The organism is Marinovum algicola (assembly GCF_900109145.1).
Classification (GTDB): domain Bacteria; phylum Pseudomonadota; class Alphaproteobacteria; order Rhodobacterales; family Rhodobacteraceae; genus Marinovum; species Marinovum algicola.
In genome coordinates, this window is sequence record NZ_FNYY01000001.1 from 166,369 (window position 1) to 221,707 (window position 55,339).

Annotated in this window: 58 protein-coding genes (2 of these 58 running past the window's edge); 33 read left to right on the forward strand and 25 right to left on the reverse strand. The window is 66.5% G+C overall.

Annotated elements, in window-relative coordinates; translation table 11 throughout:
* From atpA to metG, 6 genes are all read left to right on the forward strand, one after another.
* Positions 1–1,499 carry the 3' portion of a F0F1 ATP synthase subunit alpha gene (gene atpA / locus BMW90_RS00835; RefSeq protein WP_048529822.1) on the forward strand. The gene continues 40 nt to the left of window position 1, outside the view, so the window shows 1,499 of its 1,539 coding nt (coding positions 41–1,539); its start codon lies off the left edge, out of view; the stop codon is at positions 1,497–1,499.
* A 12-nt stretch (positions 1,500–1,511) separates the two neighbouring features.
* Positions 1,512–2,396, forward strand: coding sequence for a F0F1 ATP synthase subunit gamma (locus BMW90_RS00840; protein ID WP_048529824.1), 885 nt, complete (start codon positions 1,512–1,514; stop codon positions 2,394–2,396).
* Between the two features lie 16 nt (positions 2,397–2,412).
* Positions 2,413–3,837, forward strand: a complete 1,425-nt coding sequence (gene atpD, locus BMW90_RS00845; RefSeq protein ID WP_074834334.1) for a F0F1 ATP synthase subunit beta — start codon at positions 2,413–2,415, stop codon at positions 3,835–3,837.
* A 72-nt stretch (positions 3,838–3,909) separates the two neighbouring features.
* A complete protein-coding gene (locus BMW90_RS00850; RefSeq protein WP_048529829.1) occupies positions 3,910–4,344 on the forward strand; it encodes a F0F1 ATP synthase subunit epsilon in 435 nt (144 codons plus the stop codon).
* Positions 4,345–4,567: 223 nt separating this feature from the next.
* On the forward strand, positions 4,568–5,800 hold the full coding sequence (gene trpB, locus BMW90_RS00855; protein WP_048529830.1) for a tryptophan synthase subunit beta: 1,233 nt from the start codon (positions 4,568–4,570) through the stop codon (positions 5,798–5,800).
* A 199-nt stretch (positions 5,801–5,999) separates the two neighbouring features.
* On the forward strand, positions 6,000–7,718 hold the full coding sequence (gene metG, locus BMW90_RS00860; RefSeq protein WP_074834336.1) for a methionine--tRNA ligase: 1,719 nt from the start codon (positions 6,000–6,002) through the stop codon (positions 7,716–7,718).
* Between the two features lie 122 nt (positions 7,719–7,840).
* Here metG and BMW90_RS00865 read toward each other — a convergent pair whose 3' ends face one another.
* Positions 7,841–8,275 (reverse strand): FKBP-type peptidyl-prolyl cis-trans isomerase, encoded by a 435-nt coding sequence (locus tag BMW90_RS00865; RefSeq protein ID WP_048529833.1) that lies wholly within the window; start codon positions 8,273–8,275, stop codon positions 7,841–7,843.
* 310 nt (positions 8,276–8,585) lie between these two features.
* Between BMW90_RS00865 and BMW90_RS00870 the strand changes: the two genes are divergently transcribed.
* From BMW90_RS00870 to BMW90_RS00900, 7 genes are all read left to right on the forward strand, one after another.
* Positions 8,586–9,272 (forward strand): haloacid dehalogenase type II, encoded by a 687-nt coding sequence (locus tag BMW90_RS00870; protein ID WP_074834337.1) that lies wholly within the window; start codon positions 8,586–8,588, stop codon positions 9,270–9,272.
* Between the two features lies 1 nt (position 9,273).
* Positions 9,274–10,098 carry an alpha/beta fold hydrolase gene (locus BMW90_RS00875; RefSeq protein ID WP_074834339.1) on the forward strand — a complete coding sequence of 275 codons (825 nt, stop codon included), beginning with the start codon at positions 9,274–9,276 and terminating at the stop codon, positions 10,096–10,098.
* Entirely contained in the window at positions 10,095–11,069 is a 975-nt protein-coding gene (locus tag BMW90_RS00880) for a threonine ammonia-lyase (protein WP_074834340.1), read from the forward strand. The genes BMW90_RS00875 and BMW90_RS00880 overlap by 4 nt, the downstream gene beginning before the upstream one ends.
* Before the next feature lie 81 nt (positions 11,070–11,150).
* The gene (locus BMW90_RS00885) at positions 11,151–12,356 is read left to right on the forward strand and encodes an endonuclease/exonuclease/phosphatase family protein (RefSeq protein WP_074834342.1); all 1,206 of its coding nucleotides are present in this window, start codon (positions 11,151–11,153) and stop codon (positions 12,354–12,356) included.
* Positions 12,357–12,395: 39 nt separating this feature from the next.
* The gene (pcaD, locus tag BMW90_RS00890; protein ID WP_074834344.1) at positions 12,396–13,187 is read left to right on the forward strand and encodes a 3-oxoadipate enol-lactonase; all 792 of its coding nucleotides are present in this window, start codon (positions 12,396–12,398) and stop codon (positions 13,185–13,187) included.
* Positions 13,180–13,890, forward strand: a complete 711-nt coding sequence (locus tag BMW90_RS00895) for an alpha/beta fold hydrolase (RefSeq protein WP_074834346.1) — start codon at positions 13,180–13,182, stop codon at positions 13,888–13,890. Before pcaD ends, BMW90_RS00895 begins: the two co-directional genes overlap by 8 nt.
* Positions 13,891–13,980: 90 nt before the next feature.
* Positions 13,981–15,075 carry a zinc-binding dehydrogenase gene (locus BMW90_RS00900; protein ID WP_074834348.1) on the forward strand — a complete coding sequence of 365 codons (1,095 nt, stop codon included), beginning with the start codon at positions 13,981–13,983 and terminating at the stop codon, positions 15,073–15,075.
* Positions 15,076–15,078: 3 nt separating this feature from the next.
* Here BMW90_RS00900 and BMW90_RS00905 read toward each other — a convergent pair whose 3' ends face one another.
* The gene (locus tag BMW90_RS00905; protein WP_170850484.1) at positions 15,079–15,507 is read right to left on the reverse strand and encodes a GNAT family N-acetyltransferase; all 429 of its coding nucleotides are present in this window, start codon (positions 15,505–15,507) and stop codon (positions 15,079–15,081) included.
* A 27-nt stretch (positions 15,508–15,534) separates the two neighbouring features.
* Between BMW90_RS00905 and BMW90_RS00910 the strand changes: the two genes are divergently transcribed.
* Positions 15,535–16,767, forward strand: coding sequence for a mandelate racemase/muconate lactonizing enzyme family protein (locus BMW90_RS00910; RefSeq protein WP_048529851.1), 1,233 nt, complete (start codon positions 15,535–15,537; stop codon positions 16,765–16,767).
* Positions 16,768–16,870: 103 nt separating this feature from the next.
* On the forward strand, positions 16,871–17,149 hold the full coding sequence (locus BMW90_RS00915) for an ArsR/SmtB family transcription factor (RefSeq protein WP_048529853.1): 279 nt from the start codon (positions 16,871–16,873) through the stop codon (positions 17,147–17,149).
* On the opposite strand, the gene BMW90_RS00920 is transcribed toward BMW90_RS00915, so the two are convergent.
* Together BMW90_RS00920 and BMW90_RS00925 are read right to left on the reverse strand one after the other, a co-directional pair.
* A complete protein-coding gene (locus BMW90_RS00920) occupies positions 17,146–18,300 on the reverse strand; it encodes a hypothetical protein (RefSeq protein WP_074834351.1) in 1,155 nt (384 codons plus the stop codon). The genes BMW90_RS00915 and BMW90_RS00920 overlap by 4 nt on opposite strands.
* Positions 18,301–18,367: 67 nt before the next feature.
* The gene (locus BMW90_RS00925; protein WP_074834352.1) at positions 18,368–18,991 is read right to left on the reverse strand and encodes an ImuA family protein; all 624 of its coding nucleotides are present in this window, start codon (positions 18,989–18,991) and stop codon (positions 18,368–18,370) included.
* Positions 18,992–19,159: 168 nt separating this feature from the next.
* Between BMW90_RS00925 and BMW90_RS00930 the strand changes: the two genes are divergently transcribed.
* Both BMW90_RS00930 and BMW90_RS00935 read left to right on the forward strand, forming a co-directional pair.
* Positions 19,160–20,203 carry an aldo/keto reductase gene (locus tag BMW90_RS00930; protein WP_074834354.1) on the forward strand — a complete coding sequence of 348 codons (1,044 nt, stop codon included), beginning with the start codon at positions 19,160–19,162 and terminating at the stop codon, positions 20,201–20,203.
* Between the two features lie 108 nt (positions 20,204–20,311).
* Positions 20,312–20,938: a thermonuclease family protein gene (locus BMW90_RS00935; protein ID WP_322788234.1), complete on the forward strand. Its 627-nt coding sequence runs from the start codon at positions 20,312–20,314 to the stop codon at positions 20,936–20,938.
* 125 nt (positions 20,939–21,063) lie between these two features.
* Here BMW90_RS00935 and scpA read toward each other — a convergent pair whose 3' ends face one another.
* A complete protein-coding gene (gene scpA, locus BMW90_RS00940; RefSeq protein ID WP_074834355.1) occupies positions 21,064–23,193 on the reverse strand; it encodes a methylmalonyl-CoA mutase in 2,130 nt (709 codons plus the stop codon).
* 129 nt (positions 23,194–23,322) lie between these two features.
* Between scpA and BMW90_RS00945 the strand changes: the two genes are divergently transcribed.
* Complete coding sequence (locus tag BMW90_RS00945; protein ID WP_083415904.1) at positions 23,323–23,871, forward strand: DUF4174 domain-containing protein; 549 nt, start codon at positions 23,323–23,325, stop codon at positions 23,869–23,871.
* Between the two features lie 172 nt (positions 23,872–24,043).
* Here the strand turns inward: BMW90_RS00945 and BMW90_RS00950 are convergent, their stop codons facing one another.
* The 7 genes from BMW90_RS00950 to BMW90_RS00975 form a co-directional block, all read right to left on the reverse strand.
* Positions 24,044–24,877 (reverse strand): hypothetical protein, encoded by an 834-nt coding sequence (locus tag BMW90_RS00950; protein WP_139211147.1) that lies wholly within the window; start codon positions 24,875–24,877, stop codon positions 24,044–24,046.
* A 7-nt stretch (positions 24,878–24,884) separates the two neighbouring features.
* On the reverse strand, positions 24,885–26,930 hold the full coding sequence (locus BMW90_RS00955; RefSeq protein WP_074834358.1) for an acetyl-CoA carboxylase biotin carboxylase subunit: 2,046 nt from the start codon (positions 26,928–26,930) through the stop codon (positions 24,885–24,887).
* Positions 26,931–27,495: 565 nt separating this feature from the next.
* Positions 27,496–27,855 (reverse strand): hypothetical protein, encoded by a 360-nt coding sequence (locus BMW90_RS00960; protein ID WP_048529869.1) that lies wholly within the window; start codon positions 27,853–27,855, stop codon positions 27,496–27,498.
* 66 nt (positions 27,856–27,921) lie between these two features.
* Entirely contained in the window at positions 27,922–28,065 is a 144-nt protein-coding gene (locus BMW90_RS26570) for a hypothetical protein (RefSeq protein WP_170850485.1), read from the reverse strand.
* 214 nt (positions 28,066–28,279) lie between these two features.
* The gene (locus BMW90_RS00965; protein WP_048529871.1) at positions 28,280–28,651 is read right to left on the reverse strand and encodes a DUF6497 family protein; all 372 of its coding nucleotides are present in this window, start codon (positions 28,649–28,651) and stop codon (positions 28,280–28,282) included.
* A gap of 116 nt (positions 28,652–28,767) precedes the next feature.
* The gene (locus BMW90_RS00970) at positions 28,768–29,124 is read right to left on the reverse strand and encodes a hypothetical protein (RefSeq protein WP_074834360.1); all 357 of its coding nucleotides are present in this window, start codon (positions 29,122–29,124) and stop codon (positions 28,768–28,770) included.
* A 64-nt stretch (positions 29,125–29,188) separates the two neighbouring features.
* A complete protein-coding gene (locus BMW90_RS00975) occupies positions 29,189–30,721 on the reverse strand; it encodes an acyl-CoA carboxylase subunit beta (RefSeq protein ID WP_048533668.1) in 1,533 nt (510 codons plus the stop codon).
* Between the two features lie 229 nt (positions 30,722–30,950).
* On the opposite strand from BMW90_RS00975, the gene BMW90_RS00980 reads away from it, so the two are divergent.
* Positions 30,951–32,168, forward strand: coding sequence for a multidrug effflux MFS transporter (locus tag BMW90_RS00980; RefSeq protein ID WP_074834361.1), 1,218 nt, complete (start codon positions 30,951–30,953; stop codon positions 32,166–32,168).
* Positions 32,169–32,264: 96 nt separating this feature from the next.
* Positions 32,265–33,671 (forward strand): helix-turn-helix domain-containing protein, encoded by a 1,407-nt coding sequence (locus tag BMW90_RS00985; protein ID WP_074834363.1) that lies wholly within the window; start codon positions 32,265–32,267, stop codon positions 33,669–33,671.
* A gap of 22 nt (positions 33,672–33,693) precedes the next feature.
* Here BMW90_RS00985 and nhaA read toward each other — a convergent pair whose 3' ends face one another.
* Positions 33,694–34,887, reverse strand: coding sequence for a Na+/H+ antiporter NhaA (nhaA, locus tag BMW90_RS00990; RefSeq protein WP_074834364.1), 1,194 nt, complete (start codon positions 34,885–34,887; stop codon positions 33,694–33,696).
* Between the two features lie 231 nt (positions 34,888–35,118).
* Here nhaA and BMW90_RS00995 point away from each other — a divergent pair, with 231 nt between their 5' ends.
* The 8 genes from BMW90_RS00995 (at position 35,119) to BMW90_RS01030 (ending at position 40,498) form a co-directional block, all read left to right on the forward strand.
* Complete coding sequence (locus BMW90_RS00995) at positions 35,119–36,126, forward strand: endonuclease/exonuclease/phosphatase family protein (protein ID WP_074834366.1); 1,008 nt, start codon at positions 35,119–35,121, stop codon at positions 36,124–36,126.
* Between the two features lie 74 nt (positions 36,127–36,200).
* Positions 36,201–37,091 carry a carbon-nitrogen hydrolase family protein gene (locus tag BMW90_RS01000; protein WP_074834837.1) on the forward strand — a complete coding sequence of 297 codons (891 nt, stop codon included), beginning with the start codon at positions 36,201–36,203 and terminating at the stop codon, positions 37,089–37,091.
* Between the two features lie 71 nt (positions 37,092–37,162).
* The gene (gene infA / locus BMW90_RS01005) at positions 37,163–37,381 is read left to right on the forward strand and encodes a translation initiation factor IF-1 (protein ID WP_011455993.1); all 219 of its coding nucleotides are present in this window, start codon (positions 37,163–37,165) and stop codon (positions 37,379–37,381) included.
* An 11-nt stretch (positions 37,382–37,392) separates the two neighbouring features.
* Entirely contained in the window at positions 37,393–37,974 is a 582-nt protein-coding gene (locus tag BMW90_RS01010) for a Maf family protein (protein ID WP_048529882.1), read from the forward strand.
* Positions 37,971–38,990, forward strand: a complete 1,020-nt coding sequence (locus tag BMW90_RS01015) for a ribonuclease E/G (RefSeq protein WP_074834367.1) — start codon at positions 37,971–37,973, stop codon at positions 38,988–38,990. Before BMW90_RS01010 ends, BMW90_RS01015 begins: the two co-directional genes overlap by 4 nt.
* The gene (locus BMW90_RS01020; RefSeq protein ID WP_074834369.1) at positions 38,987–39,169 is read left to right on the forward strand and encodes a DNA gyrase inhibitor YacG; all 183 of its coding nucleotides are present in this window, start codon (positions 38,987–38,989) and stop codon (positions 39,167–39,169) included. The genes BMW90_RS01015 and BMW90_RS01020 overlap by 4 nt, the downstream gene beginning before the upstream one ends.
* Positions 39,170–39,282: 113 nt before the next feature.
* Entirely contained in the window at positions 39,283–39,603 is a 321-nt protein-coding gene (locus BMW90_RS01025) for a hypothetical protein (protein ID WP_074834370.1), read from the forward strand.
* Between the two features lie 109 nt (positions 39,604–39,712).
* Entirely contained in the window at positions 39,713–40,498 is a 786-nt protein-coding gene (locus BMW90_RS01030) for an inositol monophosphatase family protein (protein ID WP_074834372.1), read from the forward strand.
* 6 nt (positions 40,499–40,504) lie between these two features.
* Here BMW90_RS01030 and BMW90_RS01035 read toward each other — a convergent pair whose 3' ends face one another.
* The gene (locus BMW90_RS01035; protein WP_074834373.1) at positions 40,505–41,509 is read right to left on the reverse strand and encodes a zinc ABC transporter substrate-binding protein; all 1,005 of its coding nucleotides are present in this window, start codon (positions 41,507–41,509) and stop codon (positions 40,505–40,507) included.
* A gap of 84 nt (positions 41,510–41,593) precedes the next feature.
* Between BMW90_RS01035 and BMW90_RS01040 the strand changes: the two genes are divergently transcribed.
* From BMW90_RS01040 to BMW90_RS01050, 3 genes are read left to right on the forward strand one after another with little or no spacing between them, the layout of a single operon-like run.
* Entirely contained in the window at positions 41,594–42,076 is a 483-nt protein-coding gene (locus BMW90_RS01040; protein ID WP_048529893.1) for a helix-turn-helix domain-containing protein, read from the forward strand.
* Positions 42,073–42,828, forward strand: a complete 756-nt coding sequence (locus BMW90_RS01045; RefSeq protein ID WP_048529895.1) for an ATP-binding cassette domain-containing protein — start codon at positions 42,073–42,075, stop codon at positions 42,826–42,828. Before BMW90_RS01040 ends, BMW90_RS01045 begins: the two co-directional genes overlap by 4 nt.
* Complete coding sequence (locus BMW90_RS01050) at positions 42,825–43,637, forward strand: metal ABC transporter permease (RefSeq protein WP_074834375.1); 813 nt, start codon at positions 42,825–42,827, stop codon at positions 43,635–43,637. Before BMW90_RS01045 ends, BMW90_RS01050 begins: the two co-directional genes overlap by 4 nt.
* On the opposite strand, the gene BMW90_RS01055 is transcribed toward BMW90_RS01050, so the two are convergent.
* Positions 43,634–44,554, reverse strand: a complete 921-nt coding sequence (locus BMW90_RS01055) for a phytanoyl-CoA dioxygenase family protein (protein WP_211568823.1) — start codon at positions 44,552–44,554, stop codon at positions 43,634–43,636. The genes BMW90_RS01050 and BMW90_RS01055 overlap by 4 nt on opposite strands.
* A 387-nt stretch (positions 44,555–44,941) precedes the next feature.
* Between BMW90_RS01055 and groES the strand changes: the two genes are divergently transcribed.
* Positions 44,942–45,229, forward strand: a complete 288-nt coding sequence (groES, locus tag BMW90_RS01060) for a co-chaperone GroES (RefSeq protein WP_048529901.1) — start codon at positions 44,942–44,944, stop codon at positions 45,227–45,229.
* Between the two features lie 60 nt (positions 45,230–45,289).
* Positions 45,290–46,942: a chaperonin GroEL gene (gene groL, locus BMW90_RS01065; RefSeq protein ID WP_048529903.1), complete on the forward strand. Its 1,653-nt coding sequence runs from the start codon at positions 45,290–45,292 to the stop codon at positions 46,940–46,942.
* A gap of 68 nt (positions 46,943–47,010) precedes the next feature.
* Here the strand turns inward: groL and BMW90_RS01070 are convergent, their stop codons facing one another.
* The 10 genes from BMW90_RS01070 to BMW90_RS01115 all read right to left on the reverse strand — a co-directional run.
* Entirely contained in the window at positions 47,011–48,084 is a 1,074-nt protein-coding gene (locus BMW90_RS01070; protein ID WP_074834377.1) for a DUF1513 domain-containing protein, read from the reverse strand.
* Complete coding sequence (locus tag BMW90_RS01075; protein ID WP_074834379.1) at positions 48,084–49,067, reverse strand: imelysin family protein; 984 nt, start codon at positions 49,065–49,067, stop codon at positions 48,084–48,086. The genes BMW90_RS01070 and BMW90_RS01075 overlap by 1 nt, the downstream gene beginning before the upstream one ends.
* Positions 49,067–50,611, reverse strand: a complete 1,545-nt coding sequence (locus BMW90_RS01080) for a di-heme oxidoreductase family protein (RefSeq protein ID WP_074834381.1) — start codon at positions 50,609–50,611, stop codon at positions 49,067–49,069. Before BMW90_RS01080 ends, BMW90_RS01075 begins: the two co-directional genes overlap by 1 nt.
* Positions 50,612–50,663: 52 nt before the next feature.
* Positions 50,664–51,149 (reverse strand): bacterioferritin, encoded by a 486-nt coding sequence (gene bfr / locus BMW90_RS01085; protein ID WP_048529912.1) that lies wholly within the window; start codon positions 51,147–51,149, stop codon positions 50,664–50,666.
* Positions 51,136–51,390 carry a (2Fe-2S)-binding protein gene (locus BMW90_RS01090; RefSeq protein ID WP_074834382.1) on the reverse strand — a complete coding sequence of 85 codons (255 nt, stop codon included), beginning with the start codon at positions 51,388–51,390 and terminating at the stop codon, positions 51,136–51,138. The genes bfr and BMW90_RS01090 overlap by 14 nt, the downstream gene beginning before the upstream one ends.
* A gap of 58 nt (positions 51,391–51,448) precedes the next feature.
* On the reverse strand, positions 51,449–52,711 hold the full coding sequence (locus BMW90_RS01095; protein ID WP_074834384.1) for an imelysin family protein: 1,263 nt from the start codon (positions 52,709–52,711) through the stop codon (positions 51,449–51,451).
* A gap of 219 nt (positions 52,712–52,930) precedes the next feature.
* Positions 52,931–53,368, reverse strand: coding sequence for a DUF1178 family protein (locus BMW90_RS01100; protein ID WP_074834385.1), 438 nt, complete (start codon positions 53,366–53,368; stop codon positions 52,931–52,933).
* A gap of 77 nt (positions 53,369–53,445) precedes the next feature.
* Positions 53,446–53,922: an NUDIX hydrolase gene (locus BMW90_RS01105; protein ID WP_048529920.1), complete on the reverse strand. Its 477-nt coding sequence runs from the start codon at positions 53,920–53,922 to the stop codon at positions 53,446–53,448.
* Between the two features lie 106 nt (positions 53,923–54,028).
* Positions 54,029–55,291, reverse strand: a complete 1,263-nt coding sequence (locus tag BMW90_RS01110) for a 3-deoxy-D-manno-octulosonic acid transferase (protein ID WP_244526411.1) — start codon at positions 55,289–55,291, stop codon at positions 54,029–54,031.
* A gap of 6 nt (positions 55,292–55,297) precedes the next feature.
* Positions 55,298–55,339 carry the 3' portion of an AMP-binding protein gene (locus tag BMW90_RS01115; RefSeq protein ID WP_074834387.1) on the reverse strand. 1,590 nt of this gene lie beyond the right edge of the window, so the window shows 42 of its 1,632 coding nt (coding positions 1,591–1,632); its start codon lies off the right edge, out of view; it ends in the stop codon at positions 55,298–55,300.

The window sequence follows — 55,339 nt, forward strand, 5'->3', positions numbered from 1 at the left end:
AGCAGATCCAAAACTTCGGGCAAGAAGCCGAAGTCGCCGAAGTGGGCCGCGTGCTCTCTGTCGGTGACGGTATCGCGCGGGTCTATGGCCTCGACAGCATCCAGGCGGGTGAAATGGTCGAGTTCCCCGGCGGCATCATGGGCATGGCGCTGAACCTCGAGACCGACAACGTCGGTGTGGTGATCTTCGGTTCCGACCGGGACATCAAGGAAGGCGACACCGTCAAGCGCACCAATTCGATCGTGGACGTCCCCGCAGGCCCCGAGTTGCTCGGCCGCGTGGTCGACGGCCTCGGCAATCCGCTGGACGGCAAGGGCCCGATCAAGGCGTCCGAGCGTCGCATCGCCGACGTCAAGGCGCCGGGCATCATCCCGCGTAAATCCGTGCATGAACCGATGGCGACCGGCCTCAAGGCCGTCGACTCGATGATCCCGATCGGCCGTGGCCAGCGCGAGCTGATCATTGGCGACCGTCAGACCGGCAAGACCGCCGTCGCGCTCGACGCGGTTCTGAACCAGAAATCGTACAACGACGCCGCCGGCGATGACGACAGCAAGAAGCTGTACTGCGTCTATGTCGCGATCGGCCAGAAGCGGTCCACCGTGGCGCAGCTGGTTAAGCGTCTCGAGGAATCTGGCGCCATCGACTATTCGATCGTCGTCGCCGCGACCGCCTCCGACCCTGCGCCGATGCAGTTCCTGGCGCCCTATGCCGCAACCGCAATGGCCGAGTACTTCCGTGACAACGGCAAGCACGCGCTGATCATCTACGATGACCTCTCCAAACAAGCCGTGTCCTACCGCCAGATGTCGCTGCTGCTGCGTCGTCCGCCGGGCCGTGAAGCCTATCCGGGTGACGTTTTCTACCTCCACTCGCGCCTGCTCGAGCGTTCGGCCAAGCTGAACGAGGACAACGGCGCCGGCTCGCTGACCGCGCTGCCGATCATCGAAACCCAGGGTGGTGACGTTTCGGCCTTTATTCCGACCAACGTGATCTCGATCACCGACGGCCAGATCTTCCTTGAGACCGAGCTGTTCTATCAGGGCATCCGCCCCGCCGTGAACACCGGTCTGTCGGTCTCGCGCGTGGGCTCCTCGGCTCAGACCAACGCGATGAAATCGGTCGCCGGTCCGGTGAAACTGGAACTCGCTCAGTACCGCGAAATGGCGGCCTTTGCGCAGTTCGGTTCCGACCTCGACGCCGCGACCCAGCAGCTGCTGAACCGTGGTGCGCGTCTGACCGAGCTGATGAAGCAGCCGCAGTATTCGCCGCTGACCAACGCCGAAATCGTCTGCGTGATCTTCGCCGGCACCAAAGGCTACCTCGACAAGATCAAGGTGTCCGAAGTGGGCCGCTTCGAGAAGGGCCTGCTGCAACACCTGCGTTCCAAGCACGCCGATCTTCTGGATTACATCACCGAAGAAGACCCGAAGATCAAAGGTGAAGCCGAGGACAAGATCCGCGCCGCACTGGACGAATTCGCCGCCGACTTCGCATAAGGAGATAAGGCTATGCCAAATCTCAAGGACTTGAAAAACAGGATCGAGTCGGTCAAGTCGACCCGCAAGATCACCAAGGCCATGCAGATGGTGGCCGCCGCGAAACTGCGGCGGGCACAGGAAGCGGCCGAGATGGCGCGCCCCTATGCCGAACGGTTCAATGCCGTGATGGCCGGGCTCGCCCAATCGGTGGGTGACAGCGACAGCGCGCCCAAGCTTCTGTCGGGCACCGGCAGTGACGACGTGCATCTGCTCGTCGTCATGACCGCCGAGCGCGGCCTCTGCGGTGGCTTCAACGGCAATATCGCCAAGCTGGCCAAGACCCGCGCCCGGGAGCTTCTCGACAAGGGCAAGACGGTCAAGATCCTGACCGTCGGCAAGAAGGGCCGCGACGTGCTCAAACGCGACTTCGGCGACCATCTGGTCGGCCATGTCGATCTGAGCGAGGTCAAACGCGTCGGCTATGTCAACGCGCAGGAGATCGCCAAGGACGTTCTCGGCCGCTTCGATGCGGGCGAGTTCGATGTGGCGACGCTGTTCTATTCGAAGTTCCAGAACGTGGTGACCCAGATTCCCACGGCGCAACAGATCATCCCCGCCAGCTTCGAGGCTGACGAGGACGGTGAAGAGACGGGCACCAGCACGCTCTACGATTACGAGCCCAGCGAAGAGGCCATCCTGGCCGATTTGCTGCCGCGCGGGGTGGCCACCCAGATCTTTGCCGGTCTGCTGGAAAACGCCGCGTCGGAGCAGGGCGCGCGGATGTCCGCCATGGACAACGCGACGCGCAATGCCGGCGACATGATCGACAAGCTGACCATCGAGTACAACCGCTCGCGTCAGGCCGTCATCACCAATGAACTGATCGAAATTATCTCGGGCGCGGAAGCGCTCTAAGAACCGGAGACGAAACATGGCAAACGCAACTGGCAAAGTGACTCAGGTCATCGGCGCCGTGGTCGACGTGCAGTTCGACGACCATCTGCCGGCGATTCTGAACGCGCTGACCACCGACAACAACGGCAACCGTCTGGTTCTGGAAGTGGCACAGCACCTGGGCGAAAACACCGTCCGCACCATCGCGATGGACGCGACCGAAGGTCTGGTCCGGGGTCAGGAAGTGGTTGACACCGACGGCCCGATCTCGGTGCCGGTGGGCAACGCCACCCTGGGCCGCATCCTCAACGTCGTGGGCGAGCCCGTGGACGAAGGCGGCCCGGTCTCGGCCTCCGAGACCCGCGCCATCCACCAGCCGGCGCCGGAGTTCTCCGAGCAGTCGACCGAGTCGGAAATCCTCGTCACCGGCATCAAGGTCGTCGACCTGCTGGCCCCCTACGCAAAAGGCGGCAAGATCGGCCTCTTCGGCGGCGCCGGCGTGGGAAAGACCGTTCTCATCATGGAACTGATCAACAACATCGCCAAGGTGCACTCGGGCTACTCCGTGTTCGCCGGTGTTGGTGAACGGACCCGTGAGGGCAACGACCTCTACCACGAGATGATCGAATCCAACGTCATCAAGCCCGACAATCTGGAAGAGAGCCAGGTGGCACTGGTCTACGGCCAGATGAACGAGCCTCCGGGGGCGCGTGCCCGTGTTGCGCTGACCGGCCTGACCCTGGCCGAGCAGTTCCGCGACCAGTCCGGGACCGACGTTCTGTTCTTCGTCGACAACATCTTCCGCTTCACCCAGGCGGGCTCCGAGGTGTCGGCGCTTCTGGGCCGTATTCCTTCGGCGGTGGGCTACCAGCCGACGCTGGCCACCGACATGGGCGCGATGCAGGAACGCATCACCTCGACCAAGCAGGGCTCGATCACATCGATCCAGGCCGTCTACGTTCCCGCGGACGACCTGACCGACCCGGCACCGGCAACCACCTTTGCCCACCTCGACGCCACGACCGTTCTGTCGCGCGCCATTTCCGAGCTGGGCATCTACCCGGCGGTGGATCCGCTGGACAGCTCGTCGCGCCTGATGGACCCGGCGATCGTGGGTGAAGAGCACTACAAGGTGGCCTCGGATGTGCAGAACATCCTCCAGCGCTACAAGTCGCTTCAGGACATCATCGCCATCCTCGGCATGGACGAACTGTCGGAAGAGGACAAGCTGACCGTGGCCCGCGCCCGGAAGATCCAGCGGTTCCTGTCGCAGCCGTTCGACGTGGCGAAGGTCTTCACCGGCTCCGACGGTGTGCAGGTGCCGCTCGAGGAAACGATCTCGTCCTTCAAGGCGGTTGTCGCCGGCGAATACGATCACCTGCCCGAAGGCGCCTTCTACATGGTTGGCGGCATCGAAGAGGTGAAAGCCAAAGCCGAGAAGATGGCTGCCGACGCGGCCTGAGGAAACGGCCGGTCGCCCCGATGAGGGCCCGCAGGGGCCCGCAAAGGGGCGACCTCTCCAAAGGAGAAGAACATGGCAGACGAAATGCAATTCGACCTGGTCAGCCCCGAGCGGAGCCTCGCTTCGCAAAAGGTGACCGCGGTCCAGATCCCCGGTGCCGACGGTGACATGACGGCAATGGCCGATCACGCGCCGACCATCACCACGCTGCGCCCCGGCGTTCTGCGGATCGAGGGGGCCGAGACGGCGGAATATGTCGTCACCGGCGGCTTCGCCCAGATCAAGGCCGACGGCGTGACCGTGCTGGCCGAACGCGCGATCCCGCGTGCCGACATGACGCAGGAGCTGCTCGACGAGATGATCGCCGAAGCCGCCTCCGTGCACAAATCGGCCAAAGAGGCGAAAGAGCCCGACAGCAACGCCGTCGACGACGCGGTCAAGCTGGTGGCGGACATGGTCGCCATGGGCGGCGAGATCGGCCTGTCCTCGCAACAGCCGAGCCTCTGAGCCGCACCGGCCCGAGAGTTTGAAACGGCGCGCCTCCGGGCGCGCCGTTTGGGTTTCCGGCGCCCCGCGCGCGGGACCTGATCCGGGGCCCCCGGCGTGCGGCAGGAGGTCCCGGGGCGGGCCCGGGACGGGCGGGGCATGTGGGCAAAGGGCGCCGCACAAAGGCTTTCCTTCCGGGCGTCGCGGCTATATTCAGGGCGGCGAAACCGACACGGGGTGCAGCATGTCCAACGATCTTTTCAATTCCTTCATGACCGGCCCCGACGAAAAGGGCCGCTTCGGCAATTACGGCGGCCGCTTCGTCTCGGAAACGCTGATGCCGCTGATCCTGTCGCTGGAAGAGGAATACGAAAAGGCCAAGACCGACCAGAGTTTCTGGGACGAGATGGACCACCTGTGGAAACACTACGTCGGCCGGCCGAGCCCGCTCTATTTCGCCGAGGGTCTGACCGAGCGCCTGGGCGGTGCCAAGGTCTATCTCAAGCGGGACGAGCTGAACCACACCGGCGCGCACAAGATCAACAACGTGCTGGGTCAGATCCTGCTGGCGCGGCGCATGGGCAAGACCCGGATCATCGCCGAGACCGGCGCCGGCCAGCATGGGGTGGCAACGGCGACGGTCTGTGCCAAGTTCGGGCTGAAATGCGTGGTCTACATGGGTGCGCATGACGTCGAGCGGCAGAAGCCCAACGTCTTCCGCATGCGGCTCCTGGGCGCCGAGGTGGTGCCGGTGACCTCCGGCCGCGGCACGCTGAAGGATGCAATGAACGACGCACTGCGCGACTGGGTCACCAATGTGCGCGACACCTTCTACTGCATCGGCACCGTCGCCGGGCCGCACCCGTACCCGGCGATGGTGCGTGATTTCCAGGCGATCATCGGCAAGGAAGCCAAGGAGCAGATCCTCGAGGCCGAGGGCCGTCTGCCCGACACGATCATCGCCGCCATCGGCGGCGGGTCGAACGCCATGGGACTGTTCTATCCCTTCCTCGACGACAAGGATGTGCGCATCATTGGCGTCGAGGCCGGCGGCAAGGGGGTGACCGAGAAGATGGAGCATTGCGCCTCGCTCACCGGCGGCCGGCCCGGCGTGCTGCATGGCAACCGCACCTATCTGTTGCAGGATGACGACGGGCAGATCCTCGAGGGCTATTCCATTTCCGCCGGGCTCGACTATCCCGGCATCGGGCCGGAGCATTCCTGGCTGCATGACACCAAGCGCGCCGAATATGTGGCGATCACCGACAAGGAGGCGCTGGCGGCTTTCCAGCTCTGCTGCGCCGCCGAAGGCATCATCCCGGCGCTCGAGCCCAGCCATGCGCTGGCGCATGTGATGAAGATCGCGCCGGAGCTGCCCCGGGACCACCTGATCGTCATGAACATGTGCGGCCGCGGCGACAAGGACATCTTCGCGGTGGCCAAGCATCTGGGTTTCGACATGGAAGAGGCCGACTGAGGCCTGCGGGCCGGCGGCGACCGCCTCGGCCGGTTTCGCGGCCGGGCTTGACGGAGGGTGTCGGGGGCTTCGCCCCCCGGCCTGCGGCCGCCCCCCAGGATATTTCCGGCCAGAAGACCGCCAGAGCGCGGTGGTGCTGGCTCTGGCCCCTTGTGCCGGCCTGCGTTAAAGGGAGCGAAACGGTTTTTCGGGGACGCTCATGACACGCCACCTCATCACATCTGCCATTCCCTATATCAACGGGATCAAGCATCTGGGCAATCTCATCGGCTCCCAGCTGCCGGCCGATCTCTTTGCCCGCTACCAGCGTGCCCGCGGGCAGGAGGTGATGTTTCTCTGCGCCACCGACGAACACGGCACCCCGGCCGAACTCGCCGCGGCCAAGGCGGGCCAGCCGGTAGCGGACTATTGCGCCGAGATGCATGGCGTGCAGGCCGAGATCGCCCGCGGTTTCCGCCTCAGCTTCGATCACTTCGGCCGCTCCTCGAGCCCGCAGAACCATCGGCTGACCCAGCATTTCGCCGGCCGGCTGGCCGAGGCCGGGCTGATCCGCGAGGTCAGCGAGAAACAGGTCTATTCGAATGCCGACGGCCGGTTCCTGCCCGACCGCTACATCGAGGGCACCTGTCCGAACTGCGGCTACGACCGTGCCCGGGGCGACCAATGCGAGAATTGCACCAAGCAGCTCGACCCGACCGATCTTGTCGAGCCGCGCAGCGCGATTTCCGGCTCCACCGATCTCGAGGTGCGCGAGACCAAGCACCTCTACCTGTGCCAATCCGACATGCGCGACCAGCTGAACGACTGGATCGACAGCAAGGCGGATTGGCCGATCCTGACCACCTCGATCGCCAGGAAATGGCTGAACGACGGCGACGGTTTGCAGGATCGCGGTATCACCCGCGATCTGGATTGGGGCATTCCGGTGAAAAAAGGCGATGCCGACTGGCCCGGCATGGAAGGCAAGGTCTTTTACGTCTGGTTCGACGCGCCGATCGAATATATCGCCTGCGCCGGCGAATGGGCCGAGGCCAACGGCAAATCCGAGGCCGACTGGGAGCGCTGGTGGCGCACCGACAAGGGCGCCGCGGATGTGCGCTATACCCAGTTCATGGGCAAGGATAATGTGCCGTTCCACACCCTGAGCTTTCCGGCAACGATCCTGGGCTCGGGCGAGGACTGGAAGCTGGTCGATTACATCAAGTCGTTCAACTACCTCAATTACGACGGCGGCCAGTTCTCGACCTCGCAGGGCCGGGGGGTCTTCATGGATCAGGCGCTGGCAATCCTGCCCTCGGACTACTGGCGCTGGTGGTTGCTGAGCCATGCGCCGGAAAGCTCCGATGCCGAGTTCACCTGGGAGAACTTTCAGGCCTCGGTCAACAAGGACCTCGCCGATGTGCTGGGCAACTTCGTCAGCCGGGTGACGAAATTCTGCCGCTCGAAGTTCGGCGAAGCGGTGCCGGAGGGGGGCGTCTGGGGGCCGCGCGAAGACGCGCTGATCGGCGATCTGACCCGCCGCCTGCGCGCCTATGAGGCGCATATGGAGGCCATCGAGGTGCGCAAGGCGGCGCAGGAGCTGCGCGCTATCTGGGTTGCGGGGAACGAATACCTTCAGGATGCGGCGCCCTGGTCGACCTTCAAGCAGGACCCGGAGGCGGCGGCGGCGCAGATTCGGCTGGCGCTGAATCTGATCCGGTTTTACGCGGTGATTTCGAGCCCGTTCATTCCCGATGCCTGCGACCAGCTGATGCGGGCGATGCAGAGCGACGACACTGCCTGGCCCGAAGACGTCAAAGCCGCGCTCGAGGGGCTTGCGCCCGGCCACGGCTTCAGCGTGCCGGATGTGACCTTCCGCAAGATCACCGACGACGAGCGCGCGGCGTGGCAGGAGAAATTCGCCGGCACCCGCGACTGACGGCAGCTGTCGCGGGTGCCCGGCAAACGATCGTCAAGATCGGCCGCGCGATCAACGCGGCGCAGGAAAAAGGCCCGCCGGTGCGCACCGGCGGGCCTTTTCCGTCGCATATGCGGGCGCGCTCAGGCGGCCTTGATCTCGACCAACTCGATGGCGAACGTCAGATCCTTGCCGGCCAGCGGGTGATTGGCGTCCAGTGTCACCTGTTCGTCGGTCACCTCGATCACGGTCACGGGCATTGCCTGGCCGGTGGGCGTCTGCACTTGCAACTGGGTGCCGATGTCGAGCGGGATGTCGGCCGGAATATCGGCGCGCGGCACCGCCTGGCGGGCGTTGGGATCGGCCTGGCCATAGGCTTCGTCGGCGGGCACGTCGACAACCTTCTTGTCGCCCACTTCCATGCCCGGGATGGCCTTGTCGAGACCCGGAATGATCTGGCCGGAGCCGACGGTGAATTCCAGCGGATCGCGTCCTTGCGAGCTGTCGAAGGTGGCACCGTCGGCAAGGGTTCCGGTATAGTGAATGGCAACGGTGTCGCCCGATTTGACCTGGGTCATGAAAGCTCCGAGATATGGGGAAATGAGAAGGGGAGGCCGCCGCTCTGACGGGTGCTCCGGGTTTATGACGCGACACCCTAGCGTTTTGCGCCCGGATTGGCAAACAGACGGCTGGCCCCCGGTTTGAGCGAGCTGCGGCGGCCCAGTCCAAACCTCGGGCGCATCGTCGAAGTTGACGGTGCAGGGGGATACGATTTTCGTGGTCCGCCGAGCATTTCAGCCTGCCGGCCTGAAACCGGCGCCGCAGGGCTGGCAATTGCCGGCCCTATCGGCATGATGGCCGCATTCACGCACGACGGAAGGCGCCACCATGACCATCACAACCTGCATCTTCGACGCCTATGGCACCTTGTTCGACGTGGCCGCCGCCGCGCGGCTTGCCGCCGAAGAGCCCGGACAGGACGATTGGGCCGCGAAATGGCCGGCGCTGGCCGCCGACTGGCGGGCGAAACAGCTGCAATACACCTGGCTGCGCGCGATCACCGGCGAGCATTGCGATTTCTGGCAGGTCACCCGCGACGGGCTCGACTGGGCGCTGGAACGGCAGGAGCTTGACGGCAATCCCGAGCTGCGTGAGCGGCTTCTGGCGCTGTACTGGGAGCTTCAGGCCTATCCCGAGGTGCCCGAGATGCTGGCGGCGCTGAAATCCGCCGGGCTGAACACCGCGATCCTGTCGAACGGATCGCCCGACATGCTGAACGGCGCGGTGGGCAGCGCCGGGCTGGAGGCGCTGCTCGACGATGTGCTCTCGGTCGAGAGCGTCGGCATCTTCAAGCCGGCCCGCCAGGTCTATGATCTCGTCGGCCAGCGGTTCGGCTGCACGCCGGAGCAGGTGCTGTTTGTCTCGTCGAACGGCTGGGACGCGGCCGGGGCCTCGGGCTATGGCTTCCGCACCGTCTGGGTCAACCGTGCGAGCGAGCCGGTGGACCGGCTGCCGGCCCGCCCCGGCGAGGTGCTGAGCGATCTGACCCGCATCCCCGATCTCGCAGGCGCCTGAAATGGCGACTTTCACCACCTCCGACGGGCTGTCGCTCTATTACGACGACCGGGGCGAGGGCCTGCCGCTGCTCTGCCTTTCGGGGCTGACCCGCGACAGCCGCGACTTTGAATATGTCATGCCGCATCTGACCGGCTGTCGGGTCATCCGGCTGGATTATCGCGGCCGCGGCAAGTCCGATTTTGCCGAAGATGCGCTGAGCTACACGATCCCGCGCGAGGCGCTGGATGTGCTGGAGCTGCTGGCGCATCTCGGGCTGGCGCGCGTGGCGGTGCTGGGCACCTCGCGCGGCGGTCTGGTGGCAATGGCGCTGGCGATGGGCGCGCCGGATGCGCTCATCGGAGTGGCGCTGAATGACATCGGGCCGGCGATCGCGCCCGCGGGGCTCGAGGTGATCATGGGCTATCTCGGCCGGCAGCCGGTGTGGAAAACCTATGACGAAGCCGCCGCCGCCCGGCCCGGGGTGATGGCCGGCTTTGCCAATGTGCCCGAGCGCCGCTGGCGCGCCGAGGTCGAGAAGTTCTATGACCAGACCGACGATGGCCTCAGGATCACCTATGACCCGAAGCTGCGCGACGCGGTGATTGCCGCCGGGGCGCAGCCGGTGCCCGACCTCTGGCCGATGTTCGATGCGCTGGAGAGCAAGCCGCTGGCACTCATCCGTGGCGCCAATTCCGATCTGCTGTCACCCGAGACCCTGGCCGAGATGCAGGCCCGCCGGCCCGATGCGCATGTCGCGGTGGTGCCCGACCGCGGCCATGTGCCGTTTCTCGATGAGCCCGAGGCGCTGACCGCGCTGGGCGCCTGGCTGAAGGACATGGCATGAATATCGACCGGATCAACGCCGCCCACGCCCGCATTTCCGGGGCGATCCGCCGCACGCCGCTGCTCTCGGCGCCGCTGCTGGACGAGATCGCCGGCCGCCGGGTGCTGGTCAAGCCGGAGTGTCTGCAACTCACCGGAAGCTTCAAGTTTCGCGGCGGCATGTCGGCGGTTTCGGCACTGCCGCAAGAGCTGCGCGCCCGCGGCGTCATTGCCTTCTCTTCGGGCAATCATGCCCAGGGCGTGGCGCTGGCCGCGCGGCGGTTCGGCGTGCCGGCGGTGATCATCATGCCGTCCGACGCGCCGCAGATGAAGATCGCCAACACCCGGGCCTATGGCGCCGAGGTGGTGCTCTACGACCGCGGTCGCGAAGACCGCGACGAACTCGGTGCGCGGCTTTCGTCCGAGCGCGGGCTGATCCTGATCCGCCCCTTCGACGAACCCGAGGTGATTGCCGGGCAGGGCACCTGCGGGCTGGAGATCGCCGAACAGGCGGCCGAACTGGGCATTGCCGAGGCCGAGGTGCTGGTCTGTTGCGGCGGCGGCGGGCTGACTTCGGGCATCGCCCTTGCGCTCGAGGCGAAGGCCCCCGGCCTGCGCGCCCGCCCGGTCGAGCCGGAGGGCTATGACGACACCGCCCGGTCGCTGCGCTCGGGCACGCGCGAGCGCAACCGGTCCGAGGCCGGCGGGCTTTGCGATGCCATCCTGACGCCAAGCCCCGGCCAGCTCACCTTTCCGATCATGAATCGGCTCTGCGGCCCCGGCCTGGTGGTGAGCGAGGATGACGCACTGCGGGCCATGGCGCTGACCTTTGCCCATCTCAAGCTGGTGGCCGAACCCGGCGGCGCGGTGGCGCTGGCGGCGGCGCTCTTTCATGGCACGGAGCTCGCGGGCGACACGGTGATCTGCACCATCTCGGGCGGCAATGTCGATCCGCAGGTCTTTGCGCGGGCGCTGGAGCGGGGGCCGGGCTGAAGCCGGGCCTACGGCCGCAAACGGGGCTTGCGCGCCGCGGCGGCGGGTGCTTCCCTCGGCCTGGAGCCATGGGAGCGCGCGATGAGAGACTTCACGATTGCCTCGTTCAACGTCAAGAACCTGATCGGGCCGGACCGGGAATACTATCGCTTTCAAAGTTACACCCCCGAGGAATTCGCCTGGAAGAAGGACTGGCTGGCCGATCAGCTGCTGACCATGGATGCCGATATCGTGGGCTTCCAGGAGATCTTCGAGGAAGAGGCGCTGACCGAGGTGATCGAAGAGGCCGATGCCCGCGGCGCGGCGCTGAACGCCGCCGCCATCCCCGATGCCTCGCGGCGCTACCACAAGAAGGCGATCTTTCGGAAGCTGGCCTATCGCGCCTATGAGGATGCGTCGCTGGCCTTCGCGCCCAATGCCGCCGACGCGGGCATTGCCGGCCAGCGCCGGCCCGGCGTGGCGATCCTGTCGCGCACGGGTTTTGCCGAAGAGCCGGAGGTGATCCAGGATCTCGACACCCCGCTCACCATCCCCTTTCACCCGCTGCGCGGGCTCGAGGGCGGTGAAAGCGGCGCCTTCACCCTGCACCGCTTGTCCCGCCCGATCCTCAAGGCGCGCATTCCGGTCGGCGATCAGGTGATCACCGTCTTCAACTGTCACCTCAAGTCGAAGCTGGGCGAATATGTCACCCCCGAGGGCGCCGGTTTCGCGCCGGAACAGGACCTCACCCGGTATGACCCGCTGGGCCGGGTGATGGGCAGTCTGCGCGCTGCCACCCGCCGCATGGCCGAGGCCTGGGTGCTGCGCCGCGAAATCCTCATCGAGCTTGACGCCGGGCACCCGGTAATGGCGCTGGGCGATTTCAACGACGGCGAACATGCGGTCAGCTCCGAGATCGTCACCGGCGAGGTGCCGTTCCGCAATTATGCCTGGATGTTGCGCCACGATGCCCGCCACCATTCCGACCGTTACAGCGCCGAGGAAGCCCGACGGATCACCGAGGATGTCGAACGTGTCCGCCTGCATTCGGCGGAAAAGCTGTTTGTCCGCAAGAGTCTGCGCGACATGGTCTATACCGCGGCCTTTGGCGGCAATTTCGAGTCGATCGATCAGATTTTCCTGTCGCGGCATTTTCACCCCGATCACCCGGGGCGCATCGGAGAGATGGACTATTTCAGCGTGCTCAACGATCATCTGACCGACGGCAGCCACCCCGAAGCCCCCTACAACAAGCTCGCGTCCGACCATGGCCAGATCATCGCCCATATGCGGCTGAACGACGGCTGAGAAGGCGCGGCCATCCCGCCGCCCGCGAAGGAGACCCAAATGCGCCATTTCATCGAGGCCAATGGCATCGGCCTGCACATTGCCGACACGGGGCCGAAAGACGCCCCGGCCGTCGTCTTCGGCAATTCTCTGGGCTGCGACATGCGGATCTGGGACGGGGTGCTGCCGCATCTGCCCCGGGGGCTGCGGCTGATCCGCTATGACAGCCGCGGTCACGGGCTTTCCGACTGTCCCGCGGGCCCCTACGCCATGGGCACCTTGGTGCGCGATGCCGAGGCGCTGCTCGATGCACTCGAGGTAAGTGATGCGGTCTTTGTCGGGCTGTCGTTGGGTGGCATGGTGGCGCAGGGCCTGGCGGTCAAGCGGCTCGATCTGCTGCGCGGCATCGTGCTGTCGCATACCGCCGCCAAGATCGGCACGCCGGAGCAATGGCAAGAGCGGATCGATACGGTCAGGGCGAGCGGGCCGGAGGCGCTGACCGAGGCGCTGATGCCGCGCTGGTTCACCCGCGCTTTCCGCGATGGCCCGGAGGCGCGGATGATCCGCAACATGGTGGCGCGCCAGCCGGCCGAAGGCTATGCCGGCGCCTGCGCCGCCATTTCCGGCACCGATTTCTACACCCCGACCTCCGGCCTGCGTCTGCCCTGCCTCGGGATCGCCGGCAGCGACGATGGCTCGACCCCGCCGGACCTGGTGCGCGAGACGGTGGACCTGATCCCCGGCGCCCGCTTCGAGCTGATGCGCCGTGCCGCGCATCTGGCACCGGTGGAACAGCCCGAGGCCTATGCGGCGCTGCTCTCGGGCTTCCTCAAAGACATCGGCCATGTCTGACATCCTGCTGATCCATGGCTCCTGTCATGGTGCCTGGTGCTACGAGGGGCTGATCACCGAGCTGACGGGTCTGGGCCACAACGCGCGTGCCATCGACCTGCCGGGTGCGGGCCAGGACACCACGCCGTACCCCGCGGTCACGCTCGACAGCTATGCCGAGGCGATCTGCGACGCGCTTGGCCCCCGCACCCTGCTGCTGGGCCATTCCGCTGCCGGTTTCGCGATCACCGCCGCCGCCGAACGGCGGCCCGAGCGGATTGCGCGGCTGGTCTATCTCTGTGCCTATGTGCCGGCGCCGGGCCGCACCATGCTCGATCTGCGTCGGGCCCAGGCGCGCCAGCCGCTCAGCGGCGCGCTGGTCAAGCGGGACGACGGGCTGAGTTACACGCTTCGCCCAGAGGTGGCCGCGCGGGTGTTCTATCAGGATTGCAGCGAGGAACAGCGGCGTTTCGCCCTTGCGCGCCTCGGGCCGCAGCCCATCGCGCCACAGTCCGCCGTGGTGCGCGTGAGCGACGCCTCGCAATCGTTGCCACGCAGCTACATCCTCTGCCGCGACGATCAGACCATCCCGCCGGAGTTCCAGGCGCAGATGACCGCCGACTGGCCGCGCGAGGATGTGCATGTTTTCGACGCCGGCCATTCGCCATTTCTTGCAGCCCCCGCAGCGCTGGCCGCACTGATCGACCGGCTGGCCGAAACATGACCTGACGTCACGGCCCGGCACAGGCGTTTTTCCGGCTTTTCACATCCCGCCCGGTTTGATTGGGTGAAGCCTTCAACGAGGAGGTGGGACATGCCGCAAATCAAAGCCGCCGTGCTCAGGGCCTTTGGCGCGCCCCTGGCGATCGAAGAGGTGACGCTGCGCGACCCCGAGGCCGGCGAGATCGAGGTCACGCTCGACGCCGTGGCGATCTGTCATTCCGACATTTCCTTTGCCGAAGGTGGCTGGGGCGGGGCGCTGCCGGCGGTCTATGGCCACGAGGCAGCCGGGCGGGTGAGTCGCCTCGGGGCCGGAGTGACCGGGTTGGCCGAAGGCGATTTCGTCGTCGTCACCCTGATCAAGCCCTGCGGCACCTGTCCCAGCTGTGGTTCCGGCAAGCCCACGATCTGCGAAACCCCGACGATCGAGCCGCCCAAGCTGACCGACGCCGAAGGCACCAGCATTGGTGCGGCGATGAACTGCGGTGCCTTTGCGGAACGTGTGGTTGTCAGCGCCAGTCAGGTGGTGGCGCTGCCCGATGACCTGCCGGCCGACAGCGCGGCGCTGCTGGCCTGCGGCGTCATCACCGGCGTCGGCGCGGTGGTCAATGCCGGCCGGCTGCACGCCGGCGAGGATGTGGTGGTGATCGGTGCCGGCGGTGTCGGGCTCAATGCCATCCAGGGCGCGCGCATCGCCGGCGCGCGCCGCATCGTCGCCGTCGACATGAGCGAGCAAAAGCTCGCAATGGCGCGCGACTTCGGCGCCACCCATGGCGTTCTGGCGACCGGCGAAGCACCATGGAAAGACGCGATGGCGGCGCTGGGCGGGCGCGGGGCGGATGTGGTGGCGGTGACCGTCGGCGCGACCCGGGCCTATGACGAGGCGCAGCGCTATCTCGGCTGGGGCGGGCGGATGATCATGGTCGGCATGCCGCACACCGGAGCGATGGCGCAATATGAACCGGCGGTGAATGCCTATATGGGCTCGTCCATGGTGGGCTCGAAGATGGGTGACGTGGTGATCGGCCGCGATATTCCCTGGATGGCCGATCTCTACCGGCAGGGGCGGCTCAAACTTGACGAGCTGGTGTCGGGTCGCTGGCGGCTCGATCAGATCAACGAGGCGATCGCCGACACCAAATCCGGCGCCGCGCGGCGCAATGTCATCCTTTTCGACCGCGAGAGCTGAGGACTAATCGAGATCGAAGGCGCCATCCCAGCCGAAGCCCGCTATGACCTGTTCCGCGCCGCCGAGCGCGCGGTAGAGCGCCAGCGCGGGGACATTGTCGGGCTCGGTTCCGAGCCAGATGCCGTTGCAACCCATCGCGCGGACATGGGCGAAGAGCGCCTCGGTCACCGCCCGGGCCAGTCCCCGGCGCCGGTGGCTCTCGCGGGTGCCGACCTCGTTGACGAAGACCCCCGGCGGCTTGTCGGGATGCAGGAGCACGGTGCCGGATGCAAAGGACACCAGATCGCCGCCCGCGATTGCCGCGGCCATCACATGCAGCGGGCTGCCAAGGAAGGCGCGCGCCTGATCGGGCCGGACCGGGTGATCGAAAAGCCCCGGGGTGACATTCTGCAACAGCGCGATATCTTGCGCGCCAAGGACACGAACCTCCATCGCCAATCCCCCAACTGAGAACATGCCATGAAACTCGCCGATCTCGACGTGATTGTCACTGCGCCCCCTGCGCCGGGCTGGGGCGGCCGCTACTGGATTCTGGTCAAGCTGACCACGGCCTGCGGCATCACCGGCTGGGGCGAATGTTACGCCGCCTCGGTCGGGCCCCGGGCGATGGAAGCGGTGATCCGCGACGTCTTCGAGCGCCACATGGCCGGCGACAGCCCCGAGAATGTCGAGCGGATGTTCCGGCGCGCCTATTCCTCGGGCTTCACCCAGCGCCCGGACCTGACCGTCATGGGGGCTTTCTCGGGCCTGGAAATCGCCTGCTGGGACATTCTCGGCAAATCGCGCGACCGGCCGGTCTGGGCGCTGATGGGCGGCATGATGAACGAGCGGTTGCGCGCCTATTCCTACCTCTACCCGCTCGAGCGCCACGCGCTGCCGGAGTTCTGGGTCTCGCCCGAGATGGCGGCGGAAAGCGCGCTCGACTTGGTGGCGCGGGGTTATACGGCGGTCAAGTTCGACCCGGCCGGCCCCTATACCATGCGCGGCGGCCATCAGCCGGCGCTCTCCGACATTTCGATGTCGATGAGCTTTTGCGAGGCGATCCGCGAGGCGGTGGGCGACCGCGCCGACCTGCTGTTCGGCACCCACGGCCAGTTCAACACCGGCGGCGCAATCCGACTGGGGCAGGCGATCGAGGAATACCAGCCGCTGTGGTACGAAGAGCCGATCCCGCCGGACAACCTGCTCGAGTTCCGCAAGGTGGCCGAGGCGGTGCGCATTCCGTTGGCCACCGGTGAACGGCTGACCACCCGGGCCGAGTTCGGCACCCTGTTGCAATCCGGCGGGGCGAGCATCCTGCAACCGGCGCTGGGTCGCGCCGGCGGGCTCTGGGAGACCCGGAAGATCGCCGCCCTGGCCGAGCATTTCAATGCCCAGGTGGCGCCGCATCTCTATGCCGGGCCGGTGGAATGGGCCGCCAACATCCATCTGGCCGCGACGATTCCCAACCTGCTGATGATCGAGACCATCGAGACGCCGTTCCATGACGCGCTGATCTCCGGCGCGCTGACGGTCGAAGAGGGCTTCGTCACCCCGCCCACCGCGCCCGGCCTCGGCATCGAGGTCGACGAGGCGCTGGCGCGGGCGCATCCCTACGAGGGCGACGGGCTGCATCTCGAGATGCGGGAAGCGCCCTGCGATTATGTTTCGGGCAATGTCTTTGCCGGCGGCGCACCGGTTCGGGAAAGCTGATTGCCGCTGGGTAAGGCGCCATGGTAGGCGTGAACCGATTTCACCTTTCAGATACGAGTTGTGCCTCGTGAGCGACACATCCCCCGACCCGAGCCCCCGCGACATGGCCGAAAGCGCCAAGGCCGCCGCGGGCTATCTCAAGACCCTGGCGCATGAAGGGCGGCTGATGATTCTGTGCCATCTGGGGCAGGGCGAGATGTCGGTCGGCGCGTTGGAAGAGACGTTGGGCATACGGCAGGCGGCTGTCAGCCAGATGCTGGCGCGTCTGCGCGACGAGGGGCTGGTGGTCACCCGGCGCGAGGGCAAGACGATCTATTATTCCCTGGCCGATGAACGGACCCAGCGGATGATCGGCCTGCTGTACGAGTATTATTGCAGCTAGGTTTCGGTCCAGAGTCCGAAGACGGGCCTGAAATCGCCCTCGGCCAGCGCCCGGAGCGGCAGGCAGATCTCGAGCGCATCGGCGCCCCAATCCCATCCCGCATGCGGCAGGGACGGCAGGCGCAGCAGCACCGCGACCGGACCGTCGCCGGTGCTGCGGACATCGCCCATGCTCACCGGTTCGGCCGCGTCGCGGGATTGCACCTGCGCCGCCCAGAAGGCGCGGGCGGCGGGGGCCATTGTTTCGGGCGCGGCATGCACCAGGGCGCAGGCGCGCGCGGCCAGCTCGGCCTGCCAGTCCTCGGCCCAGGGGCTGCTTGGCGCGCCTTCGGGACCCCGCGCCGAGCGGCTGGCGGGGACATTGCGCTGATAGATGCGCAGCGGCGCAGGCGCGCCGTCCGTGGCCGGAACATCGGGCGCGGCTTCGGCCAGGAAGAACGGCAGCTCGACATGGGCCAGGGCGGCGGCGATCAGAGCCGGTGCCTCGGGCGGCAGGGCGCTGTGCAACCGGTCCAGCGTCTCGAACAGCCGGTCGAGCACGGCCTGGGCGGCGGCAATGTCCTTGCGGCCTGTGACAAGGATGCCGGGATTGGCGATGACGCGCGGTGCCGGGCGCGGCGCGGGCCGGCTGCGCAGCATGCGGCCCCAGATGCCGTTTGATCCGGCCGGGTCCGGCGTGGCGGGCCGGGCTTCGGCCTCCAGCCTGTCGAGCACCGCCGCCGACGCGGCCAGCTCATTGCAGAGCCGTCCCAGCAGATCGAGCGCCGTCGACAGATCGACCGGCTGAGAGCGGGGGTGGCCGAGATCATAGCCGAGATCGGTCGGGGCCACCGGGGCGGCCTGTCGCGGCGTCGGCGTCAGCCGCCAGAGCGGCACGCGCGAGCGCACCGGCCCGCGGGCCGCGGCGCTGTAGAACACCACCGGCTCGCCCAGGGCGTCGAGGGACAGACGCAGCCAGCCGCGGCGGGGGCCATAGCCGCGCCAGAGCGTCTCGGGCAGGGCGCCGAGATCGATCTCGGCGGCCAGGCGCGGCGGGCTGTCGGAGGAGGGGGCGGCCTCGGCCCGGACCCAGCCGACGCTGTCGGCGGGCACTCCGGAACCCGGGTGCAACCAGATGATGGCTTCCTCGAATGCGCGCGCCTGCTGTTCCATTGCCCTCTCCCTTTGGGAGACCGGTTAACCATCCGATTGCGGAGGAATTGCGGCAATGCCGTGGCAATCAGCCGGTGGCCCCGGCCAGTTCCGGCCCGGCCGCGCCCTGCCGCACCTGCCAGTCACGAACGGGCGCGGTGCGCGCCCGGAGCCGGGTCAGCCGCCAGCCCGCCGCTTCCGGCCGATGTGCCGGATCGAGCCGCCAGCGGCTCTCCACCCCCGGGGCGCCGCCCGTCTGGCCCGGCGTCAGCAAGAGCCCCAGCGGCCGGCCGCCCGAGGCCGCGGCCCCGGTCTCGGCCGCCAGATGCAGGCGCCGCACCTGGGTCAGCCCGGGCAGGCCCGGCAGATCGCCCACCACCAGCGGTGCCGCGCCCGACCGCAGCACCTCTTCCAGCGTCCAGAGCACATCCTCGGGGCGCGTGGGATGGACAAAGACAAAGCGTTCGGACGCACAGAGCCCGGCCAGCCCCGGCGCAAAGAGCGCATCCTTTTCCCAGGCCGGCGCGACCCAGATCACCGGGCCGGGCGCGGCCGCCTGCACCGCGCCCGCCACCCAGGCCGCCAGGGTGCGCCGCGCCCGGCCGCAGAGCTCATGCACCCGCATCTGGGCAAAGGACAGCTCGCCCATCACCGACAGGGCCGGGCGCGCCTGATGCGGCGCACGGGTCAGAAGGGCATGGGGACGACTCATGCCTCCATTGTAAATGTTCGCTCTATGTTCTCAAGAGCGGCGGGGTGGCCGGCGCCAGATTTGCAGTTTTTCCAGGAAAGGCGCGAACCCGGCCGCCGCCGCGATCCAGGGTTTAACTTTCCGGCGCGGGCGTTAGGTTCCGGCGCAACTGAACAGGGAAAATGATCGATGAAGATGACCACGCTGGGCCGCACCGGGCTCTCGGTTTCGCAGCTGTGCCTTGGCACGATGACCTTTGGCACCCAGACCGCGCCCGAGGTGGCCCATGCCCAGATCGACCGGGCGCTGGCGCGCGGGGTCAATTTCATCGACACCGCCGAGATGTATCCGGTCAATCCCAAGTCGCCCGAAACCGTGGGCCGCACCGAGGCGATCCTCGGCGACTGGATCGCCGCCAGCGGCCGGCGGCAGGAGGTGGTGCTGGCCACCAAGCACCTGGGCAATGGCTCCGACCAGTCGCCCGACGGCGGGCCGATCACCGCAAAGACCATCCCGCGGTCGATCGAAGGCTCGCTCAAGCGGCTGAAGACCGATGTGATCGATCTCTACCAGTTCCACTGGCCCAACCGCGGCTCCTACATGTTCCGCGAGAACTGGCACTTCGATCCCACCGGCCAGGACCGCGCGGCGGTGATCGCCGACATCGAGGAGTGCCTCGGTGCCTTGCAGCGCGAGGTCGAGCGCGGCACGATCCGCGCCTTCGGTCTCTCGAACGAGAGCGCCTGGGGCACGGTGCAATGGATCGAAGCGGCAAAACGGCTCGGCGGGCCGCGCGTCGCCACGTTGCAGAACGAATATTCGCTGATGTGCCGGCTGGCCGATACCGATGTGGCCGAAATGTGTTGGAACGAGGATGTCGGGCTCTTGCCGTTCTCGCCTTTGGCCTGCGGTTATCTGACCGGCAAATACAGCGGGGGCGCGGTGCCCGAGGCCTCGCGCATGACGCTCAACCCCGACATGGGCGGACGGCAGGGCGACCGGGCGCTGGCGGTGGCGGATGCCTATGTGGCGCTGGCGTGCAAACACGGCATCGACCCGGTGCACATGGCGCTGGCCTGGACGGTGCAGCGGCCCTTCGTGGCCGCCGCGATCTTTGGCGCGACGACGCTGGCACAGCTCGACCATGCGCTCGACGCCGCCGATGTCACCCTGTCTGACGATCTGCTGGCCGAAATCGACGCGCTGCACCGCGCCAACCCGATGCCCTACTGAGGGGGCGGACCTTTCTGGACAAACCGGCTTGTGCGGCCCGGGTTTCCGCCGCACATTCGCCGCATGTTAAGATTTTGTTTACCTTTTGCGCTCCTGGCGGCGGCGCTTTTGCCGTCGCCGCCCTCGGAAGCCGCCCAGGCCGAGATCACCGGCATCGCGCGGGTGATCGATGGCGACACGCTCGACCTCGGCGACACCCGCATCAGGCTGTTCGGCATCGACGCGGTCGAACGCGACCAGACCTGCCGCCATCCCACCCGCGGCGACTGGCCCTGCGGTGCCGAGGTGGCCCAGGAGGTGGCCTTCTGGCTCAACGGCGAACGCCTCGCCTGCACGCCCGAAGACCGCGACCGCTACGGCCGCGTGGTGGCCACCTGCTACCTGCGCGACGCGGATGTCGGGGCGGTGCTGGTCGAGGCCGGGCTGGCCTTTGCCTACAGCAAGTATTCCCCCCGGTACGAGGCGCTCCAGGCCCGCGCCCTGGCGGCCGGACGCGGGCTCTGGACCTCGGTGGTGGTGCGACCCGAGCGCCATCGGCGGGGCGAGGACCCGGTGGTGCCGGCCCAGGCCGGCTGCCGGATCAAGGGCAATATCTCGTCGAAGGGCGTGCGCATCTATCACCTGCCGGGACAGGCGTGGTACGACAAGACCAGGATCTCCCCCGAGAATGGCGAGCGCTGGTTCTGCTCCGAGGCCGAGGCCCGCCGCGCCGGCTGGCGCAAGGCACGCCGCTAGGCCACTTCAATCCCGACGGGGCTCTCCTCGCCACCCCCCCTGCTTCCTCTTGCTCAAAATACCCTCGGGGGGCGGCCGCAGGCCGGGGGGCAGAGCCCCCAAGCCCCGCCCCGCCGCCCGGCGCCTCAGCCCCGGGCATCGCGGATCAGCCGCAGGATATCCTGGGCCGCCGTGGGAATATTCGTCCCCGGCCCGAAGATCGCCTTGACCCCGGCGGATTTGAGGAATTCGTAATCCTGCTGCGGGATCACCCCGCCGCAGATCACGATGATATCGCCGGCATCATTGGCCTTGAGCGCCTCGATCAGCTGCGGCGCCAGAGTCTTGTGGCCAGCCGCCTGGGACGAGATGCCCACCACATGCACATCATTGTCGACCGCGTCCTGTGCCGCTTCTTCCGGGGTCTGGAACAGCGGCCCGACATCGACGTCGAAGCCGATGTCGGCAAAGGCGGTGGCGATCACCTTGGCGCCCCGGTCATGCCCGTCCTGGCCCATCTTGACCACAAGCATGCGCGGCCGCCGGCCTTCTTCCGCGGCGAAATCCTCGACCGATTTCTGGATCGCGGCAAAGCCTTCGTCGCCCTCGTAAGCCGCGCCATAGACGCCGGCGAGGGTTTTCACCTCGGCGCGGTGCCGTCCGAATACCTTTTCCATCGCCATGCTGATTTCTCCCACGCTGGCCCGGGCCCGGGCGGCTTCGACCGCCGCTTCCAGAAGGTTGCCGCCCTCGCCGGCGCGGCGGCTGAGTTCCGCCAGCGCGGCATCGCAGGCGGCCTGATCGCGCGTGCCGCGGATGCGTTCGAGCCGGGCGATCTGGCTGTCGCGCACCTTGACATTGTCGACATCCAGAATGTCGATCGGGTCTTCGCGGTCCTTGCGGTATTTGTTGACGCCGACGATCACCTCGTCGCCCCGGTCGATCATCGCCTGCCGCGTGGCGGCGGTTTCTTCGATGCGCAGCTTGGGCATGCCCGAGGCCACGGCCTTGGTCATGCCACCCATCTCCTCAACCTCCTCGATCAGCGCCCAGGCCTTGTCGGCCAGCTCCGCCGTCAGGCTCTCGACATAGTAGGAGCCGGCCAGCGGATCGACGACATTGGTCACGCCGGTCTCTTCCTGAAGGATCAGCTGGGTATTGCGCGCGATCCGGGCCGAGAAATCCGTGGGCAGGGCAATCGCCTCGTCCAGCGCATTGGTGTGCAGCGACTGGGTGCCGCCCAAGACCGCCGACATCGCCTCATAGGCGGTGCGGATGACGTTGTTGTAGGGGTCTTGCTCTTGCAGGCTGACGCCCGAGGTCTGGCAGTGGGTGCGCAGCATCTTGGAGCGGTCGTTCTTGGCCCCGAATTCACTCATGATCCGGTGCCAGAGCAGGCGGGCGGCGCGCAGTTTCGCGGCCTCCATGAAGAAGTTCATGCCGATGGCAAAGAAGAACGACAGCCGCCCGGCAAACTTGTCGACGTCCATCCCGGCCTCGATGGCGGCGCGCACGTATTCGCGGCCGTCGGCCAGCGTATAGGCCAGCTCCTGCACCAGGTTCGCGCCGGCCTCCTGCATGTGATAGCCGGAGATCGAGATCGAGTTGAACCTGGGCATCTCGGTCGAGGTGAACTCGATGATGTCCGAGATGATCCGCATCGAGGGTTCGGGCGGATAGATATAGGTGTTGCGGACCATGAACTCCTTGAGGATGTCGTTCTGGATGGTGCCCGACAGCAGCGCCTTGTCATGACCCTGTTCCTCGCCCGCGACGATGAAGCTGGCCAGGATCGGGATCACCGCGCCGTTCATCGTCATCGACACCGAGACCTGATCCAGCGGGATGCCGTCGAAGAGGATCTTCATGTCCTCGACCGAATCGATGGCCACGCCCGCCTTGCCGACATCGCCCACCACGCGCGGGTGATCGCTGTCATAGCCGCGGTGGGTGGCCAGATCGAAGGCGACCGAGACGCCCTGTTGCCCGGCGGCCAGGTTGCGGCGATAGAAGGCGTTCGATTCCTCGGCGGTGGAAAAACCCGCGTATTGCCGGATCGTCCAGGGCCGGCCGGCGTACATCGTCGCCTTGGGGCCGCGGGTGAAAGGCGCAAAACCCGGCAGCGACCCCATGTGCGGCAGATCGGCGGTATCCGCTTCGGTATAAAGCGGGCTGACGTCGATCCCTTCCAGCGTTTTCCAGGTCAGGTCGTCGAGCGGGCGGCCGCGCAATTCCTTTTCCGCCAGGGCCTTCCAGTCGTCCTTCGTCTGGCTCATCACGTTGTCCTTTCCTCTGCGGCAGGGCGGCGGGCGCGCCTGCGAAATCCGTTGCATTGGCGCGGGCTCACGCCATTCTCAGTCGTAATCGGGTGGCAATTGCCTATATGCTGGGTACGAGGAGGACCCATGGCCCAGATGTACCGCGTTCTGACGATGATCTTTGCCGCCGCCGCCAGCACGGGCGCGGCACAGGAAGTGGCCGTCGCCCAGGGCGAGCCGGTGGCCGAAGAGGCGCCCGGGGCGGCCGAAGAGCCACCAGAGGTCGCCGTCGAGGCGCCGGAAACGGCGGTCGAGCAGGAAGTCGCGGCGGAGCCGGTGATCCAGCCGGCCGGGGTGCATGAGCTCGAGGAATACCTCTGGCTCAAGCGGCCGGTGGTGGTCTTTGCCGACAGCCCCAACGATCCGAGGTTTCGCCAGCAGATGGACCTGATCGAGGACCGGCTGGACGACCTGGCCGACCGCGATGTGGTGGTGCTGACCGATACCGATGCCTCCGTGCTCACCCCGATGCGCGAAAAGCTGCGGCCGCGCGGCTTCATGCTGGTGCTGATCGGCAAGGACGGCTCGGTGTACCTGCGCAAGCCCTTTCCCTGGTCGGTGCGCGAAATCGGCCGCTCGATCGACAAGATGCCGCTGCGCCAACAGGAGATCCGCGACCGGCGCACCGGGAACTGAGCGCTGTCTTCATTGATTTTCCGGCGATATATGCCTATATATGCGGTGTATCCCGCGCGTGTCGCGGGCCAACCAGATGAGGTGCGCGGATGCTGAAAGCGCGGTATCAGCCGAAACAGCCCGAAAAGACGCCCGGCGGCCCCGGTGGCGGCGGCGATTTCTGATCGCGCGGTCATAGCGTCACATCCTCGTTCTTGCCCGACCGCGGAATCGCTTCCGGATTCGGCACGCCGATCTTCAGATTGATGTCCTCCAGCGCCCGCAGCCCCCAATAGAGGGTCGCGCGTCTTTGCTGTGTCAGCTCCTTGTGCAGGGTGATGCGCCGCCGGGCTTCTAGCCGGGGGAATTCGGCGCGGTGGGTGTCGGCGACCATGGTGCCCAGTTCCGAAAAGGCCGCATAGAACCGCAGGACCGGTTCCAGCGTCGCGGCATTGATCACATGCAACTGGCCCGACACGGCGTCATAGACCGTGGCCGGGCTTTCCGAGGCGGAAAATGGAAAATAGGCCCCGGTCGGATCATCGCCGCCCATGGCGATATTGCGCTCCACCTCTTCCGCCTGCCGGGTGATCGGGTGCTTGTCGAGCTTTTCGACGATGGTAAAGACCTCGCTGCGCAGCGCCATCAACAGGTCAAGCTCCTGCTCGCTGCGGTCGCGCTGGCGGCGTTCCTCCTGAAAGATGAAGGTGGCCAGCCAGCCGGTGACGATGATCAACCCGGCCAGCGCCGCCTGCCGTAACCGCACGTCCAGCCCGTCGCCGGAGAACACCAGAACGATTGGCACCAGTGCCGCCAGCAGGATCGGCAGGAGCACCATCCCGCCGCGCCGCAACATGCGCAACAGGTCGACCTCGCCGCGCCACCGGTAGACCGCCAGCAACGCAACCAGCAAGAGCAGAACGGCCGCCAGCAGCGCCATGGGGTCGGGCAGCGCGATGCCGGTGGTGGTGGCGCTCAGCGCCAGCCAGACCGCCAGAAAGATCGCTATCCACCCCAAAGCAGACATGGCCGGGTTACTCGAATTCCATGATCACGTCGTCCACCGCCAGGCTGTCGCCGGCGCCGGCATTGATCTTGGACACCACGCCGCTGCGTTCGGCGCGCAGGATGTTCTCCATCTTCATCGCCTCGACGGTGCAGAGTGCCTGACCCTCCTGGACGTCCTGCCCGACCTCGACATCGACCTTCACGATCAGCCCGGGCATCGGGCAGAGCAGCATCTTCGAGGTGTCCGGCGGCAGTTTCTCGGGCATCAGCGCGGCCAGCTCGGCCTGACGGCGCGAGCGCACATGCACCTTCATGTCGGCGCCACGCGAGCGGATGCGGAAGCCATGTGTGATCTTGTCGACCTTGAGCACCAGCGGCTTGCCGTCCACGGTCATTTCGGCCAGCGTCCTGCCCGGGGTCCAGTCACCTTCGACCCGCAGCGAACCGCCGTCTTCAAAGCTGACATCGGCACCGCCGGAGTAGGGGGCGATGGTCACGTTGTAGGTCTGGCCCTGAAGCGTGACCGTGGCCTGATTGTCGACCCGGCGCTCGTGGTTGTCGAGCCGGCCGGACACGCGGGTGCGGCGGATTTCGGCAACCCGGTTCATCGCCGCGGTGCAAGCCGCGATCTGGCGCAGGGCGGCGTCCTCCAGCGTCACACCGGCGAAGCCGTCGGGATATTCCTCGGCAATGAAGGCGGTGGTCATCTCGCCCGAGACGAACTTGGGGTGATCCATCACCGCGCTGAGGAAAGGGATGTTGTGGCCGATGCCCTCAACCTCGAAGCTGTCGAGCGCCACCCGCATCGCCTCGATCGCCTCGGCCCGGGTCGGCGCCCAGGTGCAGAGCTTGGCGATCATCGGGTCGTAATACATGGAGATCTCGCCGCCCTCGAAAACGCCGGTGTCATTGCGCACCGCATTGGGCCCCGAAGGCGCCTCGCCCTGCCATGTGTCATTGGCCAACAGCGGGCCGGCGGCCACCTCGGCCGGCGGGCGGTAGCGGGTCAGGCGGCCGATCGAGGGCAGGAAATTGCGGTAGGGGTCTTCGGCATAAAGCCGGCTTTCCACCGCCCAGCCGGTCAGCTTCACGTCCTCCTGGGTGATCGACAGCTTCTCGCCGGCGGCGACGCGGATCATCTGTTCCACAAGATCGACGCCGGTGATCAGCTCGGTCACCGGGTGTTCGACCTGAAGCCGGGTGTTCATCTCGAGAAAGTAGAAGTTCTTGTTGCCGTCGACGATGAATTCCACGGTGCCGGCGCTGGCGTAGCCCACCGCCTTGGCCAGGGCGACGGCCTGTTCGCCCATCGCCTTGCGCGTGGCTTCGTCGAGAAAGGGCGAGGGCGCCTCTTCGATGACCTTCTGGTTGCGGCGCTGGATCGAGCATTCCCGCTCGCCCAGATAGACCGCGTTGCCATGGCCGTCGGCCAGCACCTGGATTTCGATATGGCGCGGCTGGGTGACGAATTTCTCGATGAAGATGCGGTCATCGCCAAAGCTCGAGGCGGCTTCGTTCTTGGATGACTGGAAGCCCTCGCGCGCCTCGTCGTCGTTCCAGGCGATGCGCATGCCCTTGCCGCCGCCGCCGGCGGAGGCCTTGATCATCACCGGATAGCCGATCTCGTTCGAGATCTTCACCGCCTCCTCGGCGTCCTCGATCAGCCCCATATAGCCCGGCACGGTCGAGACATCGGCCTCCTGGGCGATCTTCTTCGAGGTGATCTTGTCGCCCATCGCTTCGATCGCGCCCTTGGGCGGGCCGACAAAGGCCATCCCGGCGGCGTCGAGCGCCTCGGCGAATTTCGGGTTCTCGGACAGGAAGCCATAGCCCGGGTGCACCGCCTGGGCGCCGGTCGCCTTGATCGCGGCCATGATCTTGTCGATCACGATATAGGACTGGTTGGCCTGCGGCGGGCCGATGTGCACGGCCTCGTCGGCCATTTTCACATGCAGCGCGTGCTTGTCGGCATCGGAATAGACGGCCACGGTCTGGATGCCCATCTTGCGGGCCGATTTGATGACACGGCAGGCAATCTCGCCACGGTTGGCGATCAGGATCTTGTTGAACATGGGTGGTCCTTCTTGGTCTGGCTGAACACGGCAAAACGGCCTCGCGGCGCATCAGACGCCGGAGGCCGTGCAAAGGTGGTGAGAGGAGACGGAATTAACGGTGCAGCGACCCGGTCATCGCATGGCTGCACGCCGATGGCATGGCCACTGCGGACACCAATACCACAATCAACTGACTCTGTCTGACCGCTCTCATGTCTTGCCTCTTTTGCCAGAAGCTTCTGACACGGGAGAGTAACGAGATTACTGCGCCACGTAACCCTTTGCGTGTGCAAAGCGCGCCGAAGTGATGCTGATTGGCGACAGGCAGGGCGGGGCCCTGTGCCTGGGGTCGCGGCAAATCGGGCCGGGGCAAAAGACGCGGGCGGTTGCGAAGGGGACACGCAAGACCGCCCGCAGGTCAAAGGGTAACGGTGATCTGCCGGGAACGATTGGACACCCGACCACACAGTTATCCCGGCGACACTGCGGCGGGCCCGCGCCGGTGCCAAGGGCCGGGGCGCCGGTCGGCGGTGATCGGCAAGGCTCCGCGCGTTTGCGGCCGGGGTGCGCGTAAAGGCGCTCATCACCAGGTGCCGCCGTCTTCGAAGGCGTCGGGAAAGGCGCGTCGGGCGGCCTCTTCGTCGATGATCAGGCGGGCCTCGTAGTCCTCGGGGTCGAACGGATCGTCATAGGGCAGCACCTCGCGGCCGAAGAGCCAGCTCAGCCGGCCGGCGTCGAGGTTGCCGCGTTCGAAAGGTTCGGCGCCGAATTGCTGCCAGAGCGCGGCAAGAAACCACAGATCGGCGCGCCGGTCGGGGGCGCGGCGGTCGCGGTAGCGTTCGCGCCGGATGATCGGCGTTGCGCCCTTGGGATTGGGGCGGCGGACGGTAAACTGAAAATCGGTGCCGGGAAGGCGGCCGGGGAAACCGCGATGCTTGATCATGCCGCGCCCTCCCGGAAAGAGGCGGGCAGAAGCGGAACAGGCCCGGGGGCCTGTTCCGATCGTGTCTTACTTGTATTTGCCGGTATAAACGGGCTCGACCGAAATCGGCTCCGGATCGACAACGATGAATTCCTCTTCCTGCTGCTGGGCGCATGCCGCGACAACGGTGAAGAGGCCAAGTGCTGCGATGAGCTTGAGGCTCTTGGACATAAATTTCTCCTGTCAGTCACAACGGCAGGGATCCGCGCACACGGCGAGGCCCCATACCGACACAAAGGTAAGGTCACTTGGGTGTAACCCGTCTTAACTTTAGTAGATAACATCCCGGAAATATACGGGTTTTCGACGGGTCCACACTCATGTGGCGAGAAAGCCGCAATATCGGGGAACTTCTGCGAGGACTCCGCAAGATATAGTAGGCGCATCAGAACAACTCCCAGATGCAGGTGGCATCCTCGATGGAGTAGCTCTCGAAGAACTGTGCCACATCGGGTGCGATTGTGCCGAATTCGAGCGGCTCGGAACTAAGTGATACGACGACGCGTTGGGCGGGGAGGCCGCGGGTTGCGAGCTCGGGCAGGGCGACCGTATTGCAGAGGTATTCCATGTCGGAAAACACCGCTTCCATGGTCTCGGCGGCCTGCTCGAGATCGGGGGCGACGAATCGGGCGCGGAAGATGGCGAGCGGTGTATCGGTCTCGTCGCGGTAGTCCTGAAGCACGACCCGAAGCCCTGACGGCGCCTCGATCTGCGTCGGATCGGTAGCGGCGGCCGGGGCGGTGGTGGCCCAGAGCATTGCAATCGCGGGTAAAATCAAGTGGCAGCCCCGCCCTCGTTTCCGAGCTCCTCCCGGCGGGGCTGCGCGGCGTGTGGTTCCCCCTCGCGCCGCAGTAAACTTGACGTGAATAAAGGTCATATCAGAACTTTCCCCCCGGTCAACAGGGCACATCGTTGCCAGCGCGCCCGCAGTTCGGGGTCGTGCAGCAAGTCTCCGATCTGTGCTTCGGTCCGCGCCTTGGGAAAGGCCGCGGTGACGCTGCCGCCGGCGGTGACGGTGAGGCCGGCACCGGTTCGTGTGACCTGCACCGCCGGTGCGAATCCGCGCAGGCGGCGCAGCCGGCGCCACATGTCCTGACGGATCATATGCGCCAGGGGCAGCATCCGCAGCGGCGGAAACTCGGCCCGGGCCGCAACGTCGAACCGCGCCTCCGGCCGGCGGGACAGGGTCAGCCCACAGGCGTCGCGCCGGATGTGCCAGGTCTTGCTCACGCGAGCGTCTCCTCGGGCCGTCGCAGGCCCTTCTCGGGTCGGGTGGGCCGGCCGTTAAGGCCGGTTACAGCGGAATATTGTCGTGTTTCTTCCATGGGTTGGTGAGCTTCTTGCTGCGCAGGGCGGCAAAGGCCCGGCTCACCCGCTTGCGGGTGGAATGCGGCATGATCACCTCGTCGATAAAGCCCCGCTCGGCCGCCACGAAGGGGTTGGCGAAACGGTCCTCGTAATCCTTGGTGCGCTTGGCGATCTTGTCCGGGTCGCCCAGTTCCGAGCGATAGAGGATCTCGGTCGCCCCTTTGGCGCCCATCACCGCGATCTCGGCGGTGGGCCAGGCATAGTTCATGTCGCCGCGCAGGTGCTTGGACGCCATCACGTCGTAGGCGCCGCCATAGGCCTTGCGGGTGATCACGGTCACCTTGGGCACCGTCGCCTCGCCATAGGCGAACAGCAGCTTGGCGCCGTGCTTGATGACGCCGCCATATTCCTGGCTGGTACCGGGCAGGAAGCCGGGCACGTCGACGAAGGTGAGAATCGGCACCTCGAACGCATCGCAGAATCGCACGAACCGGGCCGCCTTGCGCGACGAATCGATGTCGAGACAGCCGGCCAGCACCATCGGCTGGTTGGCAACGACGCCGACGGTCTGGCCTTCGAGGCGGATGAAACCGGTGATGATGTTCTTGGCGAAATCCTCCTGGATCTCGTAGAAATCGCCTTCGTCCGCCGTTTTGTGGATCAGCTCTTTCATGTCGTAGGGCGTGTTGGCGTTTTCCGGCACCAGCGTGTCGAGACTGTTTTCCAGCCGGTTCACATCGTCGAAGAACGGCCGTACCGGCGGCTTTTCGCGGTTGTTGAGCGGCAGGAAATCGACCAGCCGGCGCACCTCGGCCAGCGCTTCGACGTCATTTTCGAAGGCGCCGTCGGCGACGCTGGATTTGCGGGTGTGGGTCGAGGCGCCGCCCAGCTCTTCGGCGGTGACCTGTTCGTTGGTCACGGTCTTCACCACGTCGGGGCCGGTGACGAACATGTAAGAGCTGTCTTTCACCATGAAGATGAAATCGGTCATCGCCGGAGAATAGACCGCGCCGCCGGCACAGGGCCCCATGATGACCGAGATCTGCGGCACCACACCCGAGGCCATGATGTTGCGCTGGAAGATCTCGGCATAGCCCGCCAGCGCGTCGACGCCTTCCTGGATGCGGGCGCCGCCGCTGTCGTTGAGGCCGATCACCGGGGCGCCGTTCTGCACCGCCATATCCATGATCTTGCAGATCTTCTGGGCGTGGGTGGCGCTGACCGAGCCGCCGAGGACGGTGAAATCCTGGCTGTAGACATAGACCATGCGGCCGTTGACCGTGCCCCAGCCGGTCACCACGCCGTCCCCGGCGGGGGCATTGTCCTCCATGCCGAAATCGGTGCAGCGGTGGGTGACGAACGTGTCGTATTCCTCGAAACTGTCCTCGTCGAGCAAGAGCTCGATCCGCTCGCGTGCGGTCAGCTTGCCCTTGGCATGCTGCGCGTCGATGCGTTTCTGTCCGCCCCCCATCCGGGCGTCCTGGCGGCGGTCTTCGAGTTCCTGAAGAATGTCGGTCATCATCGGCCCCTTGCATGTTTCCGCGAGACCATACTGCGATGCAGCGACGACACAAGGTAAAGGTGGAATATTTGCAAATAAGCTCGCGGCTGATTTGGAATATTTGCAAAATACACGTTTGACGCGAGTCGGCCTTTGCAAAAATGCACAGGTCATTGTGCGGATCGGGCCTACAGTTTGCAGGGGCGAGATAATGGACATGCCTGCAAAGCGGGCGTAAGCCTTTTTCATGGCTGTTTCCCCCGTGGTCAGATTTCTTGACCGAACCACCCCGCCGCATATCCTGACGCTGATCCTGCTTGCTGGCATGGCGGCTCTGGCGATGAACATCTTCCTGCCGTCGCTGCCGGGGATGACCGCCTATTTCGACACCGACTACCGGCTGATGCAGCTCTCGGTCGCGATCTACCTTGGGGTGAATGCCTGTCTTCAGCTTGTCGTCGGGCCGATGTCGGATCAGATGGGCCGCCGGCCGGTGATCCTGGGCGGGCTGGTGATCTTTGTGCTTGCGACGCTAGGCTGCATCTTTGCCCCCAATGTCACGATTTTCCTGATCTGCCGCATGGCCCAGGCCGCCGTGGTGGTGGCCATGGTGCTGAGCCGGGCGGTGGTGCGCGACATGGTGCCCCAGGATCAGGCGGCCTCGATGATCGGCTATGTCACCATGGGCATGGCGGTGGTGCCGATGATCGGCCCAATGATCGGCGGGGTTCTCGACGAGCTCTGGGGCTGGAAGGCCTCGTTCTGGCTGCTCTTTGTCACCGGGCTGGCGACCCTCTGGCTGGCCTGGCGCGATCTGGGCGAGACCAAGATGCGGTCGGGTCAGACTCTGCTGCGGCAGTTCCGGGATTACCCGGAGCTGATCCGCGCGCCGCGCTTCTGGGGGTATGCCCTTGCGGCGGCTTTTTCGTCGGGCTCGTTCTTTGCCTATCTCGGCGGCGCGCCCTTTGTCGGATCGGTGGTTTTTTCGCTCGACCCCGCGCTGCTCGGCCTGCTGTTCGGCGCGCCGGCGGTGGGCTACATGATCGGCAACGGTATCTCGGGCAAGTTCTCGGTTCGGGTCGGGATCAACCGCATGATCCTCTGGGGCTGCTGGGCCAACACCGTCGGATTGCTGCTGTCGATGGCGGTCTTTGCCGCCGGCCACGGCTCGGCGCTGAGCTTCTTCGGCTTCATGACATTCGTCGGCTTCGGCAACGGGCTGTGCATTCCCAATGCCACCGCCGGCACGCTTTCGGTCCGGCCGCATCTGGCGGGCACCGCCAGCGGGCTTGGCGGGGCGATCATGATCGGCGGCGGCGCCGGGCTCTCGGCGCTGGCGGGCGTTCTGCTGCAACCCGGCACCGGGCCGTGGCCGCTGCTGTGGCTGATGTTGCTCACAGGACTGCTGGGTATGGCGGCGATCACCCTGGTCATCCGGCGCGAACGGCGGCTGGGGATGGTCTGATCCGGCGGGGCAGGGGATCTGCGGCCGCGTGGCACCTTGCCCGGTTGGATTTGCAAAGCTAGCCTGCGCGCGACGCAAATTCGCAAAGGCACGCTCATGGCCACACAGAAACTCTATGCCGGCGCCAAGCTGCGGGAAACCCGCACGCGGCTGGGCCTGACCCAGAAGGATTTCGCTGGCAAGCTTGGCGTCTCGCTGCCCTATCTCAACCAGATGGAGAACAACAACCGCCCCGTCAGCACCACCGTGGTGCTGGCGCTGGCGCAGGAGTTCGGCTTCGATGTCACCGAGCTCAGTTCCGGCGATGCCGAGCGGCTGGTCTCGGACATGCGCGAGGCGCTGGCCGATCCGGTGTTCAACCAGGACGAGGCCGGTGCGCCGCCGCTGGCCGATCTGCGGCTCACCGCGTCGAACGCCCCGGCACTGGCGCGCGCCTTTCTCGAGCTGCACCGCGCCTATCGCCAGACCCATGAGCGGCTGGCCTCGCTCGATGCGGCGCTGGGGCACGAGGGCGGCGGCTTGCAGCTCAGCCCCTGGGAGGAGGTGCGCGACTTCTTTCACTATTGCGACAATTACATAGATGCGGTCGACCGGGCGGCCGAGAATTTCGCCGCCACTGCCCGGCGCGGTGATGTGCCCGCCGCCGCCGAGGCCTGGCTGAAAGGGCAGGGGATCACGCTGTGCATTGCCGCCACCGACACCCTGCGCCAGTTTGACCGCGCGACCGGCACGGTCACGCTTTCGGACCGGGCCGCGCCCGAGACCCGCAACTTTCAGCTCCTGCTGCAAATGGCGCTCTTGCAGCAGGACAAGCTGTTGCAGGCGACGCTCGACCTGGCCCGCTTTCAGTCCGACACCGCCCGCGCCATCGCCCATATCGGGCTGGCGAACTATTTTGCCGGTGCCGCGCTCATGCCTTATGGCCCCTTCCTCGCCGCCGCCCGCGAGACCCGGCATGATCTCGAACGCCTCGCCACCCGTTTCGGCGCCTCGATCGAACAGGTGGCGCATCGGCTTTCGACTTTGCAGCGGCCGGGCGCCAAGGGCGTGCCCTTCTTCTTTGTCAGGGTCGATCAGGCCGGCACGATCACCAAGCGCCACTCGGCCACCCGGCTGCAATTCGCCCGCTTTGGTGGCGCCTGTCCGCTGTGGAACGTGCACCGCGCCTTTGAAACCCCGGGCCGGTTCCTGCGGCAGCTGGCCGAGACACCGGACGGGGTGCGGTACATCTCCATCGCCCGCGATATCTCCAAGAGCGGCGGCCGGTACGGCGCACCGGTGCGGCGCTATGCCATGTCGCTGGGCTGCGAGGTCGAACACGCTGGCCAGCTTGTCTACGCCGACGGGCTCGACCTCGGGCCGGAGGCGGTTTTTGAACCGATCGGCATTTCCTGCCGGATCTGCGAGCGCACCCATTGCCACCAGCGCGCCATCCCGCCCCTCGAGCAGAAGCTGCACATCCAGCCCGACAGCCGCAAGGTGCTGCCTTACGAGATCGAGTGACGGGCGCGGCGACTGGGCTGGCTCAAGCCACCTCGGCCGCCTCCGGTTCGGCCTCTTCGCGCGCATCCGAGGCGAGCATCAGTGCGCCATAGCCGATCAGACCGGAAACCAGCGATCCCGAGAGCACGCCAAGCCGCACCTGGTTCATCAGGAGCGCGTCGTCAAAGCTGAGCGAGCCGATGAAGAGCGACATGGTAAAGCCCACCCCGGCCAGACAGCTCAGCCCGTAGATGTGCAGCCAGTTGGCGCCATGCGGCATGCGGGTCAGCCCGCTCCTGACCAGGACAAAGGTGACCCCGAAGACTCCGAGCTGCTTGCCGAGGATCAGACCGAGCGCGATGCCCAGCGGCAGGGGGGCGAGCAGGGCGGACAGGCTCATGCCCTGAAGCACCACGCCGGCATTGGCGAAGGCAAAGACCGGGACGATGAAATAGAGCACGTAAGGCGCCAGCCCATGTTCCAGCGAATGCAGCGGGCTCTTGCCCCATTTGTCGGTCATCGGAATGCAGAAGGCGGTGATCACCCCGGCCAGCGTGGCATGGACGCCGGATTTCAGCACGAAATACCACATCACCGCGCCGAGCAGGATCATCGGGGCTACCCGGTGCACCCGCTTGTAGTTGAGAAACAGCAGCAGCGCCAAAGGGATGAGGGCAGAGAACAGGTAGTCCACCTTGAGGTCGGCGGTGTAGAACAGGGCAATGATGACGATGGCCCCCAGGTCGTCGAGAATGGCCAGGGTGAGCAGAAAGACTTTGAGCGAAGAGGGCGCGCGGCTGCCCACCAAGGCGAGAATGCCGAGCGCGAAGGCGATGTCGGTGGCCGCCGGAATGGCCCAGCCGGCCAGCGTTGCCGGATTGCCCCAGTTGATCGCCACATAGACCAGGGCCGGCAGCGCCATGCCGCCGATGGCGGCGGCACCGGGCAGGATGACGTCACGCGGGTTCTTGAGCTTGCCTTCGAGGATCTCGCGCTTCAGCTCGAGCCCGATGAGAAAGAAGAAGACCGCCATCAGCCCGTCGTTGATCCAGAGGATGGCCGGTTTCTCGAGCCCCTCACCATTGACCATCAGCCCGAGGCGGGCGTCGAGAAAGCTGTCGTAGATCCCGGCAAGGCCGGAATTGGCCACAACAAGCGCCGCGACCGCCGAGAGCATCAAGAGAATGCCTCCCGATGCTTCGTGGCTGAAAAAACGGTCGATGGCGCGCAACAGCATCGAAATCCTCCCGAATTAATAATGATTTCGCATGGATATGCGTCGGCGTGGCGAATTTTCAACCGGCCAAGCCGTCGCAGGGGGAGACCAGGTGCGGCGGCGGGCGGAAAAACCGTCTTTTGGGCGCCGCGCGTGGTTTTTGCGCAGATCTGCGCGGCGGGGGCGATCAAGGCCGCGCTTGCGGCGAGATCGCGGGATGGCATAGTGCGCGGGGAGAGGCCGGAGGCGGGGATGCGGATCGCGACCTACAATGTGGAATGGTTCGACGCGCTGTTCGATGACGCGGGCCGGTTGCTGGCCGATGACGCATGGTCGGCGCGCCATGAGGTCACCCGACGCGAACAGATCGAGGCGCTGGCGAGCGTCCTGACCGCGCTCGATGCCGATGCGGTGATGGTGATCGAGGCGCCCGACAGTCACCGGGCCCGCGACGGGGTGCGGGCGCTCGAGACCTTTGCCGCGACGTTCGGGCTGCGGGCGCGCCGGGCGGTGATCGGATTTACCAACACCACGCAGCAGGAGATCGCGCTGCTTTATGACCCGGACGCGCTTCGGGTGCGTCACGATCCGCGGGACAGCGCCGGGGCGCCGCGGTTTGACGGCACCTTCGAGATCGATCTCGATTTCGACGCCCGCCGCGACCGGGTGCGGTTCTCCAAGCCGCCACTGGAACTGGCGGTGGAGACCGCGGGCGGGCAGCGGCTTCGGATGATCGGGGCGCATCTGAAATCCAAGGCGCCGCATGGTGCCAAGACCCGCGATCAGATCATGCGGCTGTCGATCGCCAACCGGCGCAAGCAATTGGCGCAGGCGATCTGGCTGCGCCAGCGGGTCGAGGAGCATCTGGCGGCGGGCGAGAGCCTGATCGTGCTGGGCGATCTGAACGACGGGCCGGGGCTTGATGAATATGAGGCGCTGTTCGGCCGTTCGTCGGTCGAGATCATCCGCGGCGAGGGCCGCGACGGGCCGCGGCTCTACGACCCCAATGCCAGCATCGCGCTGCAACGCCGGCTGGGCGCGCAGCCGACGACGGCGCGGTTTTACATTGCCGGGCAGGACAGCTATTTGCAGGCGCTGCTGGATTATATCTTTGTCTCGCCCGATTTGTGTGCCAGGCGGCCGGACTGGCGGATCTGGCATCCGTTCAACGACCCGGCCTGCTGGCGCACACGGGAGCTGCGCGAGGCGCTGGTGACGGCCTCGGATCATTATCCGGTGACACTGGATATCGCGATCTGAGGTCGGGGGCTCTGCCCCCGTCGCCCGGGGCGACTCCCCCGGGATATTTTTGACCAGAAGAAGGTGCGATTATGGTGAAACTTGCGACGGCGGCCTATCCGATGGGCGTGCTGGAGAGCTGGGCGGATTATGAGGCGAAGATCTCTGGCTGGGTGGCCGAGGCGGCCGGGCAGGGGGCGGAGCTGCTGCTGTTCCCGGAATATGGCGCGATGGAACTGGCGACGCTGGACGGGCCGGAGGTGGCGGGGGATCTGGAGCGCTCTCTGCATGCGGTGTCGGACCGGGTGGCGGCGGCGGATGCGTTGCACGCCCGGCTGGCGGCAGCGCATGACGTGTATATCTGCGCCGCCTCGGCGCCGATCTTTGCCGGCGGCGCGCGACCGGTGAACCGGGCGCGGCTGTTCGCGCCCTCGGGGGAGATGGCACATCAGGACAAGCAGATCATGACCCGCTTCGAGCGCGCGCCCTGGGGGGTGGCGGCGGGCGATCCGCTCTGCCTGATCGAGACGGATCTGGGGCGGATCGGCATTTTGATCTGTTATGACAGCGAGTTTCCACTGCTCGGGCGGGCGCTGTCCGAGGCCGACATCCTGCTGGTGCCCTCCTGCACCGAGGCGCTGGCCGGCTATTGGCGGGTGCGCATCGGGGCGATGGCCCGGGCGTTGGAGAGCCAATGCGTGGTGGCGATGGCGAGCACGGTGGGCGCATGCCCCTGGTCCGAGGCGGTGGACACCAACACCGGGGCGGGCGGCGTCTTTGGCCCGCCGGACCTCGGATTCCCGCCGACCGGGGTGCTGGCGGAAGGGGCGCTGAATGTGCCGGGCTGGACCTATGCCGAAGTGCCGGAGGGGGCGGTGGAGACCGTGCGGCGCGCCGGCGTCGTGGCCAATCGCGCGCATTGGGTGGAGCAGCCGCAGGGCGCGGGAGCTGTCACAAAGCGTGATCTTCGCACACATAGCCCTTGAAAATCGTGCCGCAAGCGCTCATTTAGAGCGCGCCCGGCCTGTGTGCCGGGGTGTGTAACAAAGGAGAGACCATGGCCAAGGAAGAGATGCTCGAATTTCCCGGTGTCGTGAAGGAACTCCTGCCGAATGCGACGTTTCGGGTCGAGCTGGAAAACGGCCATGAGATCATCGCGCATACGGCAGGCAAGATGCGCAAGAATCGCATCCGCGTTCTGGCCGGCGACAAGGTTCAGGTGGAAATGACCCCCTATGATCTGACCAAGGGTCGGATCAACTATCGATTCAAGTAACCGGCGTTCCCGTGAGGTTCATCCTGGGATCGGGGAGCCCCAGACGGCGCGAGCTGCTGGGGCTTTTGGGCGTCGTGCCGGACGAGATCCGGGCGCCGGAGATCGACGAGACGCCCCTGAAAGGCGAGCTGCCCCGGGCCTATTGCGCCCGTATCGCGCGGCAGAAGGCCGAGGCGCTGGCGGTGGCCGGGGGCGAGGTGCTGCTCTGTGCCGATACCACGGTGGCGCTGGGCCGGCGCATTCTCGGCAAGCCGGCCGATATCGGCGAGGCCGCGGAATTCCTGACCAAGCTTGGCGGGCGGCGCCACCAGGTGATCACCGCCGTGGCGGTGAAGACCGCCGAAGGTCTCTGGGAGCGCGAGGTTGTCAGCGCGGTCAAGATGAAACGGCTGAGCGATTTGGAGCTGAACGCCTATCTTCAGTCCGGCGACTGGCGCGGCAAGGCCGGCGGCTATGGCATTCAGGGCATGGCCGGCGCCTTTATCCCGTGGATCCAGGGGTCTTACCCGGCGATCATGGGGCTGCCGCTGGCCGAGACCGCCGGAATTTTGCAAGCGGCGGGCTATCCGCTTTATCGGGAGTGTGCCGCATGAAGGGCCGCCAGATCGTTCTCGACCATTACGCCGGCCGCGAGGCGGCGGCGCTGCTGGTCGATGGCCGGCTCGAAGACCTGCTTATCGACGGCGAGGGCGTGCGTGTGGGCGCGATCTATCGCGCCCGGGCCGACCGGCCGATGAAGGGTCAGGGGGGAATGTTCCTCTCGACGCCCGACGGGCCGGTCTTTCTGCGCCAGGTCAAGGGGCTGAAACCCGGCGAACCGCTGCTGGTGCAGGTCACCGGCAGCGCCGAGCCGGGCAAGGCGGTGCCGGTGACGCAGAAGCTGTTGTTCAAGAGCCGCCATGCCATCGTCACGCCCGGCGCGCCGGGGCTGAACATCTCGCGGCAGATCCGCGACGAGGCGCTGCGCGACGCGCTGCTCGAGATCGCGCATGAGGCGATGCCGGAGCGTGACATGGGGCTGATCCTGCGGTCGTCCTGCGCCGAGGCGGATGCCGAGGAGATCGCCGAGGACATCCTCGCCATGCTGACGCTGGCGCGGCAGGTTCTGGCGGATGCGACGGGCGCGCCGGAAAAGCTGACCGAAGGCGACGGGCCGCATGTGCTGGCCTGGCGCGACTGGGTCGAGCCGGCGCAGGTCGAGACCGCCGAGGGCAGCTTCGAGGCCCTGGGCGTGCTGGACCTGATCGAAGGCCTGCACAGCCCGATGGTGCCACTCAAGGGCGCCGGTCACATGTATATCGAGCCGACCCGCGCGCTGGTGGCGGTGGATGTGAACACCGGCGGCGATACGTCGCCCGCGGCCGGGCTCAAGGCCAATATGGCGGCGCTGCGCGATCTGCCGCGCCAGTTGCGTCTGCGGGGCCTGGGCGGGCAGGTCGTTGTCGATCTGGCGCCGATGGCCAAGAAGGACCGGCGCGCGGTCGAGACCGAGCTGCGCCGCGCGCTCAAGGCCGATGCGGTCGAGACCACGATGGTGGGCTGGACCAACCTCGGCCATTACGAGCTGCACCGCGCACGAGTGCGCATGCCCTTGCCGGAGGCGTCATGAGCTGTCCGATCTGCGCCAAGCCGTCCGATCCGAAATACCGGCCGTTCTGTTCGAAGCGCTGCGCCGATCTCGACCTGGCGAAATGGCTGAGTGGCGCCTATGCCGTGCCGCTCGAGGAGGAAGACGAGTTCAGCGACTCGCAAGATCCGGTCGACACCCCCCAGCGCCAGACCCATTGAGAGAAACCTGACATTTATCAGGCGGTTGCACAGGCTTTCGTTGACTCGCAGCGGGAAGGGGGTAGCTTTGGGGCAATTCTATTGCGCGATTGCATCCTGACACGGGGGATCCCATGACTTTGACCAAAGCGACATTGATTGCCGGTTTGCTGGCGCTCGGGCCCGCGCCGGCGCTGGCCTGGAATGACATCTACACCGGTGACGGCACCACCAGGGCGGGCAAGACCCTGGTCTATCCCTATCCGGGCGTGGCCAATTTCTGCCCGGCCGGGCTTCAGCCGGTGCTGGCCAATGGCGAGATCTGCTGTGGCACGCCCAATACCACCGCACGTTTCCACAATGCGCCGGGCGGGCGCAAGCATCTGGCCAAGCGCCGGGCCCATGCCCCCAGGGCCTATGCGCCCGAAGGCTACAAGGGTGTGATCTACAAGTAATCCCGCTGCGCAATCGGCCGATCCGGCCTTGGCAAGCCCGGCCGGGCCGCGTATACGCGCGGCCTGATGCTTTTCGCCCGGGCCAGGGCGACCCCCGAAGGAGCCGGATATGCAGGGCAGCGCCAATCTCAACATCATGATGAAAACCGCGCGCAAGGCGGGGCGGTCTCTGGTCAAGGATTTCCGCGAGGTCGAGAACCTGCAAAGCTCGTCCAAGGCGGCGGGCGACTTCGTGACCCGCGCCGATATCGCCGCTGAAAAGATCATCCGCGACGAGCTGATGGAGGCGCGTCCGACCTATGGCTTCCTCGGCGAAGAGGGCGGCGAGACGGCAGGGCAGGACCCGACCCGTCGCTGGATCGTCGATCCGCTCGACGGCACCTCGAACTTCATGCACGGCCTGCCGCATTGGGCGGTGTCGATCGCACTCGAGCACAAGGGCCAGATTGTCTCGGCGGTGGTCTACGATCCGGCCAAGGACGAGATGTTCTTTGCCGAGAAGGGCGGCGGCGCCTGGATGAACGACACCCGCGTGCGGGTCTCTGACCGGCGGGGCATGACCGAAGCGCTGTTTGCCACCGGCGTGCCCTTTGGCACCCGCCGCGGCTTGCCCGAAACGCTCAAGGATCTGGGCCGGCTGATGCCGGTCTGCGCCGGTGTGCGCCGCTGGGGCGCCGCGGCGCTTGACCTGGCCTATGTCGCCGCCGGCCGTTTCGACGGCTATTGGGAGCGTGAAGTGCAGGTCTGGGATGTGGCCGGCGGGCTGTTGATTGCCCGCGAGGCCGGGGCGCTGGTCGAAGCGATCACCCCGGACGAAGACCCGCTCGAAGACCGCACGGTGGTCTGTGCCAACGAGCGGCTCTTCAACCAGTTTGCCAAGGTGATCCGCGGCTGATGTGCCTCAGCCTTTGAGGCAGCCCGCCATGTCTTCCGCCATCGTGGTGATCAGCGCCGGATAGAAGCCGGCGCCGGTCTCGATCCCGCTGCCCAGCGGGTCGAGCGTGGCAATGCGGGCCGTGGTGCCTTCGGCCAGGGTCTCGATCAGCCCGCGATCGAACTGTGGTTCGGCGAAGAGGCAGGCAATGCCTTCCTTGGCGACGCGGTCCTGCAATGCGCGCACCCGCGCCGGTCCGGGCGCCGAGGCGTCGCCCAGCGAGACCGAGCCGGCCGCATGAATGTCGAAGCGTGTTTCGAAATAGTGATAGGCGTCGTGGAAGACGAGGAACGGCGTGTCGCGATGCGGCGCCAAGAGCGCCTCTGCGGCCTCGGTGGCGGCGGCGATTTCCTCGACCGCGGCGGCGGCATTCGCCTGGTAGGTGGCGGCATTGTCGGGATCGGCGGCTGCGAGCGCTTCGGCAATCAGCAAGCTCCAGGCCTGGGCGTTCTCGGGATCGAGCCAGCTGTGCGGGTCGGTGTCGCCGTGATCATGGTCGTCGTGATCGTCATGATCGTCGTGCCCGTGTTCCTCATGTTCCGCGTGACCTTCCTCGTCGTGGGCCTCATGCGCATCCTTGTCGTGTTCGTCGTCGTCATGCGCGGGATGGCCGTCTTCATGTTCGTCGTCAAAGCTGGCGCGCCAGTCCAGAATCTCGGTTTCGGGCCGGGTGTTGAGGTTGATCACCGCGCCCAGCGAGAGGCTGTCGAGCGTCCGGTCGAGCCAGGGAGCGAGCGCCGGGCCCATCCAGACCACCAGGTCGGCGTTCTGCAAGGCGCGGGCCTGTGACGGGCGCAGCGCGAAATCATGCGGCGTGGCGCCGGCCGGCACGATCAGCTCGGGCGTGCCGACGCCCTGCATCACCCGGGACACGAGGCCGTGCACCGGCGCGATATCGGTCGCGACCTGTGGCACATCGGCCAGGGCGGTGGATGCGGCGAGGAAAAACGGGAGGGAAAGCAGTTTCTGCATGGGAGTATGTTACCTTATAACGTTTCCCGCTTGATACAGAGCATGTTATTACGTATCAAGTCGAAACACGCAGAAAGGCAAAATATGGACCCGGTGGGCTTTCACCAGCACGATCACGAGACTTGCAAGACCGGTGGCGTTGCCGCCGCCGACGCCTATTGTGTCGCCAGGGGGCTGCAATTCACCCCGGTGCGGCGCCGCACGCTCGAGGTGCTGCTCTCGGAGCATCGTGCAATGGGGGCCTATGACCTGCTCGAGGTGCTGGGCGCCGAGGGGTTCGGTTCGCAGCCGCCGGTGGTGTATCGGGCGCTGGATTTCCTGGTGAAGAACGGCTTTGCCCACAAGATCGAGCGGCTCAATGCCTTTGTCGGCTGCGTCCACCCCGGCGCCGATCATACGCCGGCCTTCCTGATCTGTCGCGCCTGCGACACCGTGGCCGAGACCCGCGCCCGCCCCGCCATGACGCTTTTGCGCGATCTTGCCGACGAGGCGGGCTTTGCCGTCGAACGCGCGGTGATCGAAGCTGAGGGCCTGTGTCCCAACTGCCGGGAGGCGGCACCGGAATGAGCCTAATGTCGATGCAGGGCGTGAGCATCCGTCATGGCAGCTTTCCCGCCCTGAGCAATGTGGATTTTGCCATTGAACAGGGCGAAATCGTCACCGTCGTCGGCCCCAACGGCTCGGGCAAATCGACGCTCTTGCGGGCGTTGATCGGCGCGGTGAAACCCTATGAGGGGCGGATCACCCGGCAAGACGCCATGCGAATCGGCTATGTGCCGCAAAAGCTGCACATCGATCCGACCCTGCCGATGCAGGTGGCGCGCTTTCTCGCGCTGCCCGGCCGGGTCTCTTCTGAGGCCCGCGCCACGGCGCTGCACCGGGCCGGTGCGGCCGATCTCGGCGCGCGGCCGATGGCCGGGCTCTCCGGGGGACAGCTGCAACGGGTGCTGCTGGCCCGGGCGATCCTGCACGAGCCGCAGCTGCTGCTGCTCGACGAGCCGACCCAGGGCCTGGATCAGCCCGGTGCGGCTGCTTTCTATCGCCGGATCGAGGACCTGCGCGCCGAGATCGGCTGTGCGGTGCTGATGGTGAGCCACGATCTGCACGTGGTGATGAGCGCCTCTGACCGGGTGATCTGCCTCAATGGCCATGTCTGCTGTGAGGGCCACCCCGAGAGCGTCGCCTCGGCCCCAGCCTATCGCGCGCTCTTCGGCTCCGGCACCGGCGGGGCATTGGCCCTTTATCGCCACGAACACGACCACGAGCATGACGCCGGCTGCGACCACGACCATGCCCATAATCCCGAGGCAGCCGAATGACCCTGCTTGATGATTTCATTGTCCGCGCGGTGCTGGCGGGCCTTGGTGTGGCCCTGGCGGCGGCGCCGCTGGGCTGTTTCGTGGTCTGGCGGCGGATGGCCTATTTCGGCGATGCCACGGCGCATGCCTCGATCCTCGGGGTGGCGCTGGCGCTGGCGTTTTCGGTCTCGCCCTTTCTGGGTGCGCTGATCGTGGCGCTGGCGATGGCGACCACGGTTTCGGTGCTGTCGGGGCGCGGCTTTGCCATCGACACCATGTTGGGGGTGCTGGCGCATTCCTCGCTCGCCTTCGGCCTGGTGGCGGTCTCGATGCTCGACGGCGTGCGGATCGACCTGATGTCGTATCTGTTCGGCGATATCCTCGCGGTGGGCCGCGCCGATCTTCTGGTGATCTGGGGCGGGGCGGCGGCGGTGATCGGGCTGATGCTCTGGCGCTGGCAGGCGCTGCTGACCGCGACGCTCAGCGACGAACTGGCCTGGGCGGCCGGCATCGATCCCCGGCGCGAGCAGATGGTACTGACCCTGGCACTGGCGTTGGTGGTGGCGGTGGCGATCAAGGTGGTGGGCGTGTTGCTGATCGCCGCCATGCTGATCATCCCTGCGGCGGCGGCGCGGCCCCTGTCCTCGACGCCGGAGACCATGGCCGCCATTGCCGCGATGGTGGGCGGCGGCGCGGTGCTGGGCGGGGTGCAGCTGGCACTTGTGCTCGATTCGCCGACCGGCCCGACCATCGTCTGCGCCGCCGCGCTGCTCTTTGCCGCCAGCGTCATCGTCTCGCTGCTGCGGGGCCGGGCGGCTGATCCGCGCTAGCCTGCCTCGCGCAGATCGGCGGGGACCGGGTAGTCGGGGTGTTCGACCGGCTGATGGCAGTAATGCGCCGGCAACGGCGACTCGTGCAGCGCGGCGATGGCCGCCACCTCGGCCGCGACCGGGCCGGCCTCGGGCAGTGCGGCGCGCCACTCTGCCGGCCAGTCCAGAGGATCGGCCCGCGCCGCCACCAGCGCCATCCAGCGGCGCCGCAGCTCGGCCCAGTCCTGCGATTTCAAGTCGTCGGCGACAATCGCTGTCGAGGGCCGTATCTCGATATAGATCGTGCGGCGCACGCCGGGGCGGCGCTTGGGCAGCGAGGAATGCAGCACCATCATGTCCTGCACCAGGATGTCGCCGGCCTTCGTCGGCACATCGACCGAGCCGGGGATGTCCCATCCGTGTTCGCCGGAGAGGGCGCAGATATCGACCTTGTCACCCTGGGTTCCGGGCACATAGCGCAGGCAGCCATCGTCGATCGGGGCGTCGTCGAGGTAGACGCCGATGTTGAGGTAGGGCCAGCGCCGCGAATGCTGGGCGCCCTGATGCCAGATCACATAGCCGTTCGGATGCTGGCGCTTGTACAGCAGGTCCATCTCCATCGGCACCGCGGTCTCGCCGCAGAACTCGCGGGCGATGGCCATCATCGCGGGGGTGGCCAGCAGGTCCAGCACCTCCTCCGGGCTCCATTCCAGCAGCTTGTCGATCCGTTCCAGCACCGGCCCGGTCGCGGTGTCGAAGACCGCCGCCTTGCCGGTCCGGCGGGCCTCGGCATGTTCCTCGAGCGCGCGGGCCTCGAGCCGGTCGGCCATGTCGCGCAGCCGGGCCAGAAGTTCCGGCGGCACGGCGCCGGGAAAGGCGACATAACCCGGGCCGTCCAATTCCGCCTTCTGCCGGGGTGAGATCATAAAGTTTGCCATGCCGCGGATCCCCTGATGAAAATTCGAGAGTGGCGACTGCGTCCGGCGGCGTCAACCCGTGCGCGCGATGCGGCTAATCCGTTGGGCTTGCTGGCAATACCGTCAGCCACTATGGCGGCGTGGACACATCGGCGCCGCGGCACGGGGCCCATCCGCCTTTCGCGCCATCAAGGTTGCATCCGGCTGTTCCGGGCCCCAGATGGAAAGCGTGTCGCACAGGCCGGCGCCGCCCGGCTTTCCCGGCGCATTTTTTTCCCGCTCCACTTGTTGACAGAGCTTCGTGAACTGCCTAGCTATGCGCCGTTAGCACTCAAACAGGGTGAGTGCTAACGCCTCTCCAAGGGGAGGCGAGACTGGAACAGAACTTTGAGCCAAGGAGCTGCAAAGATGGCATTTACACCGCTGCATGACCGCGTGCTGGTGCGTCGCACTGAGAGCGAAGAGAAAACCAAAGGCGGGCTGATCATTCCTGACAGCGCTAAGGAAAAGCCGCAGGAAGGTGAAATTGTGGCCGTGGGCGCAGGCGCGCGCGACGACGACGGCGACCGGATCGCCCTGGACGTCAAGGCCGGCGACAAGATCCTGTTCGGCAAATGGTCGGGCACCGAGATCACGCTGGACGGCGAAGAGCTGCTGATCATGAAGGAAAGCGACATCATGGGCGTCATCGCCTGAGTGTCGCCGGGTGGTGCGCCACCTGAATCCCAACGAAATTCAAGTCAAGGAGAGACATAAATGTCTGCCAAGGACGTCAAATTCGATACCGATGCCCGCAACAAGATGCTCAAAGGCGTCAACATCCTCGCCGATGCGGTGAAGGTGACCCTCGGCCCCAAAGGCCGCAACGTCGTGCTCGACAAATCCTTCGGCGCGCCGCGCATCACCAAGGACGGTGTGTCGGTTGCCAAGGAAATCGAACTGGAAGACAAGTTCGAGAACATGGGCGCGCAGATGGTGAAGGAAGTCGCTTCCCGCACCAACGACGAAGCCGGTGACGGCACCACCACCGCGACCGTTCTGGCTCAGGCCATCGTGCGCGAAGGCATGAAGTCGGTCGCAGCGGGCATGAACCCGATGGACCTCAAGCGCGGCATCGACCTGGCGACCGCGAAAGTCGTCGAGGCGATCAAGGCGGCCGCACGTGACGTGTCGGACAGCCACGAAGTCGCGCAGGTTGGCACCATCTCCGCCAACGGCGAGAAGGAAATCGGCCAGCAGATCGCTGACGCGATGCAGAAAGTCGGCAACGAAGGCGTGATCACCGTCGAAGAGAACAAAGGCCTCGAGACCGAGACCGATGTCGTCGAAGGCATGCAGTTCGACCGCGGCTACCTGTCGCCCTATTTCGTCACCAACTCGGACAAGATGATTGCCGAGCTGGAAGACTGCATGGTGCTGCTGCACGAGAAGAAACTGTCGTCGCTCCAGCCGATGGTTCCGCTGCTCGAGCAGGTGATCCAGTCGCAGAAACCGCTGCTGATCATTGCCGAAGACGTCGAAGGCGAAGCGCTGGCGACCCTGGTGGTCAACAAGCTGCGCGGCGGCCTGAAAATCGCGGCCGTCAAGGCACCGGGCTTCGGCGATCGCCGCAAGGCCATGCTCCAGGACATCGCGATCCTGACCGGCGGCCAGGTGATCTCGGAAGACCTCGGCATGAAGCTCGAGTCGGTCACCATGGACATGCTCGGCACCGCCAAGAAAATCTCGATCACCAAGGACGAGACCACCATCGTCGACGGTGCTGGCGAAAAAGCGGAAATCGAAGCGCGCGTCGCCCAGATCCGCAACCAGATCGAAGAGACCACCTCGGACTACGACCGTGAGAAGCTGCAAGAGCGCGTTGCCAAACTGGCAGGCGGTGTTGCCGTGATCCGCGTTGGCGGCATGACCGAAGTCGAAGTGAAAGAGCGCAAGGACCGTGTCGACGACGCTCTGAACGCGACCCGCGCAGCCGTCCAGGAAGGCATCGTCGTCGGCGGCGGTGTGGCCCTGGTTCAAGGCGCGAAGACCCTCGAAGGTCTGACCGGCGAGAACAACGACCAGAACGTCGGCATCTCGATCGTCCGCAAGGCGCTGGAAGCGCCGCTGCGTCAGATCGCAGAGAACGCCGGTGTTGACGGTTCGGTCGTGGCCGGCAAGGTCCGCGAAAGCGATGACGTCAAGTTCGGCTTCAACGCCCAGACCGAAGAATATGGCGACATGTTCTCCTACGGCGTGATCGACCCGGCGAAAGTGGTGCGCACCGCACTGCAAGACGCTGCCTCGATCGCCGGCCTGCTGATCACCACCGAAGCGATGGTGGCCGACAAGCCAGAGAAGCCGGGTGCCGGCGGCGGCGCAGGCATGCCCGACATGGGCGGCATGGGCGGCATGGGCGGCATGATGTAAGTCACGCCATCCTGTCGGATGATTTGGGGGTCGCCTTCGGGCGGCCCCCTTTTCGTATCAGGGGTGTGTCAGCCGATCCGCACCAGATGATTGTCCCAGGCGCGGTCGGCCCGGGTCAGCGGCGAGAGCCGCGCCGCGTCGCCCTGCAAGACGCCACCCAGCCCGTCGGTGGCCAGAAAGCCCCGCGCGCCGGCGGCCAATCCGCAGATGTCGGCCCGGTGGTGAACGGCAAGGAATTGGCCCTGTGTGTCAAAGACATGCAGTCGGCCGCCGCGCGGCGAGGTTATGCCCACCTGCGCGCCCTCGGCGGAAAAGGCGATGCTGCCGGCATAACCCTGCATTGCCATCTGCTCGGCCAGGCCGGCCTCTGCCAGCACCGGCGCCGCGCCGCGGCGGTGCAGCCCCAAGAGCGGCACGCCATCCTCGGGCGCGCCCTGCCACTGCATGGCAAAGGCGACCTGCCCGTCGGGGGCCACCGCCAGATGGCGGATCGAATTGCGCCAAAGCTCGGGTGGCAACTCGACCTGCTCCAGCATCTCGCCCCGGGCCGAGAGATAACTGAGGTTTGGCCGCATGGTGGCGAGGTTGAGCTTGTCGCGGCCCTGGTCGGGGTGGGTGCGGATGCCGCCATTGGCGATCGCCAGCACATTGCCGGGCAGGGCCTTGATCTCATGCGGGCCGATCCCGCCGGAGCGATATTCGCCGATCCGCGCATAGCCATCGGCACGCGACCAGAGGCCGATCATGCCGGCGCCGGTCTCGATCTCGTTTTCGCTGGTGGCCAGGATGTCGCCACCGGCCAGAAAGGCGCCATGGCCGTAGAAATGCCGGCCCTCGGGCGCGTCGAGCCGCCGGATCTCGCGCCCAACAAGGCAGTCGATCACCAGCGCAAAGCGGCCGGGCCGGCGGGCAAAGGCAACCGCTTCCGGCGCAGTAGGGTGGGCGGCGGCAGCATGGCCGCGGTCGGGCAGGGGGATGCGAAAGATATCCTGCCCCTCGGCGCCCAACCCAAAGAGCGCATGGCCGCCCGAGGGCGCGCGCGCGGCGGCGAGATAGGCGGGATCTCCGGCGTCGGCCCAGCTCAGCCGCGGCGTACCGGTGGCGGCGACCAGCCCGGCGAGGAAGGCCCGGCGCGAGGGCATCAATCGCCGTCCGTCGCGTTGAAGCCGACGCTGACGCCAAGCGCGGTGCCGATTTCCCGCGCCGCGGCCGCACGGGTCTCCTCGATGCGGTTCTTCAGCACCTCGACGCGCAGCCGCCCCGACGGATCGGCGACCCCGGCCAGCAGCGGATCGTCGAGCGCCCGCGCGGTTTGCAGCGCCGTGGCAAAGGCGGCCTCGGTCTCGGGGATCGGCTGGTCGGCGAGCGCAAGCGCCAGATCGCGGAGTGCCTCGAGCGACAGGATGACATTGCGCAGCGGCCGTCCCGAGCGGCGCGCCTCTGCCACCTGCGGCCTGGGGGCGTCAAAGCGGCCCATGGGGCGGCCAAGCCGCTGGTCAGCGGTAAACTCGAGACCGGTGACCAGTGCCGTATACAGGGCCTGCGAGGCCTCGCGCGCGGTCAGAAAGCGGCTGTTGCCTTCGGCGCCGGCATTCAGCAGCTGATCCGCGAAATCCGTCCGCCAGGCGGTCTCGATCTCTTGCGCCAGCCGCGACAGATCGCCGGCGATGGCCTGCGCCAAGCGGCAGGTGTACTCCCCGTTGCCGTCGTTGTCTGGTTCGTAGAGCAGCCGCTCCAGCGCAAACAGCCCGCGGCCGGCGATCGAGACTTCGGCAAAGCGCTCGGGCCGGTCGACGGCGGCATCCTCTTCGGCCCGCAGCCGCTGCACCGTGCGGCCCACCAGCCCGCGGCTGTCCGGCCAGAAGGCGATGGTCAGCGCGCGGCCGTCCTCTTCCAGCGGGCCGAGGCCGAGATGCGACAGGCCCATCCAGGCATCAAAGGTCGCCTGATAGGCCGGGCGCAGGGTGTCGGCCCGGCAGTCTTGCGCAGCGGCGGCGTCGAGCGCCTGCGCCGCCTGGGCAAAGCCTGCGACACGGGGTAGGGCGTGATCCTGCACCACCGCGCGGGTGCCGGCGGTGGCGGGCAGGGTGAGCAGGCAAAGGGCAGCGGTCAGAAGGTGGCGCATCAGAGGCTCTCCAGATATCGGATCAGGGCGTCACGGTCGGCTTTCGGCATCGTCGCCACGGCATCGCGGGCGGCCTGCGCCTCGCCGCCGTGCCAGAGCACGGCTTCCAGCAGCGACCGAGCGCGGCCATCGTGCAGGAACTGGCTGTGGCCATTGACCTGCTCGGTCAGGCCGATGCCCCAGAGCGGCGCGGTCCGCCATTCCCGCCCCGTGGCGCGGCCTTCGGGGCGGTTGTCGGCCAACCCCTCGCCCATGTCGTGCAGCAGGAGGTCGGTCATCGGCCAGATTAGCTGAAAGCTCTGCTCGGGCTGGCCCTGAAGCCGGTGAGTGACAAATTTCGGTGTGTGGCAGGCGGCGCAGCCGCTTTCGTGAAACATCCGCTTGCCGCGCAGCACCTGGTTGTCACCGACATCGCGGCGCGCCGGCACGGCGAGGTTGCGGCTGTAGAAGGTCACGAGGTCAAGGCCGGCGGCGTCGATCTCGAATTGGCGCGCGTCGCCGTCGCCATGCGGAGCCCGCTGGCAGGCCGGCTGGCCGGCGGCGCAATCGCCCCAGGGGGCTGGAAACAGCGGCGAGGAAATCCCGATGTCGCCGGCAAAGGCGCTGGCCGATTGCTCGCGCACCGTGGGCGCCCCGGCCTTCCAGCCGAAACGGCCCAGCATCGGCCGATCATGTTCAAACGACCAGACGATCTGGGCCCGGCCGGAAATGCCGTCGCCATCGGCGTCTTCGGGGTCTTCCAGCGCCAGAATGTCTGCGGCCGGGATCGCTTCGAGCAGGCCCAGCCCGATCATCGGCGGCGCGACACGGGGGCTCAGCATGGCGCCCTCGGCCAGCGGGCCATATCCCAGATCCTCGGCGCTGTAGCTGGGCTGACGCAGCCAGGCGGTTTCGCCATCGGAGAGCGCGACCTCGATCTCGTCGTACCGCAGGCCAAGCCGGTATTCGGCCCGGTGCCCGGCAACGGCGAAATCCTGCAATTGCCCGCCATAGGTCGGATCGGGTCGGGTGCGCGGCGCCGCGTCGCCCAGCGACAGCAGGAAGGCCTCGATCCGGCTGATCTCCGCCTCCGGCGCCGCCGGCACCGAGATCCGCAGGAACATCGAGATCGCGTCGTCCTCGGGCCCGTCCGGCGGATGGCCGCGCCCGTCCTTGAGATGGCACCGCTGGCAGGAGCGGGCGTTGAACACCGGGCCAAGCCCGTCCGAGGCCAGGGTGGAGGAGGGCGAGGAGACCCAGAGCTTCTTGAACAGCCCGTTGCCGACCTTGAAATCCAGCTCGCGCTCGAAGGCGATATTGCCCGAGGGCTGCGAAAAGGCATCGGGCGTGGTGCGGGCGCGCACCGTGGCGGCGCCGGCCGGGTTGGTCTCGAAGGCTTCCGGCTGCGTGAAATCCCCGGGCGGCGCGGTAACACCGGCGATGCGCGCGCGCTCGGCCTCGGTGCGGGGCAGGACGCTGAGATGCGGCTCGGCCAGCTCGGGGGTGGCGGCAAAGCTCGCCAGTCCGGCGCCGGTCAGGGCCAGTGTCAGTAGGGGAAATCGCATGTGAAGGGCCTTGGCCAAAGGCGCGCCCCGTCAGGCGGGACGCGCGACGGGATTACTCGGCCTCGTCGGTCGCCTTGGCCTGAAGCTGGCCATAGACCGCGTCGCCCAATTCGGCCTGCAACGACAGCTGGGTCTCGAGAAAGTCGATATGGCCTTCCTCATCGGCAATCAGCTCTTCGAACAGATTCTTGGACACGAAGTCGCCGACCTGATCGCAATGGTTGCGGGCCTCGATGTAAAGCGTGCGCGCCTCGTGTTCGGCGGCGAGATCGGCCTCCAGACATTCCTTGACGGTCTCGCCGATGCGCAGCGGGTCGAGCTTTTGCAGGTTGGGGTGGCCTTCGAGAAAGATGATCCGCTCGATCAGCTTGTCGGCGTGGTTCATCTCTTCGATGCTTTCCTCGCGCGATTTCGAGGCGAGCCGGCCGTATCCCCAATCTTCCTGAAGCCGGTAATGCAGCCAATATTGGCTGACCGCCGTCAGCTCCGAGCGCAGGGCTGCGTTCAGGTATTCGATGACTTTCTTATCGCCCTTCATTGACGGGTCTCCTTGTCTTGCGGTCCCGCAGGTTTTGCAGGTTGGCTGGAACTTCGTAACTCTCGGTGGTTGCCATGGTATCCAGAAACAGCGGCAGACATCCACCGCAGTCCGCGCGTTTGCCCAGGGCGCGATAGATCTTGCCCGGGGTGATGATCGTGTCGGGGTCGGCGGCGCGCATCCAGTCCATCGCGGCGCGGATCTCGGTGTCGCGGATGTTCATGCACTGGCAGACGATCATGGCTGCGGTCCTTTGCTCGGGCAGACGGGCGGCCGTCCGGTCGGGCCGCCCTGAGGGGTTAGTGGAAAACGGCGTCGGGATCGTCGAGGCTGTCGGAGCCTTCGAAGGCGATCTGATCGACACCAAGCACGCTGACCGCGCGTTCGATGCTGCGGGTCTGATCGACCAGCGCTTCGACCGCGCCCATGATCAGCGCCTCGCCTTCGGCATTGCCGCGCGCCAGCATCATGTCATAGCTGAAGCCCGCCTCGGCGGCGGATTTGATCTGGCCCAGCTCGACCATGGTGGCGTTCAGCCGGGCGCGCAGCGCTTCGTCGACGCCGGCATCGGCCGCCGCCACCAGATCAGAGAGCGCCGGGCCGGAGACCAGCGAACCATCGATTCGCAGATATTCGCCCAGATAGACATTCCGCACGCCCAGACCGTCATAGTAATGGCTGTTGTGGGTGTTGTCGGAGAAACAGTCGTGCTCTTCCTCGGGGTCGTTCAGCATGACGCCGAGCTTCATCCGCTCACCCGCCTGTTCGCCATAGGATAGCGAGCCCATGCCGGTGAGAATCGCGTTGATGCCGGCATCCTCATCCTCGAGCACCGCGGCGCGGGCGTCGCCGCCTTCGGCCCATTGACCGGCCATCCAGTCCAGGTCCGAGACCAGCAGATCGGTGGCGGCCTTGAGGTACTGGCCGCGGCGGTCGCAATTGCCGCCCGAGCAGGCCGCGTCGGTGGCGTAATCGGTCCAGGGGCGGTTGCCGGCGCCATAGTCGGTGCCGTTGAGATCCTGCCCCCAGAGCAGGAATTCGATGGCGTGATAGCCGGTGGCGACATTGGCCTCGACCGCGCCCGCCTCGTGCAACTGGCCTTGCAACAGGGCGGGGGTGATCTCGGTGGCATCGACCTCTTGGCCGCCGAGGGTGAAGACCGGATTGGCCACCACGTTCAGCGCCGCAAGCTGGTTTTCGTCGGTCGCGCCGCCATAGGAGGCATCGACATAATCGATCAGGCCTTCGTCCAGCGGCCAGGCGTTCACCCTGCCTTCCCAATCATCGACGATGGCATTGCCGAAGCGGAAGACCTCGGTCTGCTGATAGGGCACCCGCGCCTCGAGCCAGGTTGCCCTGGCCGCCTGCAAGGCCTCGGCCGAAGGCGCGCCGAGCAAGGTTTCGACCGCCGCCTGCAAGCCGCGCGCCTTGATCAGGCTGTCCTCGTAACCCGCCTGGGCGATGTCGGCATAGGTGTCGAGAACCTCGGCCTTGCTCTGGGCAAGAGCAGGCGTGGCGACACAGGCCGCAAGGGCGAGGGCAGTGGTGGAGCGGAGGCGCATGGAAAGTCCTTTCAACTAAGCAACAAGACCCGGCGACGCGAAGCAGGATCGCCCGACGAATGGGTTCTGCGTATTGCTGACTTATTTTGTCGGATTAGTCAATGGGGCCAAAACCCGATCGTTCCACTGCGATCAGGACAGCGGAAATCACCCCGGTCAAAGCCGGCGCGGCGCGGATTTTGCGATCTGGTGGGGGCGGGCGCAGGCCGCGCCCGGGGGTCAGTTTGTCTTGCGACCGACCTTGAATGGCAGGGGGGCGATCGGCACGCCGTCCTCGACCAGTTTGCGGGCCTCTTCGGGCCGGGCCTCACCGCGGATCGCGCGGCTCGGGGCATCACCGAGATGAATGGCGCGGGCCTCTCGGGCAAAGTCGCGGCCGACATCCTCCGAGGTTTTCTCGATATGCGCTTTCAGCTCGGCCAGCGCCTTGTCGGCGGGTGAGGCCGGGGTCGAGAGCGGCTTGGCCGGCGCCTGCGGTTTCGGCCTGGCGGTGCCATGCGACACGCGCGGCGCCATCAGGTCGCGGTCAACTTTGCTGGTGCCGCAGACGGCGCAGGCCACCATGCCCGCGGCCTGAAGCTTGTCGAAGGCGGCGGCGGATTGGAACCAGCTTTCGAACCTGTGGTCTTCGCTGCATTTCAGCGCGTAGTGAATCATCGTCCTGACCGATCCTTGATTGACAAAGACATAGCCATTTGCGGGGCAAGTTCAACTCGCTGCGCGGTCACACCGGATCACGAGCGCAGCTTGCGGGGATCGAAGTGCAGCAGAATCTGGCGCAGCTCCGGCTCGCTGACCAGTTCGGCGGCGCGGGCCGGGCGCATCCACTTCATCCGCCGCTGGCCGGCCTCTGGAAAGGCCTCGGCCAACCGCTTGACGCGAATCGGGTAGACCATCGCGACACAGGGCAGGTCACCGGTGCGGGCATTGATCTTCATGTAGGAAAAGACCCCGATGCATTGGCCGTGTGGCCGGCCGATCACGCCGGCCTCTTCCCAGGCCTCGATCGCCGCGCCCTGAGCCGGGGTGACGCCATGGCTGGGCCAGCCCTTGGGAATGATCCAGCGCTTGCGCCCGCGCGAGGTGATCAGCAGCACCTGGGTCTTGTCGTTGACGACGCGATAACACAGCGCGGCGAATTGCGCGCGCATCTCGCCCTTTTGCCGGGCGCGAATGGCCAGCGGCAATTGCGTCTTGTCATGAAACGACATCACCGGCCCTCCTTGCCCTGGAACAAAGGTAGAAGAATTCCCCTACATTGCCACCCGGGAAATCGCGGCGGGTCGGCAAAACCGCCCGACTGCCGCGCGGCAGCGCTCAACCCGGCAGCGCCGCGAGAATCCGGGTCACGACCTCGGCCAGATCGGTCGGCTGATCGAGCTGTTCATGTGCCTTGCGGCGCATCGCGTCGCGGCGGTCGGCATGGCGCACCTGGATCAGTGCGCGCGCCAATTCTTCGGCGGTGCTCACCTGGATAGCGGCGCCGGCGACATCGAGCATACGGTAGATGCGGGTAAAGTTGCTGGTATCGGGCCCATGCAGCAGGGTGCTGTCGAACACCGCCGGTTCAAACGGCGTGTGCCCCCCTTTCTCGACCAGCGAGCCACCGATGAAGGTGGTGCCGGCGAGCTGATACCACAGCGGCATTTCGCCAATCGTGTCAACGATATAGACCGCATGCTCGCGGGGTGCATCGCCCCGCGAGCGCAGGGCCGCCGGCAGATCGGCGGCGCGCACCATGGCGGCGATCTCGGCGCCGCGCCGGGGGTGGCGGGGGGCGATGATCAGCCGGGCCTCGGGGCGCTGCGTCAGCAGGGCGGCATGGGCCGCGATGACGATCTCGTCCTCGCCCTCGTGGGTCGAGGCGGCCAGCCAGGTCGCGTCACGGTCAAAGGCGCGGCGCAGATCGGGATCGAGTGTCAGCCCGGCCGGTGGCACGTAAAACGCCTTGAGGTCGAGCACGGCGGTCATCTGCCCCGGTGTCAGCCCCAGTTCGGCCAAGCGGCGGCGCGACCCCTCGTCCTGCGGAGACACGAAGGTGAGCCGCGCCAGCATGTGCCGCGCCAGCGGTCCGAGCCTGCGCCAGGTCTGCGCGGTGCGCATGGACAGCCGCGCGCCGACGGCGATGACCGGCAGGCCACGGCGCGCCACGGCAGCAATCCGGTTGGGCCAGAACTCGGCTTCGAGCAGCAGGTGGCCGACGACGCCGTAGCGCCGGCAGAGCAGCACGGCCGCCCAGCGGGTGTCAAAGGGCGCCAGCCGCGCGCTCAGCCCCGGCAGACCCCAGCCCAGCGCCAGATCCCGGCCGGTGAGCGAATTGCAGGTGATCAGGAATTTCAGCTCGGGCCGCGCCGCGTGTAGCGCCAGCAGCGCCGGGCGGGCCGAAGTCAGCTCTCCGTTCGAGGCGGCATGCAGCCAGAGATGCGGACCGCTGCCCCGGCCCGGCGCCAGTCCCGTGCGCTGGCCCCAGTCGGCCAGCCGCTCGCGCCGCGCGATCACACGCGTCAGGAGCGACAGCGCCACGATGGGCCACGCCAGGCAGACGACGAGACGATAAAGCGGCATGGCCGGGAAAGTCATGAAGGATCAAATGTCCTTGGCAATGGTGCGCAGTTCGAATTTCTGAAT

Coding starts and splice junctions, on each gene's coding strand:
- BMW90_RS00840 (WP_048529824.1), top strand. CDS start 1,512: ATGCCAAATCTCAAGGACTTGAAAAACAGGATCGAGTCGGTCAAGTCG.
- atpD (WP_074834334.1), top strand. CDS start 2,413: ATGGCAAACGCAACTGGCAAAGTGACTCAGGTCATCGGCGCCGTGGTC.
- BMW90_RS00850 (WP_048529829.1), top strand. CDS start 3,910: ATGGCAGACGAAATGCAATTCGACCTGGTCAGCCCCGAGCGGAGCCTC.
- trpB (WP_048529830.1), top strand. CDS start 4,568: ATGTCCAACGATCTTTTCAATTCCTTCATGACCGGCCCCGACGAAAAG.
- metG (WP_074834336.1), top strand. CDS start 6,000: ATGACACGCCACCTCATCACATCTGCCATTCCCTATATCAACGGGATC.
- BMW90_RS00865 (WP_048529833.1), bottom strand. CDS start 8,275: ATGACCCAGGTCAAATCGGGCGACACCGTTGCCATTCACTATACCGGA.
- BMW90_RS00870 (WP_074834337.1), top strand. CDS start 8,586: ATGACCATCACAACCTGCATCTTCGACGCCTATGGCACCTTGTTCGAC.
- BMW90_RS00875 (WP_074834339.1), top strand. CDS start 9,274: ATGGCGACTTTCACCACCTCCGACGGGCTGTCGCTCTATTACGACGAC.
- BMW90_RS00880 (WP_074834340.1), top strand. CDS start 10,095: ATGAATATCGACCGGATCAACGCCGCCCACGCCCGCATTTCCGGGGCG.
- BMW90_RS00885 (WP_074834342.1), top strand. CDS start 11,151: ATGAGAGACTTCACGATTGCCTCGTTCAACGTCAAGAACCTGATCGGG.
- pcaD (WP_074834344.1), top strand. CDS start 12,396: ATGCGCCATTTCATCGAGGCCAATGGCATCGGCCTGCACATTGCCGAC.
- BMW90_RS00895 (WP_074834346.1), top strand. CDS start 13,180: ATGTCTGACATCCTGCTGATCCATGGCTCCTGTCATGGTGCCTGGTGC.
- BMW90_RS00900 (WP_074834348.1), top strand. CDS start 13,981: ATGCCGCAAATCAAAGCCGCCGTGCTCAGGGCCTTTGGCGCGCCCCTG.
- BMW90_RS00905 (WP_170850484.1), bottom strand. CDS start 15,507: ATGGAGGTTCGTGTCCTTGGCGCGCAAGATATCGCGCTGTTGCAGAAT.
- BMW90_RS00910 (WP_048529851.1), top strand. CDS start 15,535: ATGAAACTCGCCGATCTCGACGTGATTGTCACTGCGCCCCCTGCGCCG.
- BMW90_RS00915 (WP_048529853.1), top strand. CDS start 16,871: ATGGCCGAAAGCGCCAAGGCCGCCGCGGGCTATCTCAAGACCCTGGCG.
- BMW90_RS00920 (WP_074834351.1), bottom strand. CDS start 18,300: ATGGAACAGCAGGCGCGCGCATTCGAGGAAGCCATCATCTGGTTGCAC.
- BMW90_RS00925 (WP_074834352.1), bottom strand. CDS start 18,991: ATGAGTCGTCCCCATGCCCTTCTGACCCGTGCGCCGCATCAGGCGCGC.
- BMW90_RS00930 (WP_074834354.1), top strand. CDS start 19,160: ATGAAGATGACCACGCTGGGCCGCACCGGGCTCTCGGTTTCGCAGCTG.
- scpA (WP_074834355.1), bottom strand. CDS start 23,193: ATGAGCCAGACGAAGGACGACTGGAAGGCCCTGGCGGAAAAGGAATTG.
- BMW90_RS00945 (WP_083415904.1), top strand. CDS start 23,323: ATGGCCCAGATGTACCGCGTTCTGACGATGATCTTTGCCGCCGCCGCC.
- BMW90_RS00950 (WP_139211147.1), bottom strand. CDS start 24,877: ATGTCTGCTTTGGGGTGGATAGCGATCTTTCTGGCGGTCTGGCTGGCG.
- BMW90_RS00955 (WP_074834358.1), bottom strand. CDS start 26,930: ATGTTCAACAAGATCCTGATCGCCAACCGTGGCGAGATTGCCTGCCGT.
- BMW90_RS00960 (WP_048529869.1), bottom strand. CDS start 27,855: ATGATCAAGCATCGCGGTTTCCCCGGCCGCCTTCCCGGCACCGATTTT.
- BMW90_RS26570 (WP_170850485.1), bottom strand. CDS start 28,065: ATGTCCAAGAGCCTCAAGCTCATCGCAGCACTTGGCCTCTTCACCGTT.
- BMW90_RS00965 (WP_048529871.1), bottom strand. CDS start 28,651: ATGCTCTGGGCCACCACCGCCCCGGCCGCCGCTACCGATCCGACGCAG.
- BMW90_RS00975 (WP_048533668.1), bottom strand. CDS start 30,721: ATGACCGACATTCTTCAGGAACTCGAAGACCGCCGCCAGGACGCCCGG.
- BMW90_RS00980 (WP_074834361.1), top strand. CDS start 30,951: ATGGCTGTTTCCCCCGTGGTCAGATTTCTTGACCGAACCACCCCGCCG.
- BMW90_RS00985 (WP_074834363.1), top strand. CDS start 32,265: ATGGCCACACAGAAACTCTATGCCGGCGCCAAGCTGCGGGAAACCCGC.
- nhaA (WP_074834364.1), bottom strand. CDS start 34,887: ATGCTGTTGCGCGCCATCGACCGTTTTTTCAGCCACGAAGCATCGGGA.
- BMW90_RS00995 (WP_074834366.1), top strand. CDS start 35,119: ATGCGGATCGCGACCTACAATGTGGAATGGTTCGACGCGCTGTTCGAT.
- infA (WP_011455993.1), top strand. CDS start 37,163: ATGGCCAAGGAAGAGATGCTCGAATTTCCCGGTGTCGTGAAGGAACTC.
- BMW90_RS01015 (WP_074834367.1), top strand. CDS start 37,971: ATGAAGGGCCGCCAGATCGTTCTCGACCATTACGCCGGCCGCGAGGCG.
- BMW90_RS01020 (WP_074834369.1), top strand. CDS start 38,987: ATGAGCTGTCCGATCTGCGCCAAGCCGTCCGATCCGAAATACCGGCCG.
- BMW90_RS01025 (WP_074834370.1), top strand. CDS start 39,283: ATGACTTTGACCAAAGCGACATTGATTGCCGGTTTGCTGGCGCTCGGG.
- BMW90_RS01030 (WP_074834372.1), top strand. CDS start 39,713: ATGCAGGGCAGCGCCAATCTCAACATCATGATGAAAACCGCGCGCAAG.
- BMW90_RS01035 (WP_074834373.1), bottom strand. CDS start 41,509: ATGCAGAAACTGCTTTCCCTCCCGTTTTTCCTCGCCGCATCCACCGCC.
- BMW90_RS01040 (WP_048529893.1), top strand. CDS start 41,594: ATGGACCCGGTGGGCTTTCACCAGCACGATCACGAGACTTGCAAGACC.
- BMW90_RS01045 (WP_048529895.1), top strand. CDS start 42,073: ATGAGCCTAATGTCGATGCAGGGCGTGAGCATCCGTCATGGCAGCTTT.
- BMW90_RS01050 (WP_074834375.1), top strand. CDS start 42,825: ATGACCCTGCTTGATGATTTCATTGTCCGCGCGGTGCTGGCGGGCCTT.
- BMW90_RS01055 (WP_211568823.1), bottom strand. CDS start 44,554: ATGGCAAACTTTATGATCTCACCCCGGCAGAAGGCGGAATTGGACGGC.
- groES (WP_048529901.1), top strand. CDS start 44,942: ATGGCATTTACACCGCTGCATGACCGCGTGCTGGTGCGTCGCACTGAG.
- groL (WP_048529903.1), top strand. CDS start 45,290: ATGTCTGCCAAGGACGTCAAATTCGATACCGATGCCCGCAACAAGATG.
- BMW90_RS01070 (WP_074834377.1), bottom strand. CDS start 48,084: ATGCCCTCGCGCCGGGCCTTCCTCGCCGGGCTGGTCGCCGCCACCGGT.
- BMW90_RS01075 (WP_074834379.1), bottom strand. CDS start 49,067: ATGCGCCACCTTCTGACCGCTGCCCTTTGCCTGCTCACCCTGCCCGCC.
- BMW90_RS01080 (WP_074834381.1), bottom strand. CDS start 50,611: ATGCGATTTCCCCTACTGACACTGGCCCTGACCGGCGCCGGACTGGCG.
- bfr (WP_048529912.1), bottom strand. CDS start 51,149: ATGAAGGGCGATAAGAAAGTCATCGAATACCTGAACGCAGCCCTGCGC.
- BMW90_RS01090 (WP_074834382.1), bottom strand. CDS start 51,390: ATGATCGTCTGCCAGTGCATGAACATCCGCGACACCGAGATCCGCGCC.
- BMW90_RS01095 (WP_074834384.1), bottom strand. CDS start 52,711: ATGCGCCTCCGCTCCACCACTGCCCTCGCCCTTGCGGCCTGTGTCGCC.
- BMW90_RS01100 (WP_074834385.1), bottom strand. CDS start 53,368: ATGATTCACTACGCGCTGAAATGCAGCGAAGACCACAGGTTCGAAAGC.
- BMW90_RS01105 (WP_048529920.1), bottom strand. CDS start 53,922: ATGTCGTTTCATGACAAGACGCAATTGCCGCTGGCCATTCGCGCCCGG.
- BMW90_RS01110 (WP_244526411.1), bottom strand. CDS start 55,291: ATGACTTTCCCGGCCATGCCGCTTTATCGTCTCGTCGTCTGCCTGGCG.